The following is a 40,524-nucleotide window of genomic DNA, read 5'->3' on the forward strand; positions in this document are numbered from 1 at the left end:
CATTCCGGGCCTCGCCGAGGTATCGATCGGACATGCTTTGATCGGCGAAGCCTTGTATGAAGGCCTGACGAATACCGTGCGCAACTATCTACAGATTCTGCGCTAATCATTTGGCCGTCCAGACGGCTATGTACAAACAGAAACCCCCGCTTTCGCGGGAGTTTCCATGGGTAACGCCTGGGCTATACGGTTGAACTGTTCCGATTCAACCGTAACCGTTGCTTGTTACTGCCCACTACTGTCGGTAAAGCCGATCTTGTTCAAACCGTAGCTCTTCGCATCAGCCAGCACGCGTGCAACCACCTGATAAGGTACCTGATCGGCTGCATCGATCTGCAATTCGGGCTGATCCGCTTCACTCTTGGTCGCAATGACCGCGATCTGCGTCTTCAACTGCTGCTCGTCCACCGGAGTGTCGTTCCAGTAGAACGCGCCCGACTGGTCGATCTTCAGATGCACCGGTTCCGGCGGATTGCTGGGCGGAATGATGTTCGGGTTCGGCTGCGGCAAATCGATCTTGATTTTGTGGGTCAGGATGGGGGCCGTGATCATGAAGATGATCAGCAGCACCAGCATCACGTCAACCAGAGGCGTGACGTTGATGTCCGCCATCGGGCCTTTCCCACTTCCAGTACTGAATGCCATGGTTCGTTACTCCTTACCGGTCGTCATGAAGCCAACATGGACCATTCCCGCGTCCTTGGCTTCACTCAGAACCTTCCGGACGACCTTGAACTCGGTATCGTGCGCGGCACGAATCTGGAGTTCAGGCTGTGGAGACTTGGCAGCATAGACTCTGAACTGCTGTTGCAGCTCGCTATCCGTAATAGGAGTCTGATTGTCCTGGAAGAACATGCTGCCGTCCTCTTTGACAGCCAGATCGATAACTTCCGGCGGCGGCGTGTTTTCCACCTGATGTGGATTCGCCGTCGGCAGCTTCACCGTGATCGTGTGCGACATCAGCGGTGCTGTGATCATGAAGATGATCAGCAGCACCAGCATCACGTCGACCAGCGGCGTGACGTTGATTTCCGACATCGGCGAGCCGGACTCGTTTCCGGAGCTCATCGCCATGGGTCAACCCCTCACTTCTGAGTTTGAGCGACGCCTTCGACGCGCGCACCGGTAGCGAAGAAGTCGTGCAGATCGTGCGCGAATTCGTCGAAACGGGCGTAGGTCAGGCGGTTTGAGCGGGTAAAGAAGTTGTAGGCAAGCACCGCCGGAATAGCGGTGAACAGACCGAACGCGGTCATGATCAGCGCTTCACCCACCGGACCGGCCACGGCTTCCATCGAAGCGTTACCGGAGGCCGCGATACGGATCAGGGCGTGGTAGATGCCCCACACGGTACCGAGCAGACCGATGAACGGTGCCGAGGAGCCGACGGTGGCAAGCAGGGTCATGCCGCCTTCCAGGCGAAGGCTTTCGCGAGCGACAGCCTGGCGCAGGGCGCGGTCAATGAATTCCGAGCGGCTCAGCGATTCGGCCAGACGGCCAGCACCGCTGGATGCTTGCTGATGGTGAGCCACTGCCGAGGCAGCGTCCAGGGCGATCTTCGAAAAGGGTTCGCTCTTGGGCTGGGCTTCCAGTTCGCGAATGGCGTCCTGGGTGGAGTTGTTGGACCAGAAGCCGTTGATCACGCTATCGGCGCGACCACGTACGAGTGAGTTGCGGATCGCGTTGGCGATGATGAAGTACCACGAGGAGAACGACATCGCGACGAGCACGACGAAAACAATCCAGCCGAGCGGATCGAAGTGGTGGATAAGATCGCCAAAGCCCATTTGTTGCATGGCTTGGGCGTTGGCGTTGCCACCTAGAGCCGGAGCGGCATCGGTCGGAGCAGGAGTCTGTTGGAACATAAACGCTACCCTTAGAAGTCAGGCGTGAACTGTAACTGTAATCGAAATTACAGCTGGTTAAGGTTGAAGGTGATGGGGATGTCTACCGTCGATTCGACCGGCTTACCGTTCTTTATTTCAGGATTGAAGCGGACCTTCTGGACCGATTCCATCGCTGCACGGTCAAGCTCGCGGAAACCACTGCTTTGCTTGACGGTGACACTCTTCGGACTGCCGTCGAGACCCACGATGACCTCAAGGACCACCGTACCCTCATGGCGCTGGCGAATCGCCTGCGGAGGATACTTCGGCTGCAGCTTGTCCCGGTAAGAGGGATCAACACCTGCCTTGATGTCCGAAGGTGGAGCTGGCGGTGCCGGTGGCGCAGGCGGCGGCGACGGGGCCGGATTCGTGGACGGCTCCTCCACGGCCGGCGGCGGAGCCGGCGGCGGCGGATTCGGCGGAGGAATCACCTGCTTGATCACTTTCGGCGGCGGCTGCTTCGGCGGCTCCGGCGGCGGGGGCGGCGGGGGCGGCGGAGGCGGAGGCGGCTCGAGGAAGTTCACCTGCACGATCTTTTCTTTTTGAACTTCCGCCGTCTTGGGCGGTGCGGCAGGCGCGATCAGTATCAGGAAAGCAAACGCATGGAGTGCGATGGCTACCGCCAGCGCCCATGTGCGCCCCCAACTGAACGGCTTAGCGCCGGTATCTTCGTTACTTGAGGCCATCTGTCGCTTTCAATCAGGAGCTAGTAATCGGGGTGACGTGGTCGCAGCATTCAGCGGCAAAGTCCGCTCCCAAGAGGGTGACATTTGCCACTGGACAACGCGGGAAAAATCCAACGGTACAACAGCACATGGCGTTTGTATAGCTTTTGTGTAGGTAAAAGATGGCAATCTTTATGGACGTCCATCTGACCTTCAAAAGTGCTTTTGCCATGTAGCTTTTTTAACTACCAATGTTGGCTTGCTTCAACCACTTCGCGGCTTGAGCTTTGGTTTCCGGGTCCTTCTCGGCTTCCAGCACTGCGTCGGCAGCAGCTGCCTTATCCTTTAGGCCAAGGTTAGCTTGAGCGAGGGCCATGTAGGCCTTGCCCTTGTGCTTCACGCCTTTGCTGATGGCTTCTTGCAATAGCGGCTTGGCCTTGCTGAATTCGTTCTGCGTAACCAGTGCAACGCCAGCCTTGTAGGCGGGCTCGCCGTCGCTCGCCAGCGGGATGGCCTTCTGGTAGGCCTCAGCCGCTGCATTGGCGTCGCCGCCGATCATGTGGGCGTCGCCCATCAGCACGTAGTTGTCTGCGCTCGGCTTGACGACGCCCTTGGTCATGCCCTCCTGCAGCACTTCCACGGCTTTGTCCGTAAGCGGGCCGGGATCTTGCGTGCTCTGATCCTGCGCCTTGTTCATGTAAAGCTTGGCGAGAGTCACGTAGTCGTTCTCGGTGGTAAGTAGGCCTTTCGCTCTGCCGTCTTCCATCAACTTCAATGCGTCATCGTATTTCTGCATCTGGATGTCCAGACTCAACGCATTGTGGAAAGTGGTGGGATCGGTCGGCGAGGCAGCGGCCGCCTGCTTGGCGATCTCAGCCGCTTTGTCTTTTTGGCCGGAATCGTTATAGGCAAGCATCAGCAGCTGATTCCAGCGCGGATCCGGCTTGTCGGTCATCGATTGCGCTTTCTTGATGGCGGCGATCGCTTCGGGATACTTCTGCAGGCGGTAATACGCTTCGCCTTCCAGTGCATAGGACTCCGGCGTCTCCTTCTTGCCTTCGGCGCGCCACTTTTCTATTTCGTCGATCGCCGGCTGATATTGCTGATTGAGCACGTAGAACGTAGCCAGCTCGTATTCGAGCTGGAAGTACGCATCGTTCGGCATGACGCCGTTGTCGAGTGCGCGCTTGAGCAAATCGATGCCGCCCGGCAGGTCGTTGTTTGTTGCATGTACGCGAGCCAGGCCTTGCAGCGCCATGGCCTGGACATACTTGCTCTTGCTCTTGTCAACCAGCGGCTGGAGTATCTGCTCCGCCTGGTCCTTGTTGTTCGCCTGGGCCGCGTCGAGTCCTTTGTTGAGCGCTTCCTCTTCTTTCTTGTCGGTCAGATCCAGCTTTGGCTCTTTACGGGTCGCATTGGGATATTGCGGAGCCGCTTTCTGCTGGTTGCCAGACGAGTTGTCGCTTGCTAGCGCCGGAGTGCTCGCCAACATCAGCGCAAGCGCAGCGCCGGCCAGCATCTTCAGGGAAGCGTGTTTCATAGCGTTCCTCAAACGGAGTCGAATTGCACGCACAAGCTGTGCGGGGGATCACTGAGATTAACCTGACCTTGCTATCGATAACAAGCTGCATCGCCGCATTAAAGTTTCTTTAAAATCAAATAGTTATGCCGTTGTTGCCATACGGCACCGCATTGCGGGCGGAAATCCACCCCAATGTATGGACATAGATTAGACGAGCACCGTGACGGACGTGTGTATGACTGTTCGCGTGTGCTAATGCATTAATGCAACAGCGCATCCAACGTGCCGCGAAATCCGCGGCCCGTTGTAGGGTGTTAGATATCCAGGTTGGCCACCTTCAACGCGTTGGCCTCGATGAAATCACGACGCGGCTCAACCGATTCACCCATCAGCATCGAGAACATCTGGTCAGCAGCGATGACGTCCTCAATGCCGACCTGCAACATACGGCGCGTTTCGGGATTTACCGTGGTTTCCCACAATTGTTCCGGATTCATTTCGCCGAGACCCTTGAAGCGCTGGATGGTGCGCCCCTTCTTTGCTTCTTCCAGAAGCCAGGTGCGCACGTCGGCAAAACGGACGACACCACGCGAGGCGTTGCCGCGCCGAACGACTGCATCTGCCTGGATCAGGCCGGCTAGTTGCTGGCTGATGGAAAGAATCGGGCGGAATTCCGAGCCGGCAAAGAACGGTTGCGGCAGCAGCCAAGTGTGGTTGAGGCCATGCTGCTCGCGGACAACTTCGATCGCTGCGGACTGTTCGCCGTGAGCAGGCCGGAAAGACAAGCGATAGCGGGGTTTACCCAGTCCGCTGGAAGCCAGGTTCCTGGTGACCCCCTCCAGCCAATTTTGCATGGCTGCCAGATCGTCCCAGTAATGCGCCTGGATGGGTTCATGCTCGACCATCGCGGTCAGCACGTTGGCATCGAAACGATGACCGAGACGTTCGATTTGATCCAAAGCCGCCTGGTAATCACGCAGCAGTTTTTCCAGCGCTTCGCCGTTGATGGGCGGTCCCTCAGGGCTGCAATGCAGTCCGGCATTGTCCACTGCGCTGGAAATCAGATACGCGTTGAGTGCAGCGTCGTCCTTCAGATACAGCTCCTGCTTGCCCTGCTTGAGTTTGTACAACGGGGGCAGGCCGATATAGACATGCCCGCGTTCGATCAGATCGGGCATCTGGCGGTAGAAGAACGTCAGCAGCAGGGTGCGGATGTGCGATCCGTCCACGTCCGCGTCGGTCATGATGATGATGCGGTGGTAGCGCAGCTTGTCGGGGTTGTAGTCCTCTTTCCCGATGCCGGTACCCAGCGCAGTGATCAAGGTGCCGACTTCGGCGGAGGAAAGCATCTTGTCGAAACGAGCCTTTTCGACATTGAGAATTTTGCCCTTCAACGGCAGCACGGCTTGCGTTTTGCGATTACGGCCCTGCTTGGCCGAGCCGCCGGCGGAGTCACCCTCGACCAGGAATAGCTCGCATAGCGAAGGATCCTTTTCCTGGCAATCGGCCAGCTTGCCCGGCAAGCCGGCGATATCCAGGGCACCCTTGCGGCGCGTCATCTCGCGGGCCTTGCGCGCTGCTTCGCGCGCACGCGCTGCGTCCACGACCTTGACCGCGATGGCTTTGGCTTCGTGAGGATGCTCGAGCAGGAAATCGCCGAGTTTCTCGTAGACCACCTGCTCCACTACCGTCTTCACCTCGGACGACACCAATTTGTCCTTGGTCTGCGAGGAGAATTTCGGGTCCGGCACTTTGACCGAAAGCACCGCGATCAGGCCTTCACGCATGTCGTCCCCCGACAGCGTGACCTTAGCATTCTTGGCGAGCCCTTCCTTCTCGATATAGGCCTGAATCGCACGCGTGAGTGCAGCGCGGAAGCCGGTGAGGTGGGTGCCACCGTCGCGCTGCGGGATGTTGTTGGTGAAGCAGAACATCGTTTCCTGATAGGAGTCGGTCCACTGCATCGCCAGATCGACCGTGATCGCATCCTGTTGCGCAGTGAGGCTAATCACATTCGGATGCAACGCGGTTTTCAGCTGTGCAAGGTGCTGCACGAATGACTTGATGCCACCTTCGAAGGCGAAGGTATCGCTGCGCCCTTCTCCACGCTCGTCGCGCAGGTCGATGGTGACGCCGGAGTTGAGGAAGGCCAATTCACGCAGGCGCTTGGCGAGTATTTCGTAGTGGAACTCGATGTTGGAAAAGGTTAGCGGGCTTGGCAGGAAGCGCACGGTGGTACCGCGGCGCTCCGAAGGACCGATCTGCTTCACCGGATATTGGGGTTCGCCCAGTTTGTATTCCTGGTGATATTCGTGGCCGTCGCGATAGATGGTCAGCCAGAGATGCTCGCTGAGCGCATTCACGACGGATACGCCCACACCGTGCAGGCCTCCCGATACTTTGTAGGAGTTCGCGTCGAACTTGCCGCCAGCATGCAGCACCGTCATCACCACTTCAGCAGTGGAACGGCCCTCTTCCGGATGCATGTCGACGGGAATGCCGCGCCCGTTATCCTGCACGCTTACTGAACTATCCTCGTGAATGGTCACGATGACGTGGTCGCAATAGCCGGCCAGGGCTTCGTCGATGGAGTTGTCGACGACTTCGAACACCATGTGGTGGAGGCCGGTGCCATCATCAGTGTCGCCGATGTACATGCCGGGGCGCTTGCGCACCGCTTCTAGGCCTTTGAGTACCTTGATGCTGTTCGAATCGTAGGATGCGTTCATGCAGTAACCATGTTCCGACGCCAGTAATCCACCCGGGTGCGGCGCCGTGAAAGGCCGGGTTGGATGTAACCGATGAATTATAACAGGGGCGTCAATTGACCCTGTTCCACGTGGAACATTCGAATAGGTAGATGCTCTAGAACCTTCGGTAGCTCGGTACCTGAGACAAGTACCTGCGCCGAGGTACCTTGCAGGCTGTTAACCACAGCAGCTTGATGAGTTTGATCGAGTTCGGATGCCAAGTCATCCAGACAGACAACAGGCCATTCGCCCCGGTGCTGTGCATCCAACCGAGCCTGGGCTAGCACGCAGACAAGAGCAGTCAGCTTCTCCTGGCCTCGAGACAGATGTTCACGCTGCGGGGCAAGCTCGAAGGAGATTGACCAGTCCGCACGATGGACACCTGACGCGGTGTGTCCCCTACCCTGGTCCCTCACGCGCTGTGACGCCAGCACGTCCGCTAGCGCCTCATCGTCGGGCCAGCCGCAACGGTAGCGAAGATCTAGCTCCCCTAGTTCTGGCAGAAGCAGTGCAGCCTGTTCTCTCAGCAACGGAAGCAACGCCGCGAGGTATGCCCGCCGCCATTGGTGAATCAGGGCGCCAGTACGATCCAGCTCTACCTCCCAGGGTCCAAGCAAACCCTCATCAAGCGTTGTTCCTCCGCGTAGAAGGCTGTTGCGTTGCTTTAGTGCTCGCTGGTACCGGCGCCAAGCGACCAGGAATTCCTGTTCCACGTGGAACACACCCCAATCGAGAAAGCGTCTCCGCTCCTCGGCGCCGCCAGCGATCAGCGCATGCGACCCCGGTTCGAAGCAAACCACGGCGCATTCACGAATCAACTGCCCAAGGGAAACATCCTGACCGTCCAAACGGGCATCCCAACGAGCCCCGTCACGTCCCATTCCTAGGCGATGCGTCGTCCCATCATCACGCCGTACGGTTGAAAAAATACTCAAACCTGCCGCTCCTCTTTGCAGCAACGCATCGCGCGCTCCGCTTCGAAACGAGCGCCCATGGGACAACAGAAAGGCAGCCTCCAACACTGACGTCTTGCCGGCCCCATTCGCCCCGATCAAGACATTGAACCCAGGCACCAAGTCCAGGGAGAGATCACTAAGACAGCGCAAACCCTGCAAATGCAAACGTTCGAGTCTCATGAACCCTAAGCTCTCAAACGAAGACGCCGGGGCTTGGAGCCCCGGCGTCACGAAGGTAACAGCTGCCCGTATTCGGCATGCAACCGGACGTCAAAGTCGCAACGGCATGATGACGTGGCGTGATTGCTCGGTTTCCTCTTCTTGCACGAGACAGCTCGACTGTGCATCGCGAAGACTCAAGCGAGCTTTTTCACCGCGAAGCGCGGCCAGCGCGTCGAGCAAATAACCCACATTGAATCCGACGGTGAGATCCGACACGCCCGTCTCGGCCTCGACTTCTTCGACGGCCTCTTCCTGCTCCGGGTTATGCGCGACGATCCGCAACTTGCCCGGTGAAAATTCAAGCTTTACGCCACGATACTTCTCGTTCGACAAAATCGCCGCGCGCTGCAATGCGCCACGCAGAACTTCGCGATCAAGGGTAGCGCGCTTGTCGGCGCCAAGCGGAATCACCGCTTCGTAATCCGGGAAACGACCGTCGATGAGCTTCGACGTGAACACCACCTCGCCGCGGCGCACACGCAGATGATTGCGGCCGAATTCCAGTTCTACCGAACCGTCGCCGGTTTCCAGCAAACCGATCAGTTCGTTCACACCCTTGCGCGGAATGATGATCTGGCGACGCGCAGACACTTCGCTTTCCAGCGTCGTCTCTTTCAGGGCAAGCCGATGTCCGTCCGTGGCAACGCAGCGCAGCGAATGCTCCTGCAAATCCAGCAACATGCCATTGAGGTAGTAGCGCACGTCCTGATTCGCCATCGCAAACGCAGTGCGCTCCATCAGATCTCGCAATACTTCTTCAGGGAGACTGACGCGCTCAACCAGCTCGATCTCGTCGATGGTCGGAAATTCCGTGGCCGGCAAGGTGGTGAGCGTGAATCGGCTACGACCCGCGTTTAATGCAACACGATCCCCGTTTAGTTTCAGCTCTATCTTCGCGCCGTCCGGCAAAGCGCGAACAATATCGAACAGCTTGCGCGCGGGAATCGTCGTTTCGCCGTCGACCAGCTTTTCAGCCTCGGTCGAGGCAACCATTTCGACCTCAAGATCAGTCCCGGTAAAAGAAAGCTTACCGTTGCCTACTTTGACCAGAAGATTGGCGAGTACCGGCAACGTCTGGCGACGTTCCACCACGCCGACAACCTGCTGCAAGGGTTTAAGCAGCGCTTCTCGTTGGATGCTGAATTGCATGTTTGTGCTTTCCCTATCCTGCAGTTCTGTTTTTAAAAAGAAGAAAGGTGGTTGTAGTAGGCTCGGTGGATATCTTGAAAACCCAAGAACATCCTTGTCAAACAAAGAGTTACGAAAGTTCTCCCTGTGCTCCAGTCGCTTTACGACTTGTGCATCGTCAGTGGATAACTTCGATGCACCAAGGCGTCCTCATATTATCCACAGGATATATGCCTGGTTTTCAAGCGCTTGTTCAAGCATCAACCGGTCAATGAGCGAATCAGCTGTTCCCAATCTTGACGCATGCGCGTATCGGCCTCACACAGTTTGCGAATGGTGCGGCAGGCATGCAGCACGGTCGTGTGGTCACGGCCGCCGAAGGCTTCGCCAATCTCCGGCAAGCTGTGTTCGGTCAGCTCCTTGGACAAGGCCATCGCAATTTGGCGTGGCCGTGCTAGCGACCGCACGCGCCGCTTGGAAAGTAGATCCTGCAAGCGCACGCCGAAGTACTCGGCGACGATCTTCTGGATGTTCGGCACGGTCACAGCCTGTGCGTGCGTGGCAAGCAGGTCGCGCAGGGTTTCCTCTGCAAAATCGGTCGTGATCGGTCGGCCGTAGAAATTGGCGCGCGCGGCGAGCGTGTTGAGCGCCCCTTCCAGATCGCGCACGTTGGAGCGGATGCGCTTGGCCAGCAACATCGCCACGTCCTCGCTCACCTTGACACCCTTGTCGTGCGCCTTGGCGAGCAGGATCGCAGCGCGCGTCTCGAAATCCGGCGGCTCGATCGCGACCGACAACCCCCAGCCCAGGCGCGACTTCAAGCGAGGCTCAAGCTTGTCGACCTCCTTCGGATAACGATCGCAGGTCAAAATGATTTGCTGCTTCGATTCGAACAGCGCGTTGAAGGTATGGAAAAACTCCTCCTGCGTGGTGTCCTTGCCAGCGAAAAACTGGATGTCATCGATCAGCAACGCATCCACCGAGCGGAAGCGGCGCTTGAATTCATCCATGCTCTTGGTGCGCAGCGCCTCGATCATCGAACCGACGAACTGTTCCGAACGCAGGTACAACACTTTGAAGCTCGGATTGTGCTCACGCATCAAGTTGCCGGCGGCGTGCATCAGATGCGTCTTGCCCAACCCGGTGCCACCATACAAAAGCAGCGGGTTGTAGGCGCGGCCAGGGTTCTGCGCCACCTGCATCGCAGCGGCCTTGCCCAACTGGTTGGACTTGCCCTCAACGAAGGTTTCGAACGTGTAGTGAGGGTCCAGGTGGTGGTGGAAAGCCACCGAGGCGGCCTCGGCGACAGCGGGCGAAGGGGATGGCTTGACGGGCGCAGCATGGCGCCCGTTCACCGGCGCGATGGCACTTGAACCCACCTCAAGACGCACCAACAGACTTTGTCCGTTCAACAGCGCCAGCATGGCCTCGATACGAGGCAGGTAACGGTCGCGAACGACGTCCAATGTGTAGGGATTTGGTGCGTACAGCTGCAATCCGTCGGCATCTTCGCGCGCCTGCAGTGGCATCAGCCAGGTATGCAGGTCCTCGGCGCTCAACTCGCCTTCAAGACGCTCGAGACAGCGCCGCCACAGATCACTCATGGATACGTTCAACCACAGAAGGGGCGCTTTCGCGCAGGGTGGACCGGGAAGTCTACCAGCACCAACCCAACAACTATCCACATGGATATCCACAACCTGCCGCCATGGCTGCATTTGACACGGGGCGGTCCTCTTCCGCATACTTCCCAATCTTTTTCACCCATTCATTAGGAGGAAGCCATGAAGCGGACCTTCCAGCCCAGCAAGCTCAAGCGCGCCCGCACGCACGGCTTTCGTGCTCGTATGGCCACGGCCGATGGTCGCAAGGTGCTCAACGCCCGCCGCGCCAAGGGCCGCAAGCGCCTCATCCCGTAAGCGATCGCGCTGATGGGCACCGCCGGCCTGCCGCGCGAGGCGCGGATTCGCCGAGCTGGTGATTTTGCGGTTTTGCGTCAAGCCAGCGGTCGCTTCGGCGGCCGCTGTTTTTCTGTGCGCTATCGCCAGAACGACGTGGGGCATGCACGCTTGGGTCTTGCCATCTCCAAGCGGGTTTCCAAGCGCGCCGTCGATCGCAACCGCATCAAGCGGCTCGTGCGCGAGTCGTTCCGGCGCGCCCGCCACGCACTTCCGCCGGTGGATCTGATGGTGATGGCGCGTGAACAGGCCTGTACCCTGCCCGGTGCCGTGCTGTTGGCTGAGCTCGATGCCTTGTGGCGCAAATTGCCGCCGTTGAAGCGTGAAGGCGACACCTCCACAATGGCGTGTTGATCTTCCCTTCTTCCGTCCCCCTGGCCCGCCATGGCGGGGCCTCTTCACGGATCGCTACGCGATGAATCAAACGCGCACCTTCCTTCTCTTCGGCCTGCTGGCTGTTGCCTATCTATTGTTCCAACAGTGGGAGCAGGATTACGGTCCCCATCCGCCTACGCCCACCGCTGCCTCGAACAATGCCGCAAACGGCAGCAGCACCCCGGGCGTCACACCGTCCATCTCCAGCGGCAATACGGATGAAGGTACGGGCCAGCTCGTTACCGTTACGACGGATGTGTTGCGGCTGACCATTGACACGCGCGGCGGCAGCATCGTCCGCTCGGAATTACTGCACTATCCGGTCGCGCCACGCACGAAGAAAGATCCGAACCCAGCGCCGATCCGTCTGCTCGATGACCATGCAAGCGACTATTTCGCTGCCCAAAGCGGCCTGGTCAGCGCCGACGGCGCTGCGCCTGACCACCGCGCTATTTTCCAGGCCCCACAAACCAGCTACGAGCTGGCCCCTGGCCAGGACGCACTCAACGTTGACCTGACCTGGACCGATTCTTCCGGCATCAAGGTCGTCAAGCGTTACACCCTGCATCGCGGCAGCTACGTGATCGATCTCGATCAGCAAATCGACAACGGCAGCGGCAAATCCTGGGACGGCAACGCCTATCACCAATTGCAGCGCGTCGACCGTCCTGCGCCGGTATACAGCAACTTCTTGCAGCGCATCTCCGACCAGTCGCGCTATGGCTTCTTCGGCGCGGCGTGGTACAGCCCGGACCAGAAATTCAACAAGCTCGCCTTCGACAAGTTCGAAAAAGAGCCGCTGGACAAAAGCCAGGTCACCGGCGGCTGGGTGGCGATGATGCAGCAGTACTTCCTCGGCGCGTGGATTCCGCCGGGGAAGGAAGCCGATACCTTCTCCACCGCGGTGGTGAACGAGGCTGACGGCAAGCCGCGCTACGTCATCCGCAGCGTCAGCCCGCAGATCAGCGTGCCGGCCGGCCAGCACGCGGACAGCTCCGCGCAGCTCTACCTCGGCCCCAAGCTGCCCTCCGAGCTCGCTGCGATTGCACCCGGCCTGGACCTGACCATCGACTACGGCATGCTGAAAATCTTCGCCGAGCCGTTGCATTGGATTCTTGCCCAGCTCGACAAGCTCACCGGCAACTGGGGCGTTTCCATCATCCTGCTGGTGCTGCTGATCAACCTGGCTACCTTCAAGCTGACCAACGCGCAGTTCGAGTCGGCGAACAAGATGCGCAAGCTCAAGCCACGCATCGACGCTTTGAAAGAACGCTACGGTGATGATCGCCAGAAGATGCAGCAGGCGATGATGGAGCTGTACAAGAAAGAGAAAGTGAACCCGGCCGCTGGCTGTTTCCCGCTGCTGATCACCATTCCTATCTTCTACGGTCTCTACTACGTATTGCGCGACAGCGTGGAGCTTCGCCAGGCACCATTCTTCGGCTGGATCCATGACCTGTCGGCGGCAGACCCGTATTTCGTGCTGCCGATTCTCTACACCGTCGTCATGCTGGCCCAGCAATGGTTGATGCCGGTGCAACCCGGCATGGACCCGACCCAACAGAAGATGATGAAGTTCATGCCGCTGATGTTCGCGGTGATCTTCCTGTTCTTCCCCTCGGGTCTGGTGCTCTATTACGCGGTCAACGGCCTGTGCCGCCTGTTGCAGCAGTGGTGGATGATGCGCCGGGCCGATGCCGCGTCGGCCAAGGCAGCGGCATAAGAAGAAACGCCGCGAGGGCGGCCATGCGCCGCCCTCTGCCGTTATGCTGACGTGCCATGGCCGCACAAGCTCTCCATGACGACACCATCGCCGCCATCGCCAGCGCGCCTGGCGCGGCGGGTGTGGGCGTCGTGCGTGTTTCCGGTCCGTGTGCGCCTTTCATCGCGCAAACCTTGCTGGGCCGTTCGCCTTCTCCACGCCATGCACATTTTGCCGCGTTCCGGACTGCAGACGGTGAGTTGATCGATCGCGGCCTGCTGCTGTACTTCCCCGCTCCCGCTTCCTACACCGGCGAACACGTGCTCGAACTGCAAGGCCATGGCAGTTCGGTGCTGCTCGATGCGCTGTTGCGCCGGGCCTGTGAACTCGGTGCCCGCTTGGCACGCCCGGGCGAATTCACCGAACGGGCCTTTCTCAACGGCAAGCTCGACCTGGCGCAGGCTGAGGCAGTTGCGGATCTGATCGCCGCACATTCGCAAGCCGGCGCGCGCGCGGCACTGCGATCGATGGAAGGCGTGTTCTCGCGCAAAGTGGACGCTTTGCTGCAGGCGCTGATCGCCTTGCGCGTGCACATCGAAGCAGCGATCGATTTTCCCGAGGAAGAAATCGACTTTCTCGCCGACCCCGCCATCGCGCAGAAACTGCAATCGCTGCGTGCGCAGCTCGCCGAACTGCTGCGCGAAGCGCAACGTGGCGTGCGTCTCAATGATGGCCTGCGTGTTGCCATCATCGGTCGTCCCAACGCCGGCAAGTCCAGCTTGCTCAATGCGCTGGCCGGCAGCGAACGCGCCATCGTCACTGACATCGCCGGCACCACGCGCGACGTGCTGCGCGAAAGCATTTCGCTGGACGGTATTGCGCTGGAGCTGGCCGACACCGCCGGTCTGCGTGATACGCACGATCCCGTGGAGCGCGAAGGCGTCCGCCGCGCGCACGGCGAACGCGAACGTGCCGATGTCGTGCTGCTCGTCGCCGATGCAGAGCATGCAAATGCAGACTTTGCATGGTTGCGCGATCTTCCCGCCACCGTTGAACGCATGGTCGTCATCAACAAGATTGACTTGGGCGGGGAACCGCCGCACACCGCCATGCACGACGGCGCGCATTGGCTGTGGCTCTCGGTAAAAACCGGCCAAGGCCTGGAAGCATTGCGTGAGCGTCTTAAGCAACTGGCTGGTGCGGGCAGTGGCGAGGGTGCATTCAGCGCTCGTCGTCGACATGTACTTGCGCTTGATCGGGTATCGGATCATCTGGATCGCACGGCACACGTGCTTGCGAGTACGCACGCCGGTGAGCTCGCCGCAGAGGAACTGCGCCAGGCGCAACACGCACTTGGCGAAATCACCGGCACTTACACCAGTGATGATTTGTTGGGCGCCATCTTCAGTTCGTTCTGCATCGGCAAGTAATCAAGCATGCTGTCTCGACAGCAATGCATCCACTTCTCTAGTAGTCGGCATGCCACCGCGCGCACCAAGCCTGGTGACGGATAGCGCCGCCGCCGCACACGCCTTGCGCACGGCAATCGGCAAGCTTTCGTGCAGAAACACGGCAAGCGCGGCATTGAAGGTATCGCCCGCACCGGTGCTGTCCACGGCTTTCACCGCGAAACCGGCTTGATGTTGTGGCTCGCCTTCTTCACGAAACCAGGCGCCTTCGGCGCCACGCGTCAGCACTACCGGACACGCTGCGCGACGCATCAGGTTGCGGAAATCTTCGGAAGCATCCGCGCCAAGCAAAGTCGCGAGTTCGTGCTGATTGGGAGTGATGTAGCGGGCGAGGCGCAACCACGCTACAGGCAACGGTTGTGCAGGCGCGGGATTGAGAATGACGGGCACGCGTTGCGCGTGTGCGATGTGTAGCGTGGCTTCCACGGTTTGCAGTGGAATTTCCATTTGCACCAGCACGGCATCGGCGTTTGCGATCAAATGTTGAGCTTTTGCAACATGCGAAGGCGTTAATAGCGCGTTCGCGCCTGGCACCACGACGATTTCGTTTTCGCCGCCGGCCACGGTAATGGACGCCGTTCCGCTGCTGCAGTTTTCGATGCGTGCGACGTGCTCCAGATCAACGCCTTCCTCCGCCAACCCTTCGCACAGCGGATCGGCGAAAGCATCGTCGCCCACGGCGCCGACCATATGCACCTCGGCGCCCAAACGCGCGGCGGCCACGGCCTGGTTGCCACCTTTGCCGCCATGCACGGAGAGAAAGCGCTCACCCATCAGCGTTTCGCCGGGCGCGGGAAAACGCGGCGCCAGGGTGACCAAATCCATGTTGATGCTGCCGACGACGACGATGCGGGTCATGAAGCGCTCGCAAGATGATGAGCCATGTGCGAGAGCCTAAACGCAGAAGCTCGGCGGGACTAGCAGGTGCGCCCATAGGCACCGGTTGTGGCGGTGCCTATGGGACCGGCTGATCAGTGGCCGTCGTTGTCCGAACTGCCGTCCGTGCTACCACCTGTGCCGCGTGAGTTCTGCCTGCGATCCTTCATGTTCTGCTTCATCTGGGCGTACTGCTTCTGCTGGTCGGGCGTGAGCAGGCTGTTGATCTGGGTGTTGGTGTCTTGCTGGATCGAGCGCAGCTTGGCGCGGCGATCTTGCGGAGCCAGCGAGCTGTCGCTGCGCACGGCAGCGGCCTGTTGCTGGCGGTTCTGCAAAATCGTAGTGAGCTTGGAGGTCTGATCGTCACTCAGGCCCAGCCGCTTGGCGAGGTGCGCGGCTTGCCTCTGTGGATCCGGTACGCGATGTGGCTGGGCCGGTGCGTTGTTCGAGTCGGCCGGTGCACTGCTGTCCTGGGCGAACGCGGCGGGGGCAAGGCCCAAGACACCAAGCACAAGGCCGAGCAGGGCAAAACGCGAGGCTAATCTGTTCATAGGGGTTCCTTGGATGATGCCATCGATTGACGGCCGGCAAGCTAGGGAAACGACGAAGCGCGCGTGCCGTTTACCGCGCTTATGACCTCTCCGCTTGGCGTAACCTTGAAAGCCCAGGCGGTGGCCCCGACGCTGAGACTTTCCACCCCGGGATCCGACCATGATCGACCTTCACTACTGGCCCACGCCGAACGGCCATAAGATCACCCTGTTTCTGGAAGAAGCCGGCCTGCCTTACACCATCAAACCGGTGAACATAGGCAAGGGCGAGCAATTCGAACCCGCGTTCCTGAAGATCTCGCCCAACAATCGTATGCCGGCCATTGTCGATACGGCACCGGCGGGCGGGGGAGCGCCCGTCAGCGTGTTTGAATCGGGCGCGATCCTGCAATACCTGGCCGAAAAGACCGGGCGCTTTTTGCCTAAGGATTTGCGCGGCCGATTTACCGTGCTGGAATGGCTGTTCTGGCAAGTGGGCGGTCTTGGACCCATGCTTGGGCAGAACCACCATTTCAATCGCTATGCACCGGAAAAGATTCCCTATGCGATCGATCGCTATGTGCGGGAAACTCGCCGCTTGTATGGCGTGTTGGACAAGCAGCTGGATGGACGGCACTTCATAGCCGGCAGCGACTACACCATTGCCGACATGGCGGCTTATCCGTGGATCGTGCCGTATGAAAACCAGGGCATGAAGCTGGAGGACTTTCCGCATCTGCAGCGTTGGTTCGAGCGGATTCGTGATCGCGAAGCGACGCGCCGTGCGTATGCGATCGCCGACACCATCGAGGGCAGAACGGATTTGCGCTCGGACGAGGAGGCGCGACGACATTTGTTTGGGCGCTGATTGCAACGGAAAAGCCCGCCAAATGGCGGGCTTTTCCAGGCAATGTATTATTGCGCCCGGCCTACGCCGGAATCGCCCTGCACCAGCGGCGGCGGTGCGCCGGCCACGGCCAGCAAGGATTGCGCATAGCCATCTTCCATCGTCACCGTGGATACCTCATCCCACGAGAAGAACGAGGGCTCGCGCAGCCACTCTGCATCCGGCGTGATTTCCTGCATGTTGAAGCCGTCGTCCTCCACGCTGATCAGGCGGCCGATATAGCAGACTTCCGCCTCGTCTTCGCTGTCGACGTGTACACCGATCACCGTCGCCATCGCGCTGGCGGCCTGCACGACATCGCGGATGCTGTCGAGCGGAAAGCTCGAGGGCAGGCGGGGCACCAGGTTTTTCAGCACGAGTGCCTTCTGCATGAAGTCATTGTGCTTGTCCGGGGCCTCCAGCTCAGTGATGTCGCGGTGGCGCATCACGTACATGCCGTCGTAGGTGATGCCATCGCCGACGACCCAAAGCAGAAAAAATTCACGGCCTACGTTGCCGACATAACCGCAAAAGCTGCCGTGTTCCAATTCGCCGCGCCATAGACGCACCAGCTGTTGTTTCTGCTGCGCTTCGCGGAGTTGCGCGCGCGAGCCGGTGGCCTTCAGTTCAATGATCGTACCCATGGCGGAAATTTTACCAGAGGGGGTCTGGCCGCTTGTTTACAGCGTGCTAACGACTCCGTCAATTCAATAAAAACAACAACTTACGAGAAAAACGAGACTCAAAGGATATACCGGCTCAGATCTTCGTCCTTGACCAGGCTGCCGAGATTTTTATCGACATATTCGGCGTCGATGACGTAGCTTTCGCCGGATTTGTCTGCAGCTTCGTAGGAGATTTTTTCCAGCAGCCGTTCCATGACCGTGTGCAGGCGCCGGGCGCCGATGTTTTCGGTGCGCTCGTTCACCTGGTAGGCCACCTCCGCCAGGCGGTCGATGCCGGAGTCCTGGAAGTGGACGGTGACCCCTTCGGTGCCGAGCAGCGCGACGTACTGCTTGGTCAGTGCATTGTGTGGCTCGCGCAGGATGCGCTTGAAGTCATCCACCGACAGGGCCGACAGCTCCACCCGGATCGGCAACCGACCCTGCAGTTCGGGGATCAGGTCCGACGGCTTGGCCAACGAGAACGCACCGGAGGCGATGAACAGCATGTGGTCGGTCTTGATCGGACCGTACTTGGTAGACACGGTGGAGCCTTCCACCAGCGGCAGCAGGTCGCGCTGCACGCCTTCGCGGCTTACGCCTGCGCCACCCCACTCCGAGCGTTGCGCGACCTTGTCGATCTCATCGATGAACACGATGCCATTTTGTTCGGCCGCTTCCACCGCCTGCGCGCGGATTTCTTCATCATTGAGCAGCTTGGCCGCCTCTTCCTCGACCAGCAGCGGACGCGCAGCCTTGATGGCCAGCTTGCGCTTCTGTGTGCGCGCGCCGCCCAGGTTCTGAAACATCTGGCGCAATTGCTGGCCCATTTCTTCCATGCCGGGCGGCGACATGATCTCAACGCCGACGTTCATGGCGACATCCAGCTCGATTTCGCGATCGTCCAGCGAACCTTCGCGCAGCTGCTTGCGCAGTTTCTGGCGCGTGTCGCTTTCCAGCGAGGAGGCGGGTTCCGGATCGTGCGTCCAGTCGGTCGGTGACATGCGACGTGGCAGCAGGGCGTCCAGCAGGCGATCCTCGGCGCGATCTTCCGCCTGCGTACGTACGCGCTTCATCGCCTGCTCGCGGGTGAGTTTGTACGCCACATCGACAAGGTCGCGCACGATCGACTCGACGTCTTTGCCGACGTAGCCCACTTCGGTGAACTTGGTCGCCTCCACCTTGACGAACGGCGCGTTGGCCAGCGTCGCCAGGCGGCGCGCGATTTCGGTCTTGCCCACGCCGGTGGGGCCGATCATCAGGATGTTCTTCGGCGTCACTTCCTCGCGCAGTGCCAGCTCCAGCTGCATGCGGCGCCAACGGTTGCGCAGCGCGATGGCAACGGCGCGCTTGGCGTCGTGCTGGCCGATGATGTAGCGGTCGAGTTCGTTGACGATTTCGCGAGGGGTAAGTTCGGACATGGTTTTTATATCCAGGGAACAGGGATCGGGGCACAGGGAACTTGGAGACTGCGGAAGGGATGACGTTCCCCGTTCCCTGTTTCCCATTCCCAGGCTTCCATCAAAGCTCTTCGATCGTGGTGTTGTGATTGGTGTAGATGCAGATGTCGCCGGCGATCTTCAACGCGCGTTCCACGATGGCGCGTGCGTCGAGCTCGGTGTTTTCCATCAGCGCGAGCGCGGCAGACTGTGCATAAGGTCCACCGGAACCGATGGCGATCAGGCCGTGTTCCGGTTCCAGCACATCGCCATTGCCGGAGATCAGCAGCGAAGCATCTTTGTCGGCTACCGCCAGCATCGCTTCGAGCCGGCCCAGGCGGCGGTCGGTGCGCCACTCTTTGGCCATCTCGACGGCGGCGCGGGTAAGGTTGCCGCTGTGCTTGTCCAGCTTTTGCTCGAACAGTTCGAACAGCGTAAACGCGTCGGCGGTGGCGCCAGCGAAGCCGGCCAGCACATCGCCTTTGCCCAGTCGGCGGATCTTGCGGGCGTTAGCCTTCATCACGGTGTTGCCCAGTGTGACCTGGCCGTCGCCGCCGATCACGATGCGGCCATGCCGGCGCACCGAAACGATGGTGGTGGCGTGAAAGGATTCCATGCAGGACTCCGTAAACAGTGAATCCCGCAGAGGTGGGGCCGCGTTGCAGGAATCCAAGCCGGCGAGGCCGCCGCTGGATGCGTGGTGTCGTGTCAGGATCGGCCCGGCAAGTTCACTGCCTTTGCCACAGCCATACCGCTCCGGCGGCAGTGAGCGTCCATACCAGTAGCGCCATCAGCAACGCCGGCACCAGCCGGAAACGGTCGACCAACCCGTAGAGGCTTGCCAGATAAGCCAGATAGGGGACGACGGCCCACATGCCGAACAGGATGGTGGTTTTCAGATCATGCGTACCGCGTTCGCTGCCGACGATGTAGTGCGCCATCAACGCAAAGGTGGGAAACAGCGGCAGCAGGCCGGCGATGTAGTAATTGCGCGTGCGCGACAGAACGCCGATCAGCAGCACCATCAACGCACCGATCAGCGCCTTGATGAGCAGGTTCATCGTGCCGTCACTTCCTGCGCGCCCGCGGATGCGCGGCGTCGTACACCTTGGCCAGATGCTGGAAATCCAGATGCGTGTAAATCTGCGTGGTCGCGATATCGGCGTGGCCGAGCAATTCCTGCACGGCGCGCAGATCGCCCGACGACTCCAGCATGTGACTGGCGAAGGTGTGGCGCAGCAGATGCGGGTGCACGTGCTTGGCAAAGCCCTGGCGCAGGGCCAGGGTTTTCATGCGCGCCTGCACCGTGCGCGGACTGATCGGCGCGCCGTTGCGGCCACGAAAGACCGGTGTATCGGGCGCGCGGCCTTCGGCTTCACCCAGGGCACGCAGCGCAGCGATCGCATGCCGGCCCACCGGCACGATGCGTGTCTTGCTGCCCTTGCCGAGCACACGCACTTCGCCGGCATCCAGATCCAGATCCAACCAACGCAAACCTGTCAGTTCTGAGAGACGCAGGCCGGAGGAATAGAACAGTTCCAGCATCGCGCGATCGCGTACACCCAGCGCATCGCCGTTGCCATCGCCTTCCACCAGCACGGTGGCCTCATCGACGTCCAGCACCTGCGGCAATTTACGGTGCACCTTCGGTCCGCGCACGCCGGCTAGCGGATCGTGCGCCAGCATGCCTTCGCGCATCAGCTGGCGAAACAGACTGCGGCACGAGGACAGCAGCCGCTGCAGGCTTTTCGGCGACAAGCCGCCCCGATGCTCGGCGGCTACGAAGCCGCGCATGTGGTGCGGCTGCAGCTGCTCGAACGCGGTGAGCTGCAGCTTCTGCATGTAGCGCTGCAGCTTGTCCAGGTCACGGCGGTAACCTTCGATCGTATGCGGTGATGCTTTGCGTTCGCTGCCCAACCGTGCGAGCCATGCCTCGACCTGTGGTTGGGCTTGCATCGGTGTACTCAAGCGCCGTCCTGGATCCGCGCCAAGGCTGCCGTCACGGTGGCGGCGATCATCTTCAGGAACACCGTGCCCATGCCCGGCTGGAAGTGATCGGCGTCCTTGCTGCCCAAGGCCAGCAATCCCAGCTCGCCCAGCGGCATCAGCGCAGCCGATTTGATGTGCGGCGCCTGAGCACCGAACAAGCGGTGCAGGCGCTCAGCGGAAAGGCGGCCGGAAATCGGTTCGTGATGACCCAGGAAATCGGCAAATTCGGGCATCCCACCGCGACCCTCAGGCTCAAGCATCAGCCAGTCCGCTGGGGGCAGGGTAAGCCTGCCGAACAACACCAGGCGGGTGTGGTCGGTGCCGAAGTCTTCCGAGAGCCTGGCCACCACGCTGCGCGCCGCCACTTCCGGCGTGTTGGCGCGTAGCACGGCCACGTTGAGGTCGTGCACGCGCTGCATCAGGCGCTCATTCTCCGCGGCGATGGCGGTGAACTCGGCCAACTTGCGTTCCAGCTCACCGTTCCTGTCGCGCAAGGCCTGCAACTGGTAAGCGGCAAGCGATGCCACGGCACCGTGCTCGCGCGGCAGGGTCAGCAGCATTGCCAGTTCGGGGTAATCGCTGAGGAAGCCAGGATGCTGCCGCAAATACGCAGCCACGTCGCCGGCTTTGATGGTTTCGTCGAGCAGGGCGTTGGACATGCGTGGAAACCTCTCTAAACCCTGGATCGGAGTGTGCGATGGACAGGCGCGCGCATCAACCTCAATCGCTCAGCCACTCACCTTCATAAACAAAACTTGCAGGCCCGGTCATCCATAGCCGTTCGCCGGGACCGGCCCAATCGATCTCGAGCGTGCCCCCGGGAAGATCGACGCGCACCTGCGCCGCCAGCTCGCCGCGGTGCCGCAGCACGGCCATGGCCGCGCAGGCGCCGGTGCCGCAGGCCAGCGTCCATCCGGAGCCGCGTTCGTGCACGCGCAGGCGCACATGCGTGGGGCTCAGCTTCTGCACGAAACCGGCGTTGACGCCTTCCGGAAAACGCGCGTGGCGGGTCACCGCAGGGCCAAGGCGTTCCAGCATCGGCGCTTGTAGGTCATCTACCACGATCACGGCATGCGGGTTGCCCATGGATACAGCACCGATCTCCAGCGGCTGACCGTCCAATTCCAGCGCATAGCGCTGGGCAACACGCGCTGCATCGAATGGAATCTGCGCCGGCTCGAAGATCGGCTCGCCCATATCCACGGTCACGCGCTGCGCATCCACCACGCGCACGGCCACGGGGCCGGAGGGGCTTTCGATACGCACCGTGTCGCCGATCGCCAGCAAGCCGGCGCGCTGCAGCCACGCCGCCACGCAACGTACGCCGTTGCCGCATTGCCCTGACGGCGAGCCATCGGCATTCCAGATCCCGTAATAGAAAGCGCTCATGCCGTCGCGCGCCGGTTCCACGCTCAACAACTGATCGAAGCCGATACCCGTATGGCGATCGGCCATCGCACGGATGGTGGCGGGATCGAGCGCAAGCGCGCCGTCGCGGCTTTCGATCACGGCGAAATCGTTGCCTGCGCCGTGCATCTTGGTGAAACGCAGGCTCATGCGGTCGATCGCGTCATCAGCTTCCGCCGAGCGGCTTGGTCTGCACGCTGCTGGCGCTGGCCGGGGCTGGCGTCGTGCTCGCCGGGGCGGGCGCCGGGTGCGCGGCAGGCGGCGCGGGCTTGGGATAGTACAGCGGGCCCTTGTTGCCGCAGCCGGCGATCGCCACCAGGGCGAGGCAGGTCGGCAGCAGCAGAATCGATCGGCGCATGGATGGGAATCCCTCGGAAAACGCCTGCAGTATAGCCAAGCCTCGACGCCGCCACCGTTATCATGTGCGCGCCGCAAAGGACATGTAGACGTTTTTCTGGAGTACCCCATGAACTGGAACGAAGTGCTGCGCCTGCCTACCACCCTGCTCGCCATCCTCACGGGCGTGGTGTTGTTGCTTGCCCTGGTGCAGTGGCTGGCGGCGCGCCAGCACCTACGCAACCGCCGCCACTTTGCCGCCACCGGGCACGCGGTATTGCTGGTGGTGTTTTTGCTGGTGACCGCGCTGCTTGGCGGCATGGCGATGTCGCTGCGCGGCTACCGTTTCCTGAGCGAAGAAGAACCGGTGGTGCAGATCGACTCGCACATCCTGTCGCCGCAACGCTGGGCGCTGACTCTCACCTGGCCGGATGGCGATACGCGCAACCTCATGCTGGACGGTGACGACTTCCAGGTCGACGCCATCGTGCTGAAGTGGAAGCTGCCAGCCATGCTTGCCGGCTTGCCGCCGCTGTACCGGCTCGATCGCATCTCCGGGCGCTATGACGACGCCAGCCAGGAAACCACCGCGCCGCGCACGGTGATCGACTTCAGCCAGGCCGGCGCAGGCGATCTATTGGACCTGAAAAAGCAGATACCGCACTGGTTCCCCGAGGTGGATACGTTATTCGGCAGCGGTGCCTTCTTGCCGCTGGTCGACGGCGGACATTACAGCGTAAGCCTGATGCGCACCGGCGCCTTGGTGGCGCGCCCCGACGAGGGCACGGCGCAACGCATGGGCCGCCCGCTCGGTGGCTAAGCCGGATGAACCGACGCCTATGCCGCAAGATTTCGCTCATGGCCGCTGTCATAAAGCGCTGCTAGATTCTGCCCACCATCAACCTGCTCTGCAGATACGAAAGGGGAGAAACATGAAACGCATTGCACTCATCGGCATGATCGCCGGCCTCGCCGTGTTCGCCACCGCCGCCGCCCAACAGCCGGTGCGCGACGTCAGCGGCAGGCGCCATCCGAATCTGGCTGCTGCGCAGCACCTGGTCGATCAGGCCTACAAGCGCGTCGTTGCCGCCCAGCAGGCCAACGAGTTCGACCTGGGCGGTCACGCTGCGCGCGCCAAGGAATTGCTGGACCAGGCCAATGCCGAACTCAAGCAGGCGGCGGAAACCTCCAACGAACACCATCACTAAGCGTTGCGGTTACGAAAAGGCCTCCCACACGGGAGGCCTTTTTCACGCCAGCGTCTTCTCATAGACAAAAGCGTCGGCACCGTCCTCGTAGAACCCCTGCTTTACCGGACCGACGCGGTCGTAGCCCAGTTGCTCGTACAGCCGGATCGCGCTGTGGTTGTCGGTGCGCACCTCCAGCCGCAGCGATTGGCAGCGCCGTTGGCGCGCTGCCGCTTCGGCCGCTTCGACCAGCGCCGTACCCACGCCTTTGCCGCGGGCTTCCGGCAGGCTGGCGATCGAATACAGCCGTGCCACGCGGCTGCCCTTGCGAAAAAACACCGTCGCCGTGCCCAGAAAGTGGCGGCGGTTGGCGCTGGCGACCAGCACCCGCGCCGAATCGCTATCGAGGTGACGGCGAAACTGTGCACGACTGATCTGGTCGCTGTCGAACGTGGCCTGTTCCAGCGCGACCAGGTCATCGAGATCGGAAAGTTCGGCGCGGCGCACCCGCACGGCGGCGGTGGCTGGCGATGGTGTCATCAGTGGTACTCGCGAAGCTCGGTGGCAGGGTGGGTCGGGGGAAGCGCGGCACTCTAGTGCAGGTGGCTGATGCAGGGAATAGGGAGAAGGGAATAGCCAAAGCCGCCGCCGCAAATCCTGCGCTTTTTGGCGCCGGCCTGCCGCGGCTGGCCGTTCCTCATTTAGGCCCGCTTCACCGCCTGCCCTTGTGCGCCGCGCCAAGCTGCAAGACACTGCCGCCTTGCGCAGCGCCGCCTCGCGTTCCCCCACGCGACGACGTTCCACCTGCTGTCTTTTTGAGGTGTCATGACCCGACTCGTCATCGTCGTCGAGAAAGCTTCCGACTGGGGCTCCTACTATCCATCCGTCGACGTCGTCACCGCCATGGACTACCTGCGCGAGCCGGTCGGCGGCGACGAGGAGCGCACCCACGTCATCAACCTGTGCCGCAGCTACAAGTACCTGGGCACGGGTTATTACGTCTCGTTGTTGGCCGAAGCACGCGGACACCGGGTGATGCCGTCCGTGCGCACGGTGAATGATCTGCGCCGCCGCTCGCTGTACGGCCTGGCCATCGACGACCTCAACGCCAAGCTCACGCATTTCCTGCCGGCGGGCGGACGCGACACCACCGACTTCGGCATCCTGGTCTACTTCGGCGAGACCGCCTATCCCGCCTTGCAAGACCTGGCGCGGCAGGTCTTCGAAACCTACCCCTGCCCGTTGCTGCGCATCGAATTCGAGCGCGAGCGCGTGTGGCAGATCTCGTCGGTGAAGCCGGTTGGCCTGCACACCTTGGACGACGCCCAGGAAGACGCCTTCGCCACCGAACTCGATCGCTTCTCCAAGAAACTTTGGCGCAAGCCTCGCGCAAGGCGCTTGTATCGCTACGACCTGGCCATGCTGGTCGATCCGAACGAAGCCATGCCGCCGTCGAACAAAAAGGCGTTGAAGTCGTTCATTGCCGCCGGCAAGGAGCTGGGCATCGAAGTCGATCCGATCGGCAAGAACGACTACCAGCGCCTGGCCGAATACGACGGACTCTTCATTCGCGAAACCACTGCCAGCGACAACCACACCTACAGCTTTGCCCATCGCGCCGAACGCGAAGGCATGGTGGTGATGGACGATCCAAGTTCGATCCTGCGCTGCACGAACAAAATCTTCCTCAACGACTTGATGGTCTCGCGCAAGCTCGCCGTGCCGCGCACCGAGATTCTTTATCGCGACGACACCAAGGGTTTGCATGACGCGGCCGGAAAACTCGGCTTTCCGTTGGTGCTGAAAATTCCCGACGGCTCGTTCTCGCGCGGCGTGGTCAAGGTGGAAAGCGAAGACCATCTGGAAAAAGCGGCCAGCGAACTGTTCCAGCACAGTGCGTTGTTGCTGGCGCAGGAATTCGTCTACACCGATTTCGACTGGCGCGTCGGCGTGCTCAATCGCGAGCCGCTGTACGCATGCAAATACTACATGTCGCGCGGTCATTGGCAGATCTATAACCACGGTGCGAAGGGCACTGACAAATCCGGTGGTTTCGAGACGATCGCGGTTCGCGATGCACCCGCTGAAGTGGTCAAGCTGGCGCTCAAGGCGACCAGCGCCGTCGGCGATGGCCTGTATGGCGTGGACTTGAAGCAGGTCGGCGACAAGGTCGTGGTGATCGAAGTGAACGACAATCCATCCATCGATGCTGGCATCGAAGACCGGTATCTGGGTGACGATCTCTATCGGCGCATCATGCAGGAGTTTTTGCGCCGCATGGAGCGCAAACGCATGGGATTGATCGCGTAGGGCTATTCCGGTCACCCATCCCTGGGTGAACCGGAATCGCTGGCGCATTCCTTCGCGCTGACCGCCAGGCCGCGACCACTCCCTTCCAACCGGCGATCATCCTCGGGATGCGGCACTCCGGCCGCAACGGCTCCACTGCCAAGCGGAATCAGTTCCAGATCAACTGCGCTGCGCTGCGACGACGCTGCTTGCGCAGATTCAGCAATTGCCGTGGCAAACGGGGTTCCAGCGTGAGCGCCACGGCAAGCGGCGCCGCGAACAGCCAGAAGAACGGGGTCCATCCGAGCAAATCGGTATGGGCGGGAACGACGGTTGTCGCAAGCAACACGCTGCCGGCGAACAACCAAAGCAACGCAATGGCGAGAAGACGTGGATGACGGCTGGGATCGATCGGCGGGTGACGCATGACGAACTCCAAGGCTGCGCGAGGGAGACAGCTTGCCCGGCGCCCGTCTCACAGCTTGCGATGCAACACCGATGTCTGCCCGCGCATGTCAATGCGATGTGTATGCATGCTTCGCGAACTTGCCTGGAGCTTACAAACGAGTCGCACAACTGTGCATCGGATCGCAAAGCAAGATGTGCTTGCACACATTCCTTGACCAGCCTATGACTTTCGGCCTACTTTGAAATCGACAGCACCAGGGGAGTGCATGTCAGCGTGTCGGGGAGACACGCCATTCCAATCGATTCTTGGTTTGTTCTTTCATCTCTAATAGCGGGGAGGGGTAACTCATGCCCATTGATTTGCATACGTCGTCGTTTCGGCGGCATGCGCTGTGGCTATCGGTAGCGTCTGCATTGGTTTGCGCACCGTTAGTGCATGCCCAAGACACCAGCAGCACACAAGGCAACGACACCAAGCAACTGCAACAAGTCGTCGTGACGGGTACGCGCAGTACGACGCGCACGGTGGACGATTCATTGGCACCCATCGATGTGCTGACACCCAAGGACCTGGCATCGACCGGCGCCGGCGATCTGGCCACCGCGCTCAACCGACTGCTGCCGTCGCTCGATTTCCCCCATCCGGCCATCAACGATGGCAACGATGCATTGCGCCCGGCCACCTTGCGCGGCCTTTCGCCGGACGACGTACTCGTGTTGGTCAACGGCAAGCGGTATCACACCTCCGCGCTGGTCAACTACAACGAAAGCGTGGGTCGCGGTTCGGCGCCGGTGGATCTCAACTCGATTCCGATGGCAGCCATCGACCACATCGAGGTGCTACGCGATGGTGCTTCAGCGCAATACGGTTCCGACGCCATTGCCGGCGTGATCAACATCATCCTCAAAGGTGCGCCCGGCGCGGGCAAGAACAGCGTCGATGTATACGGCGGCGTCATGGATGTCGGCGACGGCGCCAATAACGGCGTGGAAGGATCGGTAGCGATTCCTCTCGGCGGCGAACAGGGCAAGGCGCCAGGCTGGATGCGGTTCTCCTGGAATTACCAAAGCGTGATGAACACCAACCGCGCCGAAAACACCGACCCCACTTTCAATTACCCGCCACGTGATTTCGTCAACACGCCGTATCCGCCGCCAACGCCATATCAACGCTATGGTGAACCGGCGGAGAAGGTGTACCAGGGCGTGCTCAACATGGAATACACGCTTGGCGACGGCGTCCAGCTCTACGGCGACTTGATCATGGGCAAGCGTGACGTGACGTCCAATGGCTACTGGCGCATGTGGAACAATCCCGATCGCAATGTGACGTCGGTCTATCCGGACGGGTTCCTGCCGAACATCGTCAATCCTACGCGTGACTATCAGGGTACATTGGGACTGAAAGGGCAAGCCTGGAATTGGAACTGGGATTTGTCGGGCAGCTATGGCGAAAACGATCTCACCTTCGACATCATCAACTCCATCAATACCAATCTGTACCATTCCACCGGTTATTCGCCGACATCCTTCAATGCCGGGCGATACGCCACCAAGCTTGGCGTGCTGGACTTCGACGCATCACGCGAATTCAGCCCGAACTTTCTCAAGAACGGCATGACCGTCGCCTGGGGCCTGGAGTACAAGAAGGACGAATACGACGTAGGCGCGGGCGACCCGGCGTCCTATTACTTCAACCCGAACACGCTCGATCCCAGCGGTAACGTCTATCCGGGCGGTTCGCAGGTATGGCCAGGCATTACGCCGGATCTCGCCGGCAGTTTCAGCCGCCACAACTATGCGGCCTACGTCGATCTGGAAAGCGACATCACCGATAAATTCTCCGCCGGTGCGGCCGCGCGCTACGAGGACTATTCCGGCGGCGTCGGCTCGGTCGTATCGGGCAAGCTTTCCGGCCGCTACCAGCTCACCGATACGTTCGCACTGCGGGCAACCGCTTCCAACGGCTTTCGCGCACCGTCGATGGCGCAGGTCAACTACAGCTCCACCGTCACCCTGGTGTCGAACGGACAACTCGTGCAAGTGGGCACGTTGAGACCGGACAACCCGCTGGCCATCGCTTATGGCGCCAAGCCGCTGACGCCGGAGAAATCCTCCAACTATTCGATCGGCGCCGTCTACACGCCCTTCGACCAGCTCAACGCCACGCTGGATATTTACCAGATCCGCATCTGGCACCAGATTCTCTACAGCGATCCGCTCACCAACACCAACCCCGACTTCCCGCAGATTGCGCAGCTGCAGTTCTTCGTCAACGGTGGCGATACGCGCACACGCGGCGCGGACCTGGTGCTGAACTACAATCAGGCGTTGGGTGATTGGGGTCGCCTGAACAACGGCATCAGCGCCAACTACAACCAGGTGTACATCGAGTCGATCAGCAACCCTGCCCTGCTCGGTCCCTACAACCAAGGGCTGCTCACCAAAGGCACGCCACGTACCAAGTACGTGCTGTACACCGATTGGGAAAAGAGTGGATGGAATGTGCATGCCGACCTTACCCGCTACGGTTCGGTCACCGATGTTTCCGATCCGGATATCGGATTGGTCGGCCAAAAGTTCTCGGCGCGCTGGTTATTGAACCTGTCCGTCAACTACAGCCTGGAGCATTGGATCTTCGCTGCGGGCGTCGACAACGTCACCAATCAATACCCGACGAAGGTAGCCTTGTCGAACAACGGCGGCTACGAAGACCGCGCCAACGGCTTGCAATACTCGGCCCTTTCACCGTTCGGTTTCGACGGACGCTATTGGTACGGCAAGGTGACCTATCGCTGGTAAGCAAGCAACGCACGCTCTCCCTCCCCTGTGCGCAGGGGAGGGACGCGATGGCAAGCAGGACTTGCGCGCGCTGGAACCGGGCGGCGTCAAAGTGCATACAATGGCCGACTACGCAGGAGCCCCCGCATGTCACGACCCTTGCAGTTTGCCGTCTTTGGCCATCCGATCGCGCATAGCCTGTCGCCGCAGATCCACCAGGCATTCGCCCGGCAATTCGGCATTGCGCTGGACTACCGCGCCATCGATGCGACGCCGGAAGCCTTTGCCGAAACGGTAAAACATTTCTTCAGCGATGAAGACAGCCGCGGCGCCAATGTCACCCTGCCGCACAAATCCGCCGCCTTCGCGCTGGCCGAGGAGCGCACGCAAGCCGCCACGCGCGCCGGCACCGCCAACGTGCTGACCCGTCTTGCAAATGGACGTCTATCTGCCCATAACACCGACGGCGGTGCACTGGTGCGCGACCTCACCGATCGGCACGATCTCGACCTGCGCGGTCACGATGCGCTGCTGCTCGGCGCCGGCGGCGCGGCACGCGCCGTGGCCTGGGCGCTGTTCGAAGCAGGCGTGCAAACGCTGACCATCGTCAACCGTTCACCCGAAGCGGCCGACGCGCTGGCCGACGCCATGGGCGAACCCGCGCGCGTGCATACGCGCTATTGGGATGACCTTGCCGACATCGGCAGCTTCGACCTGATCGTCAACGCCACCTCGGCCGGCACGCTTGGCCAATCCCTCAGCTTGCCGGTCGCGCTGGTCGGCTCGCGCGCCACCTGCTACGACCTCGGCTACGGCAAATCCGCCTTCGGCTTTCTGGCCTGGGCGCGCGCCGGCGGCGCGCGCTATGCGTATGACGGCCTCGGCATGCTGGTAGAGCAGGCGGCCGACGCGTTCGAACTGTGGCACGGCAGGCGGCCGGATACGGAGCCGGTGTATCAGTCGCTGCGTGCAGCGGGTTCGTAAGCACGCATGTCGTGCCGGCAGTGTCCCCGCGGGTTCGCCTCAATGCCATCTGTTGCGGGCGGTTTCATTCGTGCCTCAGAAGCTGTCTCCAGAGACGCTGCGCGACACTTCTGACAGCCAGCAAATTTGGCACTTCCAAAACAAGCGGCATGCTAACTTCGGCGGACGGGGGGCATCACTTGTGGGGAGAGTTGCACCATGTTGCCGAAGGGGTGTTTAAGTCGTTGCCTGGCGGTCGCCGGGTTTTCCTTGATGTTGGGTGGTGTCGCGCAGGCGGCGCCGAGTAGTCCGGTTGGTTCGGGCAATGTCACCGTCGCCGATCCGAGCGTGCCGCGTCCGCCGGGACAGCCGTGCGTGGTGCAGCTTTTCAGCGACGACACGTTCAATGATTTCGGCACGCGTCCCTATAGCTATGCGCCGCCCGCGGGTTGCGGCACGCATTGGGCCAAGGTGGTGCTGGAAGCGGACTTCTCGGTGACGGCGGGCGTGCAGTACGACCGCACGGCCTCGATCTGGCTGGGCGGCGTGAACATCTATTTCGGCACGACGCAGGAGCCCGGCTCCAGTCTGGCGCCCAGCTGGCACGTCGAACGCGATCTGACCGATTACAGCGCGCTGTTCCGTAACGGTGGCCAAGGCCAGGCGGTGATCTACAACCTGGTCGACAGTACCTATACGGGCGTGATCCACGGCAGCGCGCGCCTGCTGTTCTACCCGGCTTCCGTCGTCGCGCCGGCGCCGCGGGTGCCGGACGCGGTGTACTCGCTGGGCAGCGATCCGGTCGGCAATACGGTGACCTTGAACAATTCGAGCAGCCTGATGGCTGCCACGCTCACACTGCCGCGCAACGTCGAGCGCGCGTATCTGGATGTGTTCACCCAGAGCCAGAGCGGCGATGAATTCTGGTACACCTGCGTGCCGGATCAATATGCCGCCGAAACGCAGGAGTGCGGCGGCGGCAATTTCCGCGAGGCGGAAGTCAGTATCGACGGACAGCCGGCCGGGGTGGCGCCGGTATATCCGTGGATCTACACCGGTGGCATCGATCTCTTCATCTGGAAGCCGACGCCCGGTGTGCAAACGCTGAATTTCATGCCGTATCGCGTGGACCTCACACCGTTCGCAGGCGTGCTCAGCAGCGGCTCGCCGCATACCGTGGCGGTGAGCGTGCAGGGTGCGAACAGTTACTTCTCCGCGGCCGCTGCGCTGCTGGTGTACCAGGATGCGCATGCCAAGCAGGTCACCGGCGCGGTGGTCAGCAACACCCTGGTTGGCCAGCCGCCCACGCCGACCATCGGCAGCACCTTGACGCAGGATGCGTCCGGCAATGTCACGGGTGCGATCACCACCAAGCTGAGCCGTCACTTCGTGATCGAGGGCTATGCAAATACCTCGCACGGCCGCGTGACCACCACGGTGGACCAGACCGTGGGTTTTGCCGACACGCAGACCTTCGACATCACCGCCACCGACTTCCACCAGATCAGCGACCAGCTCACCACGGTGCAAGGCGTCAGCCGGAGCAGGATCGGCAGGTTCCTCAGCGGTGAATTCGAGGCCAACTTCAGCTACCCGCTGCATGTGGACTACAACCAGACCAACGAACCGGATGGCAGCTACTCGATCCTCACCTCGGTCAAGCAGGGCTACGACCAGCATGCCGGCCTGAGCCTGGGTGGTTTCCCGCTGTATTCGTCCGACGTGCACAACCAGGTAGCGGGTTCCGACACGCTGCTCATCAACAGCAGCTTCGAGATCACCGGCCACAGCGGCCAGCAGACCACGCAAGACTTTGCGTTCAAGGACTCGCTGGGTGGCTGCTACAGCGGCAGCGTCAGCTCGGCGAACAACCTGGTGACGGCCTATAGCACGGGGAAGGCTTGCCCAGGCGGCCAGAACCGCGTGCTGTGGTTTGCGCATCCGGATGGCTCGCCGTATCTGGGCGACAGCTTGCTGCCCTGGTAACGCAGCCGTGAACGCGCGCCCCCTCCGATGGTCTGAGGGGGCGCCGGCATGCTAGGTTTGCCGGCATCTGACTTGAGCCCTTGCTCACTGGAGCCCTTACCGATGCGTACCCGTTTGCTTGTTCTTTCCGTTCTTGGCGCAGCCGTTGCGCTCGCAGGCTGCCACCATGGCACGCGTCCGGACGGTACGCGGATCGACAAGCACGGCGTCACCGATCTGGCCGCGTTCCAGAGCTTCATCAACACGCATCCGACGCAGGCGGAATTCAAGAAGATGTACCCGGGCGTGCAGCTGATGCTGCCGGGCACGATCAGCAGCATGGAAATTCGCTACGACAACTCGCGCTTCTTCCCCACGCTGGACAAGGATGGGCGCATCATCGGCGGCGATTTCCACTGAACATCGCTCGCGTAACGTGACTCTAGCTGTCATCTCCGACAGCCAGAGTCACGTTACTGACACGTAGCCGCGTTAGCCTGACCGCCACAGGGCACCGTCATTTCCCCCAGGCGGTGTTGTTCCAGGATCAAAGCGCAGGCCAGCATGTCTTCTTCCGTTTCCTCCCCGGCGAACCGGCGCGGTTTGCTGTTTGTCGTGCTCGGCGCGCTGTTGCTGCTGTTGATCGGTGGCGGGTTTTGGTATGCGCACGGGCATATGGCAGGCCATGCGGCCGAAGGCCATACCGCCAACGACGGCAGCGAAGTGGGCGTGATGCTGGATCTGGCCGACAAGGCCTACCAGGAAAGACGCCTGGTCGCGCCGGTCGGCAGCAATGTCTACGAGTTCTATTTCAGTGTGCTGCAGCTCGACCCGAACAATGCCGTGGCGCAGCGCCGCTTGCGCGACGCGTTCAAGCCGGCCTGCGATGTGGTGGAAAGCACCATCAACAGCGGCGACCTGGATGAAGCGCAGCGCGAGCTGTCCCTGCTGCGCCAATACGATTCGCACAATTACAAGCTGGCCTTGCTCGGTAGCGTGCTCGATGCGCAGCGCGTGATCGAGCGGCGCAGGCACGAGGCGGAAGCGGCACGCATCCAGGCACAGCAGGCTGGCGGGAATTAACCGGTCGCGCCGTCAGCTCTCGCCCAGGTACGCGTCTTTCAAGCGCACATAGTGATCCGCCGAATAGTGCAGCTGCTCGATCTGTTTGTCGGTCAGCACCCGCACGCATTTGGCCGGATTGCCCAGCCAGAGCTCGCCCTCGCCCACCACCTTGCCCGGCGGCACCACGCTGCCGGCGCCGACAAAACCGTGCCGCCTGACCAGCGCACCATCCAGCACCACCGCGTGCATGCCGATCAGGCAGTAATCCTCGATGGTGCAGGCATGGATCACCGCGGCATGGCCGATGGTGACGCCTTCGCCGATCACGGTGGGAAAGCCGCCGGGTGAATACGGGCCATCGTGCGTCACGTGCACGATGGTGCCGTCCTGGATATTGCTACGCGCGCCGACGCGGATGTGATTCACGTCGCCGCGCAGCACCGCGCCCGGCCAGATGGAAACGTCATCGCCCAGCACGACGTCGCCGATGACGGTGGCGGCCGGGTCGACGTAGGTGCGGACGCCGAGGGTGGGCAGGATGCCCTTGAAGGAACGCAAGGAATTCATCGACTCATTTTAGCCTTCGAGCGAAAGTCGTGCCGTGTCGCTCGCCGGCGGCGGATTGCGTTCCTGCTCTTCCAGTACGCGCAGGGTTTCCTGGTAGCCGGCATCCAGCGCCAGCTGCCAGTCGCGCCAGTCGAGCATGCCCACGTGTTCCAGCGGTGGCGTGATCAGCACATCCGCCTGATCGCGGCAGCGCTCACTGGTCTCCTCGCTGTTCACCATCGCCGCACGGGTCAGCGTAGAGACCAGCCGCGGCCAGCCGACGCCGCGCCGCTGGCGAAACCACAGTCGCCACCACGATGGCGTGGCGAATTCCTCGGTCTGGGCGCGCAGCACGATGTCTGCGTGAATGCTCACCGCCGTAATGTGGGCAATGCCGTCCTCCGCCATCACGTCGGTCGGCAGGTTGTCGACCAGCGCGCCATCGACATACACCTGACCATGATGCAACACCGGCGGCAGAATGCCGGGAATCGAGCTGCTCGCACGCAGCCACAGCCACAGTGGTCCATGGCGATGCACCACCTTGCCCTGGCCGGAGAGATTGGTGGAAATGCAGAAAAAAGGACGTTCCAGATCTTCGATGTCGATCGCCCCGAAGGCGCGCCGCAGCATGATCGCCGCACGGCGTCCGCGCGTCAGCGCCACCAGCGGCAGCGTCCAGTCCGACAGTGGCCTGCCGCGCACGAACGATTCGTAATACACGCGCATCATCTCGTCGATGCTCCACATATTGGCGACCCCTGCGCCGATGATGGCGCCGATGCTGGTGCCGCCGACGGCGTCGAAGTCATGGCCGGCCTCGCGCAAGGCGCGCAAGGCACCCAGATGCGCCAGGCCGCGCGCGCCGCCACCAGCCAGCACCAGGCCGCGCGCATGGCCGCTGATCAGGCGGGCGATGCGTGGAATATCGCTTTCGCCGCAAAGGTGGTGATGGTGAATGTCCCCGCTGAATAGCGCCCGCCAGCGGCGGGCGGCCCCTTGCAGCACGCGATGCGCGGGATGGATCAGCAACAGATGGCGCGGCCGATGCCGCACGCGCGCCGGATGGCCCGGCGCGGCTTCCGGCCACGGCCTGGGCGCTTGTGCTGCCAGCGCGGGCAGCAACAACACGTCGGCCTGGCGCAGGCAACGCAGTCGCCAAGAGGCATCGCCCGTACTGTCCAGATAGATCACGAAGCGCGCTTGTGCCTCGCGCTCGGCAAACCAGTCGCTGCCGCGATTGGCCCCATGCTCGGCATCGATCACCACGCAGCTGCCGAAGGTCTCCAACGCCTGGGCCAGCTGCATGGCCAGGCCGCGCACCGGCACACTCGCATCCACCGGCAGGATCGCAAAGGTGCGCGGCTTGTCCGGCGGTTCCACATGGCGTTCACGGCGGATCAGCCGATCCACCGCCTGGCGTGCCATGCCCATCATGGCGCGCGGGTGGTGTTCGATCAGTTGTTCGAAATGCTGCTGGTCCAGCCGCAGCAGTTCGCAATCGCGCAGCGCGCGCACGTTGTAGCGCAGCGCCTCGCCGCCCAGCAGGCTGATCTCGCCCACGCAATCGTCCGCCGCCACTTGCCGGATCAGCTCGGTAGGGCCATCGAACACGCCCAGGCTGCCGCTGCGCAACAAGTACAGGGCATCGGCCACTTCGCCGGCCCGGTACAGATACTGGCCGCCAGGCAGGCAAATCCAGTGCAAGTAGCCGGCCAATGCCGCCCGCTGCGCATCGCTCAGATGCGCAAACAGCGGGATACGGCTGATCAGGGCGGGGATGTCGGCAGGTAGCATGCGCGCGATGGTACGACGGGCGCGATGACATCGTATGGGGTTTGCGGCCGGCTTGATTTCGCCGTGCTGCACCAGCACCCTTCCGGTTCTGTAAGGAGCGAAACCATGAGCCAAGACAATCCCCTGCTGGCCGACAGCGCACTTCCCGCGTTCTCCCGCATCCAGCCCGAACACATACTGCCCGCGGTCGAAGCCCTGCTGGCCGAAGGCCGTGCCGGCATCGCCGCGCTGACGGCGCCCGGGGCGGCGCGCGACTTCACATCCGTGATGCTGCCGCAGGAGCGTTTCGACCAGCGCATTGCGCATGCCTGGTCGCCCGTTTCGCACCTGCATTCGGTGGCCGATAGCGAAGCCCTGCGCAAGGTCTACGGCCCGGCCGAAGAAATGCTCACCGACTACTCGATCGAAGTCGGGCAGAACCGCGATCTCTACGCGGCCGTGCAAGCGGTGGCCGATGCGCCGGATTTCGCGAAGCTCGCGCGCGCGCAGCGCGCCCTGGTGGAACACGCGCTGCGCGATTTCAAGCTCTCCGGCGTAGCGCTGGAAGAACCGGCGCGCTCGCGTTTCCGCGATATCGGCGTGGAGCTGTCCAAGCTTTCCACCGAGTTTTCCAACGCCGTGCTCGACGCCACCGACGCTTGGCAGGAGCACATCACCGACGAACGCGACCTGGGCGGCATTCCGGAATCGGGCCGCGCCGTGCTGCGCCAGTATGCGAAGGAAAAAGGCCTGGAAGGCTACCTGGTCACGCTCAAGCAACCCAGCGTGCAAGCGGTGATGACCTATGCCGACAACCGCGGCCTGCGCGAACGCGTGTACTGGGCCTACCAGACGCGTGCTTCCGACCAGGGACCGCACGCCGGCAAGTACGACAACACCGCGCGCATCGACAGGATCATGGCCCTGCGCCACGAGGCGGCCCAGTTGCTGGGCTTTGCGAATGCGGCCGAAGAATCGCTTGCCACCAAGATGGCTGGCACGCCGGATGAGGTGCTGGGCTTCCTGCGTGACCTGGCTGCGCGCGCCAAGCCGGTCGCGCAGAAAGAACTCGCCATGCTGCGCGACTTCGCCACCGACGAACTGAAGATCGACAACCTCGAAGCCTGGGACGTCGCCTACGCGGCGGAAAAACTGCGGCAGAAGCAATACGCGCTGGATGAGGAACAGCTCAAGCCGTACTTTCCCTTGCCGGCGGTGATCGACGGCTTGTTCGGCCTGGTGCAGAAGCTTTACGGCATCACGCTCAAACCGCGCGACGGCATCGACGTCTGGCATCCCGACGTGCGCTATTACGACGTGGTCGACGCCGACGGGCACATCTTCGCCGGCGCCTACATCGACCTTTACGCGCGCAGCGGCAAGCGCGGCGGCGCATGGATGGACGTGTGCCGTGCCCGCTTCGACGATGGCACGCAGCTGGAACTGCCGGTGGCCTTCCTCACCTGCAACTTCGCGCCGCCCACCGAAGGCCGCCCCGCTCTGCTCACGCATGACGACGTGCTGACCCTGTTCCACGAATTCGGCCACGGCTTTCATCACTTGCTGACCGAAGTGCCGTTGCCGTCCGTCGGCGGCATCGACGGCGTCGAATGGGATGCGGTGGAATTGCCCAGCCAGTTCATGGAGAACTTCGGCTGGAACCGCGAAGCGCTGGACATGTTCGCCAAGCATTGGCAAACCGGTGAACGCTTGCCGGACGAACTGTTCGAACGCATGCTGGCGGCACGGCACTTCCACGCCGGCCTGTTCCTGGTGCGCCAGCTGGAATTCGCGCTGTTCGATTTCCTGCTGCATCTGCAATACGACCCCGCCAAGGGTGCGCGTACGCTCACTGTGCTGGAGCAGGCGCGCCACGAAGTGGCGGTGCTGCATCCGCCGGCCTGGCAACGCTTTCCGCATGCCTTTACCCACATCTTTGCGGGCGGCTACGCAGCCGGTTACTACAGCTATCTATGGGCTGAGCTGCTGAGCGCGGATGCGTTCGGCGCATTCGAAGAGCATGCGCGCGACGGGCAAAGCGTGATCGACCCGGCCACCGGGGAACGCTTCCGCCGTGAAATCCTGGCGGTGGGCGCGAGCCGGCCGGCGATCGAGAGCTTTATCGCGTTCCGCGGGCGCAAGCCGGAGCCGGAGGCGCTGCTGCGCAGCCATGGGCTGGCGTGAGGCTCATTTCGCGACGAACCGTTCCCTCCCCTGCTAGCAGGGGAGGGCCAGGGTGGGGTGCGAGCGCAGCGAGCGGCAGCAGGCCGCGCCCTCCCACTTATCGGCCCAACAGGTTCACAATCGCCTGCGCCCCGCCCTGCGACCATCGGCGGCGCACATCCGTACCGAATCGATAGCGCTGTGGACCTGAGGACTCTGCGATGAACGCGATCACGCACCTGCCCCCCGAATGGCACAACTGGATCCAGGAAAACCTCTCGCGCGGCTGTGCCCCGCAGTCGCTGATCGACGACATGGTGCGCAACCATTTCGATCCCGTGTTCGCGCGTGCTGCGGTCAATGGCGTGATGAGCGGCCCTTTCGTCGGCACCTCGCAGCCCCAAGCGCAAGCCAAGCCGGCTGGCGGCTACGTCTATGAAAAGCCGCGGCTTCACGCCGGCAATCTCATTCGCACCTCCGATCGGGACGTCCGTATCGTCACACGGGTGAATCGCCCGATGATCGCCGTGCTCGACGGTGTACTGAGCGAAGAGGAATGCGACGAACTCATTCGCCGCTCCGCCGACAAGATGCGCCGCTCCACCACCGTCGATCCGCTTACCGGCAAGCACGAAGTCATTGCCGACCGCAGCAGCGAAGGCACCTTCTTCACCCTCAACGCCGATCCGTTCATCGCGCGCCTGGACCGGCGCATCTCCGAAGTGATGAACTGGCCGGTGGAAAACGGCGAAGGTCTGCAGATTCTGCATTACGGCGTTGGCGGCGAATACAAACCGCACTTCGATTATTTTCCGCCGGAAGATCCCGGCAGCCAGGTGCAGATGACCATCGGCGGCCAGCGCGTGTCCACCATGGTGATGTACTTGAACGAAGTGGAAGAGGGCGGCACCACCATCTTTCCCGAGATCGGCCTGGAAGTGGTGCCCAAAAAAGGTTCAGCCGTCTATTTCGAATACACCAATAGCCACAACCAGCTCGATCGCCTGACCTTGCATGGCGGCTCGCCGGTGACGCGCGGCGAAAAATGGATCGTGACGAAGTGGATGCGGCAGCGGCGGTATGGTGAAGTCACCGCGTAACTACGTAGGCTGGATGAAATCTTAGCTTTACCGATGGCGATGCTGGGATTTCATCCCAGCCCTGAGGTGAAATGCCAACATCTGTAGCGCGATAGCGGATTAGATAATGGCCGCAAAAAACCGAGTGCTACGCAGGCGAATTCAGACATAGGCGGAGTCTTAAGCCGACACAAAAATTAGGTGTCGCCACTTGATGTGGTTAACGCGGTTTGATCTTCTACGTGAAGGCGCTTTATCTGGTAAAGCACCGTAATGAGAGGAGATCATTTATGTATAAATGGTTTTTTATGGTGACCATGGCGCTATCAAGTCTTGCAATGTCATCAACGGGGTCGGCTACAGTCATTGAATGCAATTGGTGTAATACCCCTCAGTTGTTTAAAGAATACGCAAGAACTTACCTGGGTATTGGCGATCACACTGTTTATAATTTACAGACAGGTATACACTACAGTTATAGCGTGCAAGTCAAACCTGGCGTTCCGCAGCAGCCGGATCCTTCTCCCGATCTCTTAGAGGCCATAGAGATACCGACCCCGGCAGATCTTTCGGCGGGTATAAGTTCTGCGGCGTGGTTTTTTGGCGCAACCGGCGGCACAATGCGCGCGCTTGCTAGCGTGAGCTACGCAAATTTAGATGTCCCCGGCGTTAATAGTTCAACTACCGCATATGACGTAGCCTGGGACTCCAATCTGCGAGGTCAAATTGGTGATTCCATAGCTACGCATTTGCACGCTTGGGATGCTTCAAAATTAATTGCTGACAATGGATTCCAGATATCCAAATCGATGCTTGGCTTGAAATCCCAGCCGACCGTTGAGGTGGAGATCGTCTTTGCTGACGGTAGCAAAGTAATGTACGAGTACAATTTTACAGAAGGAAGTAACACCGCTAAATATCTGAATGATCGTGGCCGTACCCCAAAAAATCAGGTTGTTCCTGAGCACGGAAGCACTGGTGGTACGTGGAGAGGATTACTTCAGGGTGGAGACAATATGGATCATTTCGGTACACATATAGAAAGGTTGGGCGGTTCGATTGATTGGCAGATAGGCAATTCGGAGCTTATCGATGCCGTTGTCTGCGTACCCAAGCCGGACGCAACGGGGCTCATCTGCTCTCACCAAGTAAGTCCATAAAATCACTTCAATGAAATGAACAGCCCAGCCCAGCTAAACGCTGGGCTGGGCCATTGATGCGCCATGCCCTGTAATCGGCGCCATCAACGCGCGTTGTCTGATTCGAGATGGTAATGCGTAGCCACCTCGACTTCCTTCTGGGAGCCGAGAAACACCGGCACGCGCTGATGCAGCCCCGTCGGCTGTAGCTCAAGAATGCGTTCGCGGCCGGTCGTCGCCGCGCCACCTGCCTGCTCGATGATGAAAGCCATCGGATTGGCTTCGTACATCAGCCGCAGCTTGCCGCCCTTGGCTTTGATCTTGGCATCCAGCGGATAGTAGAACACGCCGCCGCGCGTGATGATGCGATGCACGTCGGCCACCATCGAGGCGACCCAGCGCATGTTG

The 40,524-nt window shown here is 61.3% G+C and carries 40 protein-coding genes and 1 pseudogene; 17 read left to right on the plus strand and 24 right to left on the minus strand.

Annotated features, from left to right (window positions below; translation table 11 throughout):
• A partial coding sequence (locus VMA74_RS07230) for a pyridoxine 5'-phosphate synthase (RefSeq protein ID WP_325366001.1) occupies nt 1-106 on the plus strand: 106 nt, incomplete at its 5' end.
• A 119-nt stretch (nt 107-225) separates the two neighbouring features.
• Here VMA74_RS07230 and VMA74_RS07235 read toward each other — a convergent pair.
• The 9 genes from VMA74_RS07235 to dnaA form a co-directional block, all read right to left on the minus strand.
• Complete coding sequence (locus tag VMA74_RS07235) at nt 226-645, minus strand: biopolymer transporter ExbD (RefSeq protein ID WP_325365963.1); 420 nt, start codon at nt 643-645, stop codon at nt 226-228.
• A gap of 6 nt (nt 646-651) precedes the next feature.
• Entirely contained in the window at nt 652-1,074 is a 423-nt protein-coding gene (locus VMA74_RS07240; protein ID WP_325365964.1) for a biopolymer transporter ExbD, read from the minus strand.
• A gap of 11 nt (nt 1,075-1,085) precedes the next feature.
• On the minus strand, nt 1,086-1,862 hold the full coding sequence (locus tag VMA74_RS07245) for a MotA/TolQ/ExbB proton channel family protein (RefSeq protein ID WP_325365965.1): 777 nt from the start codon (nt 1,860-1,862) through the stop codon (nt 1,086-1,088).
• 47 nt (nt 1,863-1,909) lie between these two features.
• A complete protein-coding gene (locus VMA74_RS07250) occupies nt 1,910-2,569 on the minus strand; it encodes a TonB family protein (RefSeq protein WP_325365966.1) in 660 nt (219 codons plus the stop codon).
• Between the two features lie 220 nt (nt 2,570-2,789).
• The gene (locus VMA74_RS07255) at nt 2,790-4,088 is read right to left on the minus strand and encodes a tetratricopeptide repeat protein (RefSeq protein ID WP_325365967.1); all 1,299 of its coding nucleotides are present in this window, start codon (nt 4,086-4,088) and stop codon (nt 2,790-2,792) included.
• A gap of 296 nt (nt 4,089-4,384) precedes the next feature.
• Entirely contained in the window at nt 4,385-6,799 is a 2,415-nt protein-coding gene (gene gyrB, locus VMA74_RS07260) for a DNA topoisomerase (ATP-hydrolyzing) subunit B (RefSeq protein ID WP_325365968.1), read from the minus strand.
• A gap of 77 nt (nt 6,800-6,876) precedes the next feature.
• The gene (gene recF, locus VMA74_RS07265; RefSeq protein ID WP_325365969.1) at nt 6,877-7,956 is read right to left on the minus strand and encodes a DNA replication/repair protein RecF; all 1,080 of its coding nucleotides are present in this window, start codon (nt 7,954-7,956) and stop codon (nt 6,877-6,879) included.
• 90 nt (nt 7,957-8,046) lie between these two features.
• Nucleotides 8,047-9,147: a DNA polymerase III subunit beta gene (gene dnaN, locus VMA74_RS07270; RefSeq protein ID WP_325365970.1), complete on the minus strand. Its 1,101-nt coding sequence runs from the start codon at nt 9,145-9,147 to the stop codon at nt 8,047-8,049.
• A 239-nt stretch (nt 9,148-9,386) separates the two neighbouring features.
• The gene (gene dnaA, locus VMA74_RS07275; protein ID WP_325365971.1) at nt 9,387-10,730 is read right to left on the minus strand and encodes a chromosomal replication initiator protein DnaA; all 1,344 of its coding nucleotides are present in this window, start codon (nt 10,728-10,730) and stop codon (nt 9,387-9,389) included.
• 180 nt (nt 10,731-10,910) lie between these two features.
• Here dnaA and rpmH point away from each other — a divergent pair, with 180 nt between their 5' ends.
• The 4 genes from rpmH to mnmE all read left to right on the plus strand — a co-directional run bounded on the left by rpmH (nt 10,911) and on the right by mnmE (nt 14,591).
• Entirely contained in the window at nt 10,911-11,045 is a 135-nt protein-coding gene (gene rpmH / locus VMA74_RS07280) for a 50S ribosomal protein L34 (protein ID WP_007510029.1), read from the plus strand.
• 12 nt (nt 11,046-11,057) lie between these two features.
• Entirely contained in the window at nt 11,058-11,438 is a 381-nt protein-coding gene (gene rnpA / locus VMA74_RS07285) for a ribonuclease P protein component (RefSeq protein WP_325365972.1), read from the plus strand.
• 61 nt (nt 11,439-11,499) lie between these two features.
• Entirely contained in the window at nt 11,500-13,182 is a 1,683-nt protein-coding gene (yidC, locus tag VMA74_RS07290; protein WP_325365973.1) for a membrane protein insertase YidC, read from the plus strand.
• A gap of 56 nt (nt 13,183-13,238) precedes the next feature.
• On the plus strand, nt 13,239-14,591 hold the full coding sequence (gene mnmE / locus VMA74_RS07295) for a tRNA uridine-5-carboxymethylaminomethyl(34) synthesis GTPase MnmE (RefSeq protein ID WP_325365974.1): 1,353 nt from the start codon (nt 13,239-13,241) through the stop codon (nt 14,589-14,591).
• On the opposite strand, the gene rbsK is transcribed toward mnmE, so the two are convergent.
• Both rbsK and VMA74_RS07305 read right to left on the minus strand, forming a co-directional pair.
• The gene (rbsK, locus tag VMA74_RS07300) at nt 14,592-15,488 is read right to left on the minus strand and encodes a ribokinase (RefSeq protein WP_325365975.1); all 897 of its coding nucleotides are present in this window, start codon (nt 15,486-15,488) and stop codon (nt 14,592-14,594) included. It lies immediately after the preceding gene.
• A 113-nt stretch (nt 15,489-15,601) separates the two neighbouring features.
• Nucleotides 15,602-16,057: a hypothetical protein gene (locus VMA74_RS07305; protein ID WP_325365976.1), complete on the minus strand. Its 456-nt coding sequence runs from the start codon at nt 16,055-16,057 to the stop codon at nt 15,602-15,604.
• A gap of 160 nt (nt 16,058-16,217) precedes the next feature.
• On the opposite strand from VMA74_RS07305, the gene VMA74_RS07310 reads away from it, so the two are divergent.
• Nucleotides 16,218-16,904, plus strand: coding sequence for a glutathione binding-like protein (locus VMA74_RS07310; RefSeq protein WP_325365977.1), 687 nt, complete (start codon nt 16,218-16,220; stop codon nt 16,902-16,904).
• A 47-nt stretch (nt 16,905-16,951) separates the two neighbouring features.
• Here VMA74_RS07310 and VMA74_RS07315 read toward each other — a convergent pair whose 3' ends face one another.
• The 8 genes from VMA74_RS07315 to lptM form a co-directional block, all read right to left on the minus strand.
• Entirely contained in the window at nt 16,952-17,566 is a 615-nt protein-coding gene (locus tag VMA74_RS07315) for a hypothetical protein (RefSeq protein WP_325365978.1), read from the minus strand.
• 98 nt (nt 17,567-17,664) lie between these two features.
• On the minus strand, nt 17,665-19,005 hold the full coding sequence (gene hslU / locus VMA74_RS07320; protein WP_325365979.1) for an ATP-dependent protease ATPase subunit HslU: 1,341 nt from the start codon (nt 19,003-19,005) through the stop codon (nt 17,665-17,667).
• A gap of 100 nt (nt 19,006-19,105) precedes the next feature.
• Nucleotides 19,106-19,639 (minus strand): ATP-dependent protease subunit HslV, encoded by a 534-nt coding sequence (gene hslV, locus VMA74_RS07325; RefSeq protein WP_325365980.1) that lies wholly within the window; start codon nt 19,637-19,639, stop codon nt 19,106-19,108.
• A gap of 112 nt (nt 19,640-19,751) precedes the next feature.
• Entirely contained in the window at nt 19,752-20,084 is a 333-nt protein-coding gene (locus VMA74_RS07330; RefSeq protein ID WP_325365981.1) for a GlpM family protein, read from the minus strand.
• Nucleotides 20,085-20,091: 7 nt separating this feature from the next.
• A complete protein-coding gene (gene xerC, locus VMA74_RS07335; protein WP_325365982.1) occupies nt 20,092-20,979 on the minus strand; it encodes a tyrosine recombinase XerC in 888 nt (295 codons plus the stop codon).
• Nucleotides 20,980-20,987: 8 nt separating this feature from the next.
• Complete coding sequence (locus VMA74_RS07340; protein WP_325365983.1) at nt 20,988-21,671, minus strand: DUF484 family protein; 684 nt, start codon at nt 21,669-21,671, stop codon at nt 20,988-20,990.
• 61 nt (nt 21,672-21,732) lie between these two features.
• On the minus strand, nt 21,733-22,569 hold the full coding sequence (gene dapF, locus VMA74_RS07345; RefSeq protein ID WP_325365984.1) for a diaminopimelate epimerase: 837 nt from the start codon (nt 22,567-22,569) through the stop codon (nt 21,733-21,735).
• A gap of 16 nt (nt 22,570-22,585) precedes the next feature.
• Nucleotides 22,586-22,777 (minus strand): LPS translocon maturation chaperone LptM, encoded by a 192-nt coding sequence (gene lptM / locus VMA74_RS07350; protein WP_325365985.1) that lies wholly within the window; start codon nt 22,775-22,777, stop codon nt 22,586-22,588.
• A 108-nt stretch (nt 22,778-22,885) separates the two neighbouring features.
• On the opposite strand from lptM, the gene VMA74_RS07355 reads away from it, so the two are divergent.
• Nucleotides 22,886-23,575, plus strand: a complete 690-nt coding sequence (locus VMA74_RS07355) for a hypothetical protein (RefSeq protein ID WP_325365986.1) — start codon at nt 22,886-22,888, stop codon at nt 23,573-23,575.
• A 112-nt stretch (nt 23,576-23,687) separates the two neighbouring features.
• A complete protein-coding gene (locus tag VMA74_RS07360) occupies nt 23,688-23,963 on the plus strand; it encodes a hypothetical protein (protein ID WP_325365987.1) in 276 nt (91 codons plus the stop codon).
• 42 nt (nt 23,964-24,005) lie between these two features.
• Here the strand turns inward: VMA74_RS07360 and VMA74_RS07365 are convergent, their stop codons facing one another.
• Entirely contained in the window at nt 24,006-24,482 is a 477-nt protein-coding gene (locus tag VMA74_RS07365) for a GNAT family N-acetyltransferase (RefSeq protein WP_325365988.1), read from the minus strand.
• 285 nt (nt 24,483-24,767) lie between these two features.
• Here VMA74_RS07365 and VMA74_RS07370 point away from each other — a divergent pair, with 285 nt between their 5' ends.
• Entirely contained in the window at nt 24,768-26,252 is a 1,485-nt protein-coding gene (locus VMA74_RS07370) for a RimK family protein (protein ID WP_325365989.1), read from the plus strand.
• Between the two features lie 148 nt (nt 26,253-26,400).
• On the opposite strand, the gene VMA74_RS07375 is transcribed toward VMA74_RS07370, so the two are convergent.
• The gene (locus tag VMA74_RS07375; protein ID WP_325365990.1) at nt 26,401-26,658 is read right to left on the minus strand and encodes a hypothetical protein; all 258 of its coding nucleotides are present in this window, start codon (nt 26,656-26,658) and stop codon (nt 26,401-26,403) included.
• Nucleotides 26,659-26,999: 341 nt separating this feature from the next.
• Here VMA74_RS07375 and VMA74_RS07380 point away from each other — a divergent pair, with 341 nt between their 5' ends.
• From VMA74_RS07380 to VMA74_RS07400, 5 genes are all read left to right on the plus strand, one after another.
• A complete protein-coding gene (locus VMA74_RS07380; RefSeq protein WP_414649578.1) occupies nt 27,000-29,441 on the plus strand; it encodes a TonB-dependent receptor plug domain-containing protein in 2,442 nt (813 codons plus the stop codon).
• A 126-nt stretch (nt 29,442-29,567) separates the two neighbouring features.
• Nucleotides 29,568-30,404: a shikimate dehydrogenase gene (gene aroE / locus VMA74_RS07385; protein ID WP_325365992.1), complete on the plus strand. Its 837-nt coding sequence runs from the start codon at nt 29,568-29,570 to the stop codon at nt 30,402-30,404.
• A 252-nt stretch (nt 30,405-30,656) separates the two neighbouring features.
• Nucleotides 30,657-32,369, plus strand: a complete 1,713-nt coding sequence (locus tag VMA74_RS07390; protein ID WP_325365993.1) for a peptide-N4-asparagine amidase — start codon at nt 30,657-30,659, stop codon at nt 32,367-32,369.
• Nucleotides 32,370-32,471: 102 nt separating this feature from the next.
• Nucleotides 32,472-32,768, plus strand: coding sequence for a hypothetical protein (locus VMA74_RS07395; protein WP_325365994.1), 297 nt, complete (start codon nt 32,472-32,474; stop codon nt 32,766-32,768).
• Between the two features lie 144 nt (nt 32,769-32,912).
• The gene (locus VMA74_RS07400) at nt 32,913-33,431 is read left to right on the plus strand and encodes a hypothetical protein (RefSeq protein WP_325365995.1); all 519 of its coding nucleotides are present in this window, start codon (nt 32,913-32,915) and stop codon (nt 33,429-33,431) included.
• Between the two features lie 12 nt (nt 33,432-33,443).
• Here VMA74_RS07400 and VMA74_RS07405 read toward each other — a convergent pair whose 3' ends face one another.
• Together VMA74_RS07405 and VMA74_RS07410 are read right to left on the minus strand one after the other, a co-directional pair.
• Nucleotides 33,444-33,980: a gamma carbonic anhydrase family protein gene (locus tag VMA74_RS07405; RefSeq protein ID WP_325365996.1), complete on the minus strand. Its 537-nt coding sequence runs from the start codon at nt 33,978-33,980 to the stop codon at nt 33,444-33,446.
• A 9-nt stretch (nt 33,981-33,989) separates the two neighbouring features.
• The gene (locus VMA74_RS07410; protein ID WP_325365997.1) at nt 33,990-35,756 is read right to left on the minus strand and encodes a patatin-like phospholipase family protein; all 1,767 of its coding nucleotides are present in this window, start codon (nt 35,754-35,756) and stop codon (nt 33,990-33,992) included.
• A gap of 105 nt (nt 35,757-35,861) precedes the next feature.
• On the opposite strand from VMA74_RS07410, the gene VMA74_RS07415 reads away from it, so the two are divergent.
• The 3 genes from VMA74_RS07415 (at nt 35,862) to VMA74_RS07425 (ending at nt 40,137) form a co-directional block, all read left to right on the plus strand.
• Nucleotides 35,862-37,919 carry a M3 family metallopeptidase gene (locus VMA74_RS07415; protein ID WP_325365998.1) on the plus strand — a complete coding sequence of 686 codons (2,058 nt, stop codon included), beginning with the start codon at nt 35,862-35,864 and terminating at the stop codon, nt 37,917-37,919.
• 200 nt (nt 37,920-38,119) lie between these two features.
• On the plus strand, nt 38,120-38,998 hold the full coding sequence (locus VMA74_RS07420; protein WP_325365999.1) for a 2OG-Fe(II) oxygenase: 879 nt from the start codon (nt 38,120-38,122) through the stop codon (nt 38,996-38,998).
• 269 nt (nt 38,999-39,267) lie between these two features.
• A complete protein-coding gene (locus tag VMA74_RS07425) occupies nt 39,268-40,137 on the plus strand; it encodes a hypothetical protein (RefSeq protein WP_325366000.1) in 870 nt (289 codons plus the stop codon).
• 83 nt (nt 40,138-40,220) lie between these two features.
• On the opposite strand, the pseudogene VMA74_RS07430 reads toward VMA74_RS07425, so the two are convergent.
• Nucleotides 40,221-40,524, minus strand: a pseudogene (locus VMA74_RS07430) (fructose-bisphosphatase class I); the annotation flags it as partial.

The organism is Dyella sp. (assembly GCF_035508675.1).
Lineage (GTDB): Bacteria > Pseudomonadota > Gammaproteobacteria > Xanthomonadales > Rhodanobacteraceae > Dyella_B.

Excerpts from the sequence above, each read along its gene's own strand:
- VMA74_RS07235 (WP_325365963.1), bottom strand. The coding sequence starts at position 645 with ATGGCATTCAGTACTGGAAGTGGGAAAGGCCCGATGGCGGACATCAAC.
- VMA74_RS07240 (WP_325365964.1), bottom strand. The coding sequence starts at position 1,074 with ATGGCGATGAGCTCCGGAAACGAGTCCGGCTCGCCGATGTCGGAAATC.
- VMA74_RS07245 (WP_325365965.1), bottom strand. The coding sequence starts at position 1,862 with ATGTTCCAACAGACTCCTGCTCCGACCGATGCCGCTCCGGCTCTAGGT.
- VMA74_RS07250 (WP_325365966.1), bottom strand. The coding sequence starts at position 2,569 with ATGGCCTCAAGTAACGAAGATACCGGCGCTAAGCCGTTCAGTTGGGGG.
- VMA74_RS07255 (WP_325365967.1), bottom strand. The coding sequence starts at position 4,088 with ATGAAACACGCTTCCCTGAAGATGCTGGCCGGCGCTGCGCTTGCGCTG.
- gyrB (WP_325365968.1), bottom strand. The coding sequence starts at position 6,799 with ATGAACGCATCCTACGATTCGAACAGCATCAAGGTACTCAAAGGCCTA.
- recF (WP_325365969.1), bottom strand. The coding sequence starts at position 7,956 with ATGAGACTCGAACGTTTGCATTTGCAGGGTTTGCGCTGTCTTAGTGAT.
- dnaN (WP_325365970.1), bottom strand. The coding sequence starts at position 9,147 with ATGCAATTCAGCATCCAACGAGAAGCGCTGCTTAAACCCTTGCAGCAG.
- dnaA (WP_325365971.1), bottom strand. The coding sequence starts at position 10,730 with ATGAGTGATCTGTGGCGGCGCTGTCTCGAGCGTCTTGAAGGCGAGTTG.
- rpmH (WP_007510029.1), top strand. The coding sequence starts at position 10,911 with ATGAAGCGGACCTTCCAGCCCAGCAAGCTCAAGCGCGCCCGCACGCAC.
- rnpA (WP_325365972.1), top strand. The coding sequence starts at position 11,058 with ATGGGCACCGCCGGCCTGCCGCGCGAGGCGCGGATTCGCCGAGCTGGT.
- yidC (WP_325365973.1), top strand. The coding sequence starts at position 11,500 with ATGAATCAAACGCGCACCTTCCTTCTCTTCGGCCTGCTGGCTGTTGCC.
- mnmE (WP_325365974.1), top strand. The coding sequence starts at position 13,239 with ATGGCCGCACAAGCTCTCCATGACGACACCATCGCCGCCATCGCCAGC.
- rbsK (WP_325365975.1), bottom strand. The coding sequence starts at position 15,488 with ATGACCCGCATCGTCGTCGTCGGCAGCATCAACATGGATTTGGTCACC.
- VMA74_RS07305 (WP_325365976.1), bottom strand. The coding sequence starts at position 16,057 with ATGAACAGATTAGCCTCGCGTTTTGCCCTGCTCGGCCTTGTGCTTGGT.
- VMA74_RS07310 (WP_325365977.1), top strand. The coding sequence starts at position 16,218 with ATGATCGACCTTCACTACTGGCCCACGCCGAACGGCCATAAGATCACC.
- VMA74_RS07315 (WP_325365978.1), bottom strand. The coding sequence starts at position 17,566 with ATGGGTACGATCATTGAACTGAAGGCCACCGGCTCGCGCGCGCAACTC.
- hslU (WP_325365979.1), bottom strand. The coding sequence starts at position 19,005 with ATGTCCGAACTTACCCCTCGCGAAATCGTCAACGAACTCGACCGCTAC.
- hslV (WP_325365980.1), bottom strand. The coding sequence starts at position 19,639 with ATGGAATCCTTTCACGCCACCACCATCGTTTCGGTGCGCCGGCATGGC.
- VMA74_RS07330 (WP_325365981.1), bottom strand. The coding sequence starts at position 20,084 with ATGAACCTGCTCATCAAGGCGCTGATCGGTGCGTTGATGGTGCTGCTG.
- xerC (WP_325365982.1), bottom strand. The coding sequence starts at position 20,979 with ATGCAAGCCCAACCACAGGTCGAGGCATGGCTCGCACGGTTGGGCAGC.
- VMA74_RS07340 (WP_325365983.1), bottom strand. The coding sequence starts at position 21,671 with ATGTCCAACGCCCTGCTCGACGAAACCATCAAAGCCGGCGACGTGGCT.
- dapF (WP_325365984.1), bottom strand. The coding sequence starts at position 22,569 with ATGAGCCTGCGTTTCACCAAGATGCACGGCGCAGGCAACGATTTCGCC.
- lptM (WP_325365985.1), bottom strand. The coding sequence starts at position 22,777 with ATGCGCCGATCGATTCTGCTGCTGCCGACCTGCCTCGCCCTGGTGGCG.
- VMA74_RS07355 (WP_325365986.1), top strand. The coding sequence starts at position 22,886 with ATGAACTGGAACGAAGTGCTGCGCCTGCCTACCACCCTGCTCGCCATC.
- VMA74_RS07360 (WP_325365987.1), top strand. The coding sequence starts at position 23,688 with ATGAAACGCATTGCACTCATCGGCATGATCGCCGGCCTCGCCGTGTTC.
- VMA74_RS07365 (WP_325365988.1), bottom strand. The coding sequence starts at position 24,482 with ATGACACCATCGCCAGCCACCGCCGCCGTGCGGGTGCGCCGCGCCGAA.
- VMA74_RS07370 (WP_325365989.1), top strand. The coding sequence starts at position 24,768 with ATGACCCGACTCGTCATCGTCGTCGAGAAAGCTTCCGACTGGGGCTCC.
- VMA74_RS07375 (WP_325365990.1), bottom strand. The coding sequence starts at position 26,658 with ATGCGTCACCCGCCGATCGATCCCAGCCGTCATCCACGTCTTCTCGCC.
- aroE (WP_325365992.1), top strand. The coding sequence starts at position 29,568 with ATGTCACGACCCTTGCAGTTTGCCGTCTTTGGCCATCCGATCGCGCAT.
- VMA74_RS07390 (WP_325365993.1), top strand. The coding sequence starts at position 30,657 with ATGTTGGGTGGTGTCGCGCAGGCGGCGCCGAGTAGTCCGGTTGGTTCG.
- VMA74_RS07395 (WP_325365994.1), top strand. The coding sequence starts at position 32,472 with ATGCGTACCCGTTTGCTTGTTCTTTCCGTTCTTGGCGCAGCCGTTGCG.
- VMA74_RS07400 (WP_325365995.1), top strand. The coding sequence starts at position 32,913 with ATGTCTTCTTCCGTTTCCTCCCCGGCGAACCGGCGCGGTTTGCTGTTT.
- VMA74_RS07405 (WP_325365996.1), bottom strand. The coding sequence starts at position 33,980 with ATGAATTCCTTGCGTTCCTTCAAGGGCATCCTGCCCACCCTCGGCGTC.
- VMA74_RS07410 (WP_325365997.1), bottom strand. The coding sequence starts at position 35,756 with ATGCTACCTGCCGACATCCCCGCCCTGATCAGCCGTATCCCGCTGTTT.
- VMA74_RS07415 (WP_325365998.1), top strand. The coding sequence starts at position 35,862 with ATGAGCCAAGACAATCCCCTGCTGGCCGACAGCGCACTTCCCGCGTTC.
- VMA74_RS07420 (WP_325365999.1), top strand. The coding sequence starts at position 38,120 with ATGAACGCGATCACGCACCTGCCCCCCGAATGGCACAACTGGATCCAG.
- VMA74_RS07425 (WP_325366000.1), top strand. The coding sequence starts at position 39,268 with ATGTATAAATGGTTTTTTATGGTGACCATGGCGCTATCAAGTCTTGCA.